Source organism: Streptomyces sp. SM11, assembly GCF_002910905.1.
GTDB lineage: Bacteria > Actinomycetota > Actinomycetes > Streptomycetales > Streptomycetaceae > Streptomyces.
The window spans coordinates 1-54,854 of sequence record NZ_NEUE01000073.1; the positions used below are offsets into that span (position 1 = coordinate 1).

Here is a 54,854-nt window from a genome sequence, read left to right on the forward strand (position 1 = left end):
GAAGTTCTTCAGGAGCGCGTCGAGACCGCCGTCGAAGCCCTGCCCGACGGCGGCGAAGCGCCAGACGTCCTTCAGGTAGAAGTCGCCGAGCATCACCGCGCGCTCGGTGGTGAACTCCGACCCGGTGAAGGCGTACCTCACCACTTCCTCACCGCCCGCGACGATCCGGATGTACCCCGGACCGATCTGGGACATCTGCCCGGAACCGTCGAGCGTCGCGGTGAAGGAGAGCTTCTGGATGGCTGCCGGAATGCGGTCGAGCGTGACGCGGAAGGACTCGGTGTCACCGGACTGCGCACCGAGGAGCTGGATGGACTCCTCGGGCGATTTCGGCTGGTTGAAGAAGATGAAGTACCGGTCGTCGGAGAGCTGCTCGTTGGCATCGAGGCCGAAGCAGCTGATGTCGAAAGTCAGCCCCGGGGCTGCGATCTGCACGCCTACGTACAGATCTGTCCCTGGCGTGAGATCACTGATCTTGGCCTTGTGGCCGCGTTGGAATTCCCTGGCCATGCGTAACGACCGTCCCCCATCCCGAAGGTAAATGCGTCGCGTCAGGCTAACCGCAAACAAGGACATCGGACCAAGCCGGTACACACCCGGTACAGAATCGGCGAACGTGACCGGCCCCGGTCACTCCTCGCGGGCGGCGGGCAGGTGGGGCAGCTGATCGGCCGCCACCACACCCTCCAGATACCCGCGGGCGCGCTCGGTGCGCGGGTACGCCTCCAGCAGCCGCCAGAACCCCGGACCGTGTCCGGGAACGAGCAGATGCGCCAGCTCGTGGAGGAGTACGTAGTCGACGACGTACTCCGGCATGCCCTGGAGCCGGTGCGAGAGCCTGATGCTGCCCTCGGCCGGGGTGCACGAGCCCCAGCGGGTGTTCTGGTTGGTCACCCAGCGCACCGAGACAGGCCGGGCGCGGCCGTCGAAATACTGGGCGGACAGCCGCACGGCTCGCTCCGCGAGCTCGGTGTCGCCCAGGACCCGCTTGCTCTCCTGGGCCGCGAGCTTGTCCAGCATCACGCCCACCCAGCGCCGCTCCTCCGCCTCCGACATCCGGGCGGGGATGAGCACGATCGTGCGGCCGCCCTCCCGGTACGCGGAGACTGTTCTCCTGCGCCGGGTGCTCCTGCGGACCTCGACCGCGCTCGTCGCCGAAGCGCGGGGCGGATGGGCTGCCGCGCTGCGCTGATGGCTTCCGGCGCTGCGCGCGGGGGTCTCCCCGGCGAAGCCGGACGACGGGTCGGCGGGCACGCCACGACGTTACCCGCTGCCCATGGGGGAAGTCCCGCCCCGCGAACGGTTCCGCGGCGGTCCACTCCGCAGCTTGCACCATTTGAACGATTAAGGGCTTGAACGACTAGCACCCCGCGCCTGTGGACAACTCCGCTCACGGTTCGACGCGGCCCCGCATTCTGGCGGAGGTCCTGCGGAAAAGGCTCCGCGGATCACCTGGTCCGCGAGCGCACCCGTGCCCGCGACACCACTCGGGGGGAGAGGTCATGTATCCGATGCTGAAGCCCGCACTGCGTCGCGCCTGGCGCGGACGGAACACCGTGCAATTCGGTGTGACACCCGCACATGCCGTGACGCTCGGACCGGTGGACATCGCCACAGGGAGCTTTCTGGAACTGCTCGACGGCACACGTGGCCTGCCGCTCCTGCACGAGGAGGCACGCGCGTTGGACCTGCCGGAACGTCATGTGAACCTCCTGTTGGGACGGTTGGCGGAGGCAGGACTCCTGGACGACCCGAGGTCGGCCGGCCCGGGAGCGGATGCCCTGCGCAGGCGCGTCGAAGTGATGGACCGCCAACGTCCCGATGTGGCCTCGCTGTCGGTCGTCCGCCCCGACCCGGGCGGCAGCCTGCGCCAAATGGCGGCCCGGCGGGCGATGCGGGTCCAGGTGCGGGGAGCGGGCCGGGTCGGAGCGTCCATCGCCTCGGTGCTGTCCGGTGCGGGGGTGGGGCAGGTGGAAGTGCTCGACGGGGGCCGGGCCGAGCCCTGGGACGTGGCGCCCGGGGGCCTCCCGCCGGCGTCCGTGGGGGAACGGCGCGACGTGGCGGCCCGCCAGCTCGTCCGCCGGTCAGCACCGGGGCCCGCTCCCAGGCGAACGGGGGCGGACGGGGCAGGAGCGGGCCGCACGGGGACGAACGGAACGGGGCCGGAGCGTCCGGGAGGGGGCCCGGCAACCGCCGGAGCCAGGGCGGGGGCCGACCTGGCGGGGAGCGCCGGACAGCCCGGTCTGTCCCTGGTCGTCGTCGCTCCCCGGGACGGTCTCGCGGTGTACGCACCCGTCGTGGACACGGCCGGCCCCTGGATCGCTTCGGGCACTCCTCATCTCTACGCGGGGGTGATCGAGGCCACGGGATTGGTCGGCCCTCTTGTCCTGCCCGGGGGCACCGGCTGCGCCGGCTGCCTGGAACTGCACCGTGCGGACCGGGATCCGCAGTGGCCCCGGATGCTGGCGCAGTGGCGTTCCGGGCGACGGGAAGCGGCGCCCGCCTGCGATCTGGCGCTCGCGACGGCGGTCGCCGGTCTCGCCGCGGCACACGCCCTCGCGTTTCTGGACGGGGACCTCCCGGCGAGTACCGGAACTCGCTGGGAGGCCGCCCTACCGCTGTTGGACTGGCGTTCCGAGCCGATCGGCCCACACCCGGAATGTTCCTGCGGGACGGCCGGAGGTGCCGGGAGGGAACGGGCCTCCGGTGGTGTTCCGGCACAGGACACAATGGCGGGGTGACCGCCGTCGCCGGGGTGACACCGGAGACCCGAGCGGCACGGCAGTCTGGGAACTGGAGGGGCACATGTCTGATCTTCCCCGGAAGGCGGTTACGCGTACGGCCAAGCTGGCCGCGCTTCCGCTCGGCTTCGCCGGCCGTGCCACCTGGGGGCTGGGCAAGCGGATCGGCGGAAAGTCGGCCGAGCTGGTCGCCCGTGAGGTGCAGCAGCGCACGGCGGACCAGCTGTTCAAGACCCTGGGCGAGCTGAAGGGCGGGGCCATGAAGCTGGGCCAGGCCCTCTCCGTCTTCGAGTCGGCTCTGCCCGAGGAAGTCGCCGGTCCCTACCGGGCCGCGCTGACCAAGCTTCAGGAGGCCGCGCCGCCGCTGCCCGCGCGCACGGTCCACGAGGTTCTCGCCGAGCGGATCGGGGAGGACTGGCGGGAGCATTTCCTGGAGTTCGAGGACACACCGGCGGCCGCCGCCTCGATCGGGCAGGTGCACCGGGCGGTGTGGCACGACGGCCGCGAGGTCGCCGTGAAGGTGCAGTATCCCGGCGCGGGCGAGGCGTTGCTCTCCGACCTCGCCCAGCTCAGCCGTTTCGCCCGACTGCTCGGCCCGCTGGTCCCGGGGGTGGACGTCAAGCCGCTGATCAAGGAGCTGCGCGACCGGGCGTCGGAGGAGCTGGACTACGAGCTGGAGGCACAGGCGCAGCGGGAGCACGCGGCGGAGTTCACGGACGACCCGGATGTGGTGATCCCTCAGGTGGTGCACCAGTCCGACCAGGTGCTGGTGACCGAGTGGATCGACGGGATCCCGCTGTCCGAGATCATCGCGGAGGGTACGGCGGAACAGCGGGACCGTGCGGGGCAGCTGCTGGCCCGCTTCCTCTTCTCCGGTCCGGCACGCACCGGGCTGCTGCACGCCGACCCGCATCCGGGCAACTTCCGGCTGCTGCCCCCGGCGGCGGACGACGCGGAGCACCCGGAACACGCGGAGGAGGAAGGTGGCCCGGTCGACTCGTGGCGGCTGGGGGTGCTGGACTTCGGCACGGTCGACCGGCTTCCGGGCGGACTGCCGCGGACCATCGGCGATTCCTTGCGGCTGACGCTGGAGGGCGACGCGGCGGGGGTGTACGGGCTGCTGCGGGCAGAGGGCTTCGTGAAGGAGTCGATCGACCTGGATCCGGATGAGGTGCTCGACTACCTGCTCCCGATCATCGAGCCCACACAGGTGGAGGAGTTCACCTTCGGCCGGGGCTGGATCCGTGAACAGGCGGCCCGGATAGCCGATCCGCGCTCCCCCGCCCATCAGCTCGGCAGGCAGCTGAACCTTCCCCCGTCCTACGTCCTGATACACCGGGTGACGCTCAGCACGATCGGGGTGCTGTGCCAGCTCGGCGCGACGGTCCGGCTGCGTGACGAGCTCGAAGCGTGGCTGCCGGGGTTCCTCGCGGAGGACACGGATGCGGAGGCGACGGAGTACGCCGAGAAGGAGAGCGAGCCGGAGCCGGAGGGCGAGACCGTGGAGGCGTAGGCCGGGCCGGGGGCCGGAGGCGGGGTCGGGGGGGGCGGGTGGGCGGTCACCACCAGAGTGAGTCGAGGCGGCTCTCGATCGCGCGGATGTGGAGGCGCGCGCAGCCCTCACAGAAGTGGAGCCGGCGTCCGTCCTCCACGGCGCAGAGCCAGGTCGCAGGGGCCGTGTCGCCTTCGGCGGCGGTGCCGCAGCGGGCGCACACCACGCTTTCCGCAGCGGGTCGTTCGGGGGGATGCGTCTCCTCGTCCACCTCCCGACGATATCCCCGCGAACGGACGGTCGACGGCACAACGCACCGCGGGGCCGCCCGGATACGGACGGCCCCGCGGTGGGGTGATGGCTGCACGGTCAGTGCATGACCGCCATGGCCAGCGCGCGGCGGGCGCGCAGCGAGGCGCGCTCCGCCCGGCGCTGCATCCGGCGGGCGGCGATCAGGCGGACCGACTGGCGGTCCCTCTGGGCCTCCCGCAGGCGGTCGTGCATATGCGCACGAGCCAGGGCTTCTGGGATGAGTTGCATTTCGCGGGTCCTGTTCTGACGCGAGTCGTTCGCGCCGATGATGGTGACGTCGGGGGTGGCGGAGCCGACGGGCTCCTTCGTGGGGGTGATCATTGGTGCCTGATTCCGGGGGTCATGGGTCTGGGGGCGGTCGATCGTTCCGAGGCGCAGTCTGCGTGTGGGGGTGGGGACCCCACAGGTCGCGGTCACGCTGCGACCGGGTTCTTGCGCGGACGGCCACGCGGACGCTTGCGGGCCACGACGACGCCCTGGACGAAGAGCTCGCCGCCCCAGACACCCCACGGCTCGCGGCGGTCCTTCGCCCCGGCGAGGCAGGCCTCGACGAGCGGGCAGGTGCGGCAGAGGGACTTGGCGTACTCCACGTCGGCCGGCGACTCGGCGAAGAAGACCTCCGGGTCGTAGGAGCGGCAGGGGACGGGCACGCCGAGGTTCTCGATGGCGTCGTCGAGCGCGGTGAGCGTGGTGAGCGGGGTCAAGGTGGAGTCCTCCGTGGAGCCGGGCGGCGAGATCGAGTCGGAAAGCGGTACTGACGGGGCGTGCGTTTCGATGTGCACGGTGGGTGGTGTCCTCGTCTGGTCGTGCCGGCCTGTTGGCCGGTTGGCGGCTGCTGGTACCAGGTCCTGCTTGTCCCGAGGCTCCTTCGTTCCGTCTCGTCCGTTCGGACAAAACAAAAGGGCCGCGGATCCCGAGTGGGGTTCCGCGGCCCTGAAGGCGCCGGCCTGATGCTGGATCAGGCTGGATCACTCCAGGGTTCAGGCCCACGGAAGGCCCACATCGTGTGGTGCTGCTGCGTCTGCTTCTTGGCTCCGGCACCGGCTGCCGCAAAGGCATAGGCGTGAGCCTGTGCTGCCTTCGCTACTGCTGCTGCCGGTGCCTCGATCGGTCGCTCATTGCGCTCCCGCATCACGGGGAGGCTCGCCGGGGACAGCGGACGGGCGGCAGAGATGCCGGACAGACCGGTGGCGCGAAGCGAAGCAGCCGAGGAGCGGGTGAGGCCGAGCGAGCAGGCGGAGACGACCGAGAGATCGGTCATTTTCTGGGTTTCGATGATGCTGATCACTTCAATCGCCTCCTCTCGGCGTCTCAGGGGGACCGGCCGGGACCGGTCCTGCGTATTCGGATAAGTACAGCACGGAATCAGGGCTTCAGAGAAGTCGCTGTTCCCGTGGTTAAGAACCTATGGTGACGACTGGGGCGGGCGCAAACTATTTTCTGGACGAGTTTTTCTCAGGTCTCGTCGATGCTCTCCTCGGGCTCGCCATCAACCGCTTCACCTGCGCAGATGGCCAGAACGTCGGTGCCGAAGCGGCTCAGCTTCCGGTTGCCGACGCCGGCGATGACGACCAGCTCGCCCTCGGTGGACGGCACGGCCTCGGCGATCGCCATGAGGGTCTTCTCGGTGAACACGCAGAAGTCCGGCTGCCCCAGCAGGGCCGCCTGCCCGGCCCGCCAGTCGAGCAGCCGCCCGTACAGCCCCTCGTCCATGTCCGAGGGGCACTCCTCGCAGCGCATCAGTTTCATCTCGCCCGCGTCGGTGAGCGTCCGTCCGCAGACCCGGCAGCGCACCGGGCTCCTGGGTTTGCGCTCGACGGCCGGGGTCCGCTCGACGGCGGCCCGGCCGGTGCCCCGGTCGATTCCTCCGCCGCCGCCGGCCCCGCTCCGTGCGCCCGAGGCCGTCGAGCCCGGCCGGAGCCCGTTCAGGAAGCGGGTCGGCCGCCGGCTCGCCCGGCCGCCCGGTGACCGGGACAGCGCCCAGGAGAGCGAGAGGTGGACGCGGGCGCGGGTGATCCCGACGTACATCAGGCGCCGCTCCTCCTCGACCTGCTCGTCGGTCTTGGCGTAGGCGATCGGCATCATGCCCTCGGTCAGGCCGGCCAGGAACACGGCGTCCCACTCCAGGCCCTTCGCCGAGTGCAGCGAGGCCAGGGTCACCCCCTGGACCGTCGGGGCGTGCTGGGCGGCCGCCCGCTCGTCCAGCTCACGGACCAGGTCGGTCAGGGTCGCCCCGGGTTTCGCCGTCTCGAAGTCCTCCGCCAGGCGCACCAGCGCGGCCAGCGACTCCCAGCGGTCGCGCACGGCCCCCGATCCGGCGGGCGGACGGCTGGTCCAGCCCTTGGTGGAGAGCACCGCCCGCACCTGGGACGGCAGCCCCTCCGCCTCGTCGAGCAGGGAGTCGTTGCGCCCGGCGCGGGCCGCGCCGCGCAGGGCGGTGCCCGCCTCGCGGACCTCGGCCCGCTCGAAGAACCGCTCGGCACCGCGCAGCTGGTAGGGCACCCCGGCGTCCGCGAGTGCCTGCTCATAGACCTCGGACTGGGAGTTGACGCGGTAGAGCACGGCGATCTCGCCGGCCGGCACGCCCGCGGCGATGAGGTCGCGGATGCGCCGGGCGGTGCCCTCGGCCTCGGTGGGCTCGTCGGGATACTCCGTGTAGACGGGCTCGGGGCCCTTGTCGCGCTGGGAGACCAGCTCCAGCCGGTGGTCGGCCGCCTTGCCGTGGGCCTGGCTCAACAGGCCGTTGGCGAGGTGCACGACCTGGGGCGTCGAGCGGTAGTCCCGCACCAGCTTGACCACGGTCGCCCCGGGGTGGCGGGTGCGGAAGTTCAGCAGGTGGTCGGGGGTGGCCCCGGTGAACGAGTAGATCGTCTGGCTGGCGTCGCCGACGACGCAGAGATCGTCCCGGTCACCGACCCAGAGGTCGAGCAGCCGCTGCTGGAGCGGGCTCACGTCCTGGTACTCGTCGACGACGAAGTGCTGGTACTGGCCGCGCACGTGCTCGGCGATGTCGCCACGGTCCTGGAGGATGCCGACGGTGAGCAGCAGCACGTCCTCGAAGTCGATCACCGAGCGTTCACGCTTGAGCTGCTCGTACATCGAGTAGATCTGGGAGAGGACCGCCGGATCGCGGGGGGCGTCCCGCCGGGTCTTGGCGACCGCCGCCGGGTAGTCGGCGGGGACGGTCTGGGTGACCTTGGCCCACTCGATCTCGCTGGTGACGTCGCGCAGCTCGTTGCGGTCGAGCCGGAGCTGGCAGCGGGCGGCGGCCTCGGCGACCAGCTGGACCTTCCGCTCCAGCAGCCGGGGCAGCTCGCCACCGACTGCTTTCGGCCAGAAGTACTGGAGCTGTCGGAGGGCGGCGGAGTGGAAGGTCCGCGCCTGGACGCCGGTCGCGCCGAGCTGCCTGAGACGGCCGCGCATCTCTCCGGCGGCCCGGTTGGTGAAGGTGACGGCGAGCACGGTGGCCGGCTGGAGGATGCCCGCGCGCACCCCGTACGCGATGCGGTGGGTGATCGCACGGGTCTTGCCCGTACCGGCTCCGGCCAGCACGCACACCGGTCCGTGCAGGGCGAGAGCCACCTCGCGCTGCTCGGGGTCGAGCCCGTCGAGCACGGCGTCCGGGGTCTCGGGAACCTGTGGGAAGAGGGTGGAGTGCGTTGCTGCTGTCACCCCGCCATGCTGCCAGGTCCCAGGGGGCGGATGCGGCGGTTGTCCACAGGGGTGAGCTATTCGTCGTACCGGAACGTGGCGGTGCGGGGCCCGTCCCGGGGGGTGTGGTGTGGGAATGGCGGCGGCGTCCCGTACGTTCCTTAACCGTGCGGGACGGGTGCGGACAGCGGCCGGACCGCAAGTGACGCTGCCGGCCGCGCAGCGGTACGGACGAGACGAAGGAGCGCCAGCGACATGGCGGGCACTGTGACGATGTACAGCACCACCTGGTGCGGCTACTGCCGTCGGCTGAAGAGCCAGATGGACCGCGAGGGCATCGCGTACAACGAGGTCAACATCGAGCACGACCCGGAGTCGGCCGCGTTCGTCGAGAAGGCGAATGGCGGAAACCAGACGGTCCCGACGCTGCTGATCGTGGCCCCCTCGGGCACCGAGTCGGTCATGACGAACCCGTCGCTCGCCCAGGTGAAGCAGGCGCTCGCCGCCTGATCCGGCTGCTGGAACGACCGCCCGTCGCGGACACGGGAATGCCCCCGGCATCGCCGGGGGCATTCCCGTGTCCGGAGGTGGTGCTCAGCCGGTCCGCTTCGCGCCGCCGGGCCTCGGGAGCGGCTTGCCGTACCAGAGCTCGATCAGCCGGGCCGCGATCGAGATGCCGAACGGGGGCATGACCTCGCCGGACTCGAAGGCGGCGGTGAGGTCCTCGCGGGAGAACCAGCGGGCCTCCTCGATCTCCTCGCCGTCGACGGTGACGTCGAAGGAAGTCGCCCGCGCCATGAAGCCGAGCATGAGGCTGGAGGGGAACGGCCACGGCTGGCTGGCGATGTACTCGACCTCTCCGACGGTGATGCCGGCCTCCTCGTACACCTCGCGCGCCACGGACTGCTCGATCGACTCCCCCGGCTCGACGAACCCGGCGAGCGTGGAGAAGCGGCCCTCCGGCCAGTGCACCTGGCGGCCCAGCAGGGCCCGGTCCTGGTCGTCGGTGACCAGCATGATGACCGCCGGATCGGTGCGCGGGTAGTGCTCGGCCCCGCAGGCCTGGCAGCGGCGGATGTGACCGGCCGCCGCGATGACGGTGCGCTCGCCGCAGCGGGAGCAGAAGCGGTGCAGGCGCTGCCAGTTCTCCAGGGCGACGGCGTGCACCATCAGGCCCGCGTCGCGGGGGCCGAGGAGCAGACCTGCTTCGCGGAGTCCGGCGGGCCGGGCCGACTGGTCCATGCGGCCGGGCAGCGTGTCCTTCTGGAGCGCGAAGTAGCTGACACCGTCCTCGTCGGTGCCGAGGAAGTACCGGTGGGTCTCGGTGACCGGGGCCTCGAAGGCCTGGGTCATGACGATCCCGGTGCCCCCGTCGGGGGTGTCGTCGATCAGCACCTGCCCGCCGGATACGACGAAGACGCGGGTCGTCGGGTGGCTCCACGCCACGGCCAGCCACGCCTCGTCGAGGCGGTGGTGTGCCGCGCGGTCGATGCCGCTCGGCGCGGTGAGGCCGATCGGGCGGTCTGCGGTGGCGTTGTCGAAGGTGCTCACAGGTGCTTCCTACTCCCCCTGGGTGGATCGGGTGTGCACAGGTACGTGGAGGTGTGCAGAGGATTCAGCGGAGTTCCGGGTATTCAGCTCAGTGCCGTGGCCAGTTCGCCCCACAGGTGGGCGGTCGTCTCCACGCCCTTGAGGAGGAGGTCCAGTTCGACCTTCTCGTCGGGGGCGTGCCAGCCGTCGGAGGGTACGGAGATGCCGAGGAAGAGGACGGGGGCACCGAGTACGTCCCTGAGGTCGGCGGCGGGGCCCGAGCCTCCTTCGCGGGTGAAGAGGATCTTCTTCCCGAAGGCCCGGCCCATCGCACGGGCCACGGCCCGCAGGGCGGGGTGGTCCAGCGGGGTCAGGCAGGGGCGGGTGGCGGGCTGGAAGGCGATCCGGTGGCGGACGCCCGCCGGGACACGGGCCTCGGCCCAGGCGCGGACCGCCCGCTGTACGTGTTCGGGGTCCTGGCCGTCGACCAGCCGGAAGCTGATCTTCACCAGGGCGGAGGAGGGGATGATCGTCTTGCTGCCGGCGCCCTGGTAGCCGCCGCCGATGCCGTTGACCTCGGCGGTGGGGCGGGCCCAGACGCGCTCCAGCGTGGAGTACCCGGACTCGCCGGACGCGGCCCCGGACTTCGCGGTGCGCAGCCAGGTGGCCTCGTCGAAGGGCAGCTCGGCGAAGAGCGCCCGCTCGGTGTCGGTGAGGTCGGTGACCCCGTCGTAGAAGCCGGGGACCGCGACCCTGCCGTCCTCGTCGTGGAGGGCGGCGACCAGGCGGGAGATCTCGGTGGCGGGGTTGGGGACGGCTCCGCCGAACGATCCGGAGTGGATGTCCTGGGCGGGTCCCGACAGCTCGATCTCGCACTCCGCGAGGCCGCGCATGCCGGTGCAGACGGTCGGGGTGTCCTCGTCCCACATGCCGGTGTCGGAGACGATCACCGCGTCGGCGGCGAGCCGGTCCGCCCGCTGCTCGGCCAGGGCGCGGAAGTTCGGCGAGCCGGACTCCTCCTCGCCCTCGATCAGCAGCTTGAGGTTCACGGCCGGGGTGGTGCGGCCGGTCGCGGCGAGGTGGGCGCGGACCCCGAGGGTGTGGAAGAACACCTGGCCCTTGTCGTCGGCGGCGCCGCGTCCGTACATCCGGCCGTCCCGGATCACCGGCTCGAACGGGTCGGTCGCCCAGCCGTCCTCGCGGGCGGCGGGCTGCACGTCGTGGTGGCCGTAGACCAGGACCGTCGGGGCGTCCGGGTCCTCGCTGGGCCACTCGGCGAAGACCGCCGGGGCACCGGGGGTCTCCCAGATCTCGGCGACCGGGAAGCCGGTCTCCCTGAGCTTCGCGCTCAGCCAATCGGCGCTGCGCCGTACGTCCCCGTCGTGCTGCGGCTGCGCGGATACGGACGGGATGCGCAGCCACTCCGCGAGGTCGTCGAGGAAGGCTGCGCGGTGCTGTTCGGTGTACGTACGGACGGCGCTGTCCGGGGTCTCGCTCATGTTCTTGAGCCTATCCGCCCTCGGGGGCGGGCTCGTCCAGCAGGATCCGCTCCAGTTCTGCCCGGCCGGGCAGCCCCCGTGGATGGACGGTCTCCCCGCTGCGTACGTAGAGGAAGGTGGCGGTGACGGCGTCGAGCGGCAGGTCGTGCAGCTCGGCCCAGGCCAGCCGGTAGACGGCGAGCTGGAGCGGGTCGGCGGTGCGGTGGCGGCTGGTCTTCCAGTCGACGATCTCGTAGGTGTCATCCGTGCGGTAGACGGCGTCGATACGCCCCCGGATCACCCGGCCCGCGAGGGTGATCTGGAAGGGGGTCTCCACCCGGTACGGCGTGCGCCGGGCGTACGCCGTGCGCTCGAACGCCTCCTTGAGCTCGGCGAGGTCCCGCTCGTCGGCGATCTCCACCTCGCTCTCGTCGCCCCCGGGCAGTTCGTCGGGACCGAGCATGGGCAGCGGAAGTTCCTCGTACCGCGACTCCACCCAGGCGTGGAACCGGGTGCCACGGCGGGCGGCGGGCCCCGGCGGGCGGGGCATGGGCCGGGCCAGCTCCCGGGCGAAGGCGTCGGGGTCCTCGGCCAGCCGCAGCAGCTGGGTGGCGGAGAGCGACGCGGGCACGAGGACCTCGCGCACGGTGGCGCGGGCGCGGCGCAGCTCCCCGGCCAGGGAGTCCAGGTCACGGTCCCAGGAGGCGAGGGTGCGGGCCTCCTCGGGGGTGAGCCGCTCCGCCGGGTCCTCCTGCGGGTGACGTGCGGCCGGGATGTGCGGGGGCGGGTGCGGTGCCGCGTCCGGTGCGCCCGGGGGACGCTCGGTGGGCAGCTCGTCCCACTCCCAGTCCTCGTCGATCGGTGCTTCGCCGATCGGTACGTCATCGGGCTCGGGGTCGTACGCCGGTGTCTCGTTCCCGTGCGGAAGCTCACCGGTGTGGGCCATGCGCTCCAGGTGGGCCAGGACCGTGTCCCGGGCTGCGCGGCGGCGGGCGAGGGCGTCGGCGTCGAGCGGGAGCGGCCAGGCCAGGTCGGTGCCGGGCGCCGCGAGGGCCGGGTTCTCCTCGTCCTCTGCGGGCTCGTCCGCCCAGGCCTCGATCTCGCCGTGGCCCGCGGCGCAGTGCTCGTACAGCGCGTCGAGGAAGGCGGACGGGCCGCGCGTCCTCTTCTGGGACGGGCCCCACCAGTGGCCGGAGCCGAGGAGCAGGGAGCGGGGGCGGGTGAAGGTGACATAGCCGAGGCGCAGTTCCTCCGTGTGCTGGTGCTCCTTCATCTCCTCCTTGAACGCCTTCAGCCCCTTGGCATCGAAGCTTTCGACGGCCGGGAGCGTCGCCGCGTCGCCGCGCAGGGCGTGCGGGAGCACCTTGGCCTGGGCGGTCCACGCCTCCCGGGACTGGCCGCTGGGGAACTGGCCGGTGACCAGTCCGGGCACGGCGACGACGTCCCACTCCAGGCCCTTGGACTTGTGGGCGGTGAGGACCTTCACGGTGTTCTCACCGCCGGGCAGCGCGTTGTCGAGGCCCTTCTCGTACTGCGCGGCGGTGCGCAGGAAGCCGAGGAAGGCGAGCAGCGACGCCTCACCGTCGAGGGAGGCGAAACGGGCCGCGGTGTCGAGGAAGTTGGCGAGGGTCTCGCGGCGGCGGGCGGCCAGTGCCTGCGGCGATGCCGACAGCTCGACCTCAAGGCCGGTGGTGGCCAGGACCCGGTGCAGGACGTCCATCAGGGGGTCCGCGAGCGAGCGGCGCAGGTCGCGCAGCTCCCGGGCGAGGCGCGCGAAGCGGACGCGGGCCTCGGCGGAGAACGGCAGCCCGTCGTCGGCCGCGTCCCCCGCGACCAGGAAGGTGTCCAGCGCGTCCGCGAGCGATATCACCTCGGCCGGGTCCGTGCCCTCGACCGCCTCCGCGAGCCGCTGGTCCGCTTCGGCGTCGTCGGTGTGGCCGGCCCGGTGTACGAGGAGACGGGCGCGGCGGCCCAGCAGCGCCAGGTCACGGGGGCCGATGCGCCAGCGCGGTCCGGTGAGGAGGCGGACCAGGGAGGCATTGGCCCCCGGGTCCTGGAGAACCTCGCAGACGGCGACCAGGTCGGCCACCTCGGGCAGGTGCAGCAGTCCGGCGAGGCCGACGACCTCGACCGGGATGTCCCGGGCTACCAGCGCCGCCTGGATCTGGGGGAAGTCCCCGGCGGTGCGGCACAGGACGGCGATCTCGCCGGGCGGAGTGCCGGTGCGCACGAGGTGGGCGAGGGTGTCGGCGAGCCAGTCGATCTCCTCGCTGTGCGTGTTCAGCAGGGCGCAGCGGACGGTGCCGTCCCGCTCGGCGCCCGGGGCGGGGCGCAGCGCCTCGACGCCCTCGTGCATCGCGCGCAGCGGTTCGGCGAGGCCGTTGGCGAGCTGGAGGAGGCGGCCGCCGCTGCGGCGGTTCTCGCTGAGGCTGTAGCGGGTGGCAGGGGTGCCGTCGGCGTGCGGGAAGTGCTCGGGGAAGTCGTCGAGGTTGGCGACGGACGCGCCGCGCCAGCCGTAGATCGCCTGGCAGGGGTCGCCCACGGCAGTCACCGCGTGGCCGGTGGGTGCGGCCGTCCCCGCTTCCGTACCGCTGCCGAACAGCGCGGAGAGCAGCAGTCTCTGGGCGACCGAGGTGTCCTGGTACTCGTCGAGGAGCACGACCCGGAACTCGTCGCGCAGGATCTCCCCCACCTCCGGCCGGGTCAGCGCCAGCTCGGCGGAGAGGGCGATCTGGTCGCCGAAGTCCAGCAGGTCCCGGCTCCGCTTGGCGGCCCGGTAGCGCTCGGTGAGGCCGAGGAGCGAGCGGCGGGCCTCGGCGGTCTCGGGGATCCTGCGCAGGTCGGCGTTGCTGAGCCTTGCGTTCTCCAGGGCGTGCAGCAGTTCGGTGTCGTACGTGTCCAGCGCGCCGGGGCGTACGAGGTGTTCGGACAGCTCCCCGTCGAGCGCCAGGAGATCGCTGACCAGGGTGGGGAAGGACCGGGTGAGCGCCGGGTACGGGCCCGGGGCCTCGCGCAGCACCTTGGCCGCGAGCTGGTAGCGGGTGGCGTCGGCGAGGAGGCGGGTGGTCGGCTCCAGGCCGATGCGCAGGCCGTGCTCGGTGAGGAGGCGGCCGGCGAAGGCGTGGTAGGTGGAGATGGTGGGTTCGCCCGGGGGGTTGTCCGGGTCGATGACGTCGGGGTCGGTGACCCCGGCCGCGATCAGCGCCTTGCGGACGCGCTCGGCCAGCTCGCCCGCCGCCTTGTTGGTGAAGGTGAGGCCGAGGACCTGCTCGGGCGCGACCTGTCCGGTGCCCACCAGCCAGACCACGCGGGCGGCCATCACCGTGGTCTTGCCCGACCCGGCTCCGGCCACGATCACCTGCGGGACGGGCGGCGCGGTGATGCAGGCCGTCTGCTCCGGGGTGAACGGGATCCCGAGGAGCTCCTTGAGCTGCTCGGGATCGGTGATGCGTGAGGACACCCGGTCAACGGTAACCGGGCCCACCGACAGCCCACGCCGATGCCCACGAAAGGCCCTGCTCCACCACCTGGCGCTACTCCACCACCTGGCGCCCCTCCGGCTGCGCGCTGCACGCGGCACGGAAGGTGCAGTGGGCGCAGTGGGTTCCGGTGGTGGGCGTGAAGCGTTCGTCCAGGACCTTTCCGGCGGCGGTGGCGAGCAGGTCGGAGACCCACTCCCCCGCCAGTGGCTCCTGGGCCTGGACCTTGGGGAAGGCGTCGCCGCCCTCCTTCTTGGGGGCGGGCTGACGGAGCTGGACCAGTTCGGCGCCGCCGGGTTCGGGCCGCCGGCCGTCGAAGAGGTCGTCGACCGCGCCCTCGCGGACGGCGAGCTGGTAGACCGCGAGCTGGGGGTGGGCGGCGACCTCGTCCTTGGTGGGCGCGCCCTTGCCGGTCTTGAAGTCGACGACGTAGGCCCGGCCATCGGCGTCCTGTTCGACCCGGTCCATGGAGCCCCGGATGCGGACGGCGTACTCCCCCGCCTCCAGCGTCACGTCGAAGTCGTGCTCGCTCGCGGTGTGCTCCCGGCCGCCCCGGTCCAGGACGTGCCAGTGCAGGAAGCGTTCCAGGGCGGCGCGGGCGTGGTCCTTCTCCTGTTCGGACTTCCAGGGGGCGTCGAAGGCGAGGCCGTTCCAGACGGAGTCCAGGCGCTCCATGAGGACGTCGAGATCGGCGGGCGTACGGCTGGAGGCGACCTCGTCGGCGAGCACGTGGACGACGTTGCCGAACCCCTGGGCGGCGGTGGCCGGGGCGTCGGCCTTCACTTCGCGGCCCAGGAACCACTGGAGGGCGCAGGTGTTGGCGAGCTGGTCCAGCGCGCTGCCGGAGAGGGTGACGGGCTGGTCGCGGTCGCGCAGTGGGACGGCGGAGCGGGTCGGCTCCTCCAGGCCCCACCAGCGGTACGGGTGGGCCGCGGGCACCAGTGGCTGCCCCTCGTCGTCGGTGAGCGCGGCGAGCCGGGCGAGGCGGTGGGCGGCGGCCTCCCGCAGGACGTCGGAGACGGCCGGGTCGACCGTGGTGGCGCGCAGCTCGGCGACGAGCGCGGCGACGGCGAGAGGGCGGCGCGGGCGGCCGGTGACATCGCGGGGTTCGACGCCCAGCTCGGTCAGGAAGCGGGAGGGCTGGTCGCCGTCGTCGGCGGGGGCCTTCACGGCGGTGACGATCAGGCGCTCGCGGGCGCGGGTGGCCGCGACGTAGAACAGCCGGCGCTCCTCGGCGAGGAGCGCCCCGGGCGTGAGGGGTTCGGCGAGCCCGTCGCGGCCGATCCGGTCCGCCTCCAGGAGGGAGCCCCGGCGGCGCAGGTCGGGAAAGAGACCCTCCTGGGCCCCGGCGACGACGACGAGCCGCCACTCCAGGCCCTTGGAGCGGTGAGCGGTCATCAGGCGTACGGCGTCGGGGCGGGCGGTCCGCCGGGAGAGGGTGTCGGCGGCGATGTCCTGGGCGTCGACCTCTTCGAGGAAGTTGAGGGCACCGCGCCCGCCGGTGCGCTCCTCGGCGCGGGCGGCCGTGTCGAACAGGGCGCACACCGCGTCGAGATCACGGTCGGCGTTGCGCCCGCCCGCCCCGCCGCGCAGCGCGGCCCGCTCCAGGCGGCCGGGCCAGGGGGTGCCGTTCCACAGGGTCCACAGGGCCTCCTCGGCGGTGCCGCCGCCTTCGAGGAGCTCGCGGGCCTTGCGCAGGAGCGCGCCGAGGCGCTGCGCTCCGTGGGCGTACGCCGGGTCGTGCGTGACGAGCCGCTCGGGCTCGGCCAGGGCGCGGGCCAGCAGTGCGTCGGAGGGTGCGGGGACCCGGATCCCGGCGGCGCGTTCCTCGTCGCGCAGGGCCCGGCCGAGTCGGCGCAGGTCGGCGGCGTCCATGGAGCCGAGCGGGGAGGTGAGGAGGGTGAGGGCGGTCTCGGTGTCGAGCCAGGAGGGGGGCGTGCCCTGCTCCTGGTCCGGAGAGGTGCCGTCATCCGCCGGGGCCGGAGAGGTGCCGTCGCCCGCCGGGCCCGAAGAGATGCCGCCGCCCGCCGGGCCCCCTTGGTCCGTCTCGTCGGCCCGCGCGGTGTGCAGCGCTGCCGCGGCCACCGTCCGCAGCGCCGTCAGCAGCGGGGCGACGGCCGGTTCGTGGCGCAGCGGCAGATCGTCGCCGTCGACCTCCAGGGGTACGCCGGCGGAAGTGAGCGCGCGGCGGACGGCGGGCAGCGAGCGGCCTCCGGCCCGTACCAGCACGGCCATCTCCTGCCACGGCACCCCGTCCTCCAGGTGGGCGCGGCGCAGCAGGTCCGCGATGTTCTCCAGCTCCGATGACGCGGTCGGGTAGGTGTACGTCTCGACGCGGCCGCCGTCCCGCACGGCGTGCAGCTCGCGGTGGGCGCGGACCGTGTCGCCGGGCAGCCGGGTCAGCGGCATCCGGCGGGTGAGCAGCCGGGTCGCGGCCAGCAGTCCGGCCCCGGAGCGGCGGGAGGTGGTGAGCACGCCCACGGGCGCGGGGCCCCCGTCCGCCCGGCGGAAGGTGTCCGGGAAGTCGAGGATGCCGTTCACGTCGGCGCCCCGGAACGTGTAGATCGACTGATCGGGGTCGCCGAAGGCGATCAGCGTCCGCCCGGTCCCCGCGTCCGCCCCGTGCTCCCGGGTGTGCTCCGGCGCGCGCCCGCGGTTGCCCGCCAGCGCGTGCAGCAGGCGCACCTGGGCGGGGTCGGTGTCCTGGTACTCATCGACGTACACCGCGTCGTAATTCCCCGCGAGCCGCTCCGCGACCTCGGGGCGCTCGGCGAGCAGAACCGCTCGGTGCACCAGCTCCGCGTAGTCCAGGACGCCCTGGGCGTCGAGGATGTCGAGGTACTCGGCGAGGAACTGGGCCGCCGCGCTCCAGTCCGGGCGGCCGGTGCGGCGGGCGAAGGCGGCCAGTGCGTCCGGGCCGAGACCGAGCTCGCGGCTGCGGGCCAGCACCGCGCGCACCTCGTCGGCGAAGCCGCGCGTGGTCAGGCAGGACCGCAGCTCGTCCGGCCAGCGGACGTGGGCCAGGCCCTCCTTCTCCAGGTCGAGCTGGCCCGCGAGCAGTTCGCGGACGGTGACGTCCTGCTCGGGCCCGGACAGCAGGCGCAGCGGATCGGCGAACAGGTCGGCGTCCTGGTGGGCCCGGACCAGGGCGTAGCAGTACGAGTGGAACGTGGTCGCCTGCGGGCCCCGGGCCGCCCCGAGGCGGTCTGCCATCCGGTCCCGCAGCTCGACGGCGGCCTTGCGGCTGAAGGTGAGGACGAGGATGCGGGCCGGGTCGGCGCCCCGGTTCACCCGCGCGGCGACGGATTCGACGAGGGTGGTGGTCTTGCCGGTGCCGGGCCCGGCGAGGACCAGCAGCGGGCCGCCGGGGTGGTCAACCACCGCGCGCTGGCCTGCGTCCAGGAGAGGAGGATCCACCGAACCCGGCGGAGTGCGCACCAGACGGTACGCACCCGTGGTCCGCGGCCGTGACTCACGGTGCGGACTGTGCCGGGTGGAGGAGGAACTCACGTGGATCGCCGGTCCTGGTGGATGTGCGTGGGTGTACTGGTGATGAGGAACAGGGTCGGTGCGACAGCGGAAGAGGAAGGGGGCGGAGCGTGCCGCGCGATGACGACGCTACGCCAGCGACGGCGCGGGAGGCGGCGACTGCGCTGCGTCCCTCGTCACGTGCGCTGCCGCGTCGGGCCGCCGCTGCCGGAGGCCGGTGGCGGAAGCTGTCAGGTGTGAGTTTCCTCGCCCGGGCGGTCCGGACCGCCCGGAACGACCCGACCGCCTGGACCGCCTTGGCCGCCCGGATCACCGCTTCCGTCCCAGCGGGCGCGCCGCATGTCGATCCGCGGGATGTGCCCCTCCACCCGGCGCGACGTCTCGCGCAGCGGGGTGCCCTCGGCGCGGTAGTGGTCCAGCGCCCGCAGCTCGTGGGCGGGGAGCAGCGTCCCGTCGGCGCGGACCACGCGCCACCACGGCACGGCCGATCCGTACAGTGCCATGACCCGGCCGACCTGGCGGGGTCCTCCATCGCCCAGCCACTCCGCGATGTCGCCGTACGTCATCACCCGGCCGGGCGGGATCAGATCGGCCACGTCGAGAACACGCTCCGCGTAGTCCGGCAGTTCGGCGCCGGCCGGGGCGGTGCCGGAGCCGCCCCCGTCCGTCTGGTCCTGGCTCATCCGCCCCATCCTGCCGTACGCCACCGACAGCCCGGCAGAAGCGGTGACCGTCCGGACACACAGCGTGCACGCAGGTGCAAAGGAGCGTATGTTGCGCTTCCCGCGCCCGTGCAACGCACCCTGATGCCCTCCTCCGTCTGCGGGCCGTGCCACCATCATGCGGGCGGTGACCGGTGATACCAGAACACGAAGACGAACCAGAGGCGACGAAGGAGCAGGGCGTGCAGCCACCGAGGGCGGCGGACGCCTCCGATGCCGGGGAGCGCCCGCAGGGCGGTCCCGAGACCTCGGGAGCACCCCGCGCCTCCTCGGGTGCACCCCGCGCCGACGGTCCCACGGCGTCCACCACCGGGCATCTGGCCGGTTCGACCCTGGCCTCCGCCGACGCCGCTCCGAGCGACCGCGTCTCCGGGGACGAGCCGCTGCTCCCCGCCCGGGTGCACCGCCCCTCCGACCTGATGCGGCTGCTCATCGGGGTGCTCGCGATCGCGGTCCTGCTCTCAGTCGCCGCGTTCGCCCACGGCACCACCACCGGTCTTGAGGACGACATCTCCAAGGGCACCGAGCAGGCGCCCGATCTGCTGATCAAGATCGCCGGTCTGGTGTCCAGCATCGCCGTGCTGCTGGTGCCGGTCGCCTTCGCCATCGAACGCCTCATCAAACGCGACGGGCTGCGCATCGCGGACGGTGTGCTCGCCGCCGTGCTCGCCCACGGGGTGACGCTCGCCACCGACCTCTGGGTGTCGCGGACCGCTCCCGGCACCATCCAGGACGCGCTGACCCAGCCGCAGACGGCCGGCGGGCTGACCGACCCGGTGCACGGCTATCTCGCACCGGTCATCGCGTACATGACGGCGGTCGGGATGGCGCGGCGGCCGCGCTGGCGTGTGGTCCTGTGGGTGGTGCTGCTGCTCGACGCGTTCGCGATGCTCGTCGGCGGGTACACCACCCCGTTCTCGATCATCCTCACCGTGCTGATCGGCTGGACGGTGGCGTACGGGACGCTGTACGCGGTCGGCTCGCCGAACGTCCGCCCCACCGGCCAGCACCTGATGGCGGGTCTGCGGCACGTGGGCTTCCGCCCGGTCGCGGCGATGCGCGCCGAGGACTTCCCGGACAACGCCGACCACAACGACCGGGGGCGGCGCTATCTGGTCACCCTGGAGGACGGGCCACCGCTCGACGTCACCGTCGTCGACCGGGAGCAGCAGGCCCAGGGGTTCTTCTACCGGGCCTGGCGGCGGCTCACCCTGCGCGGGATCACCCAGCGACGCTCCATCCAGTCGTTGCGCCAGGCGCTGGAGCAGGAGGCGCTGCTCGCGTACGCGGCCATCGCCGCCGGGGCGAACGCGCCCAAGCTGATCGCCACCTCGGAGCTGGGTCCCGACGCGGTGATGCTCGTCTACGAGCACATCGGTGGCCGGTCGCTGGACTCGATGGAGGACGAGGAGATCACCGACGACCTGGTGCGCAGCGCCTGGCAGCAGGTGAAGGCGCTCCAGTCGCGGCGGATCGCGCACCGCAGGCTCACCGGTGACGCCCTTCTGGTGGATCGTTCCGGCAGGGCGTTCGTGACGGATCTGCGCGGCGGGGAGATCGCCGCCGGTGATCTGGTGCTGCGGATGGACGTGGCCCAGTTGCTGACCACGCTGGGGCTGCGGGTGGGGGCCGAGCGGTCGGTCGCCGGGGCGCTGGCCGTGCTCGGCCCGGACGTGGTGGCGGACTGTCTGCCGCTGCTCCAGCCGATCGCACTGAGCCGCTCCACCCGGGCGACGCTGCGCCGGATCGCCCGTGAGCGTTCGCAGCGCGAGCGGGAGGCGGTCGTGGAGGCCTCGCAGGCGGCCAAGCAGGCGAAGGCCGGCCTCACGGCGGACCCCGCGACGGGCGGGAAGGCCGACCCCAAGGCGGAGCGCAAGTCGCTGCGCACCGAGAAGCAGGCCGAGAAGCGCGCCATCGACGATGCGCTGGAGGAGGCCCGCGAGGAGGATCTGCTCGCCCAGATCCGCCGTCAGGTGCTGCTGATCCGCCCGCAGGCCCCGGTCGAACCGGTCCGTCTGGAGCGCATCAAGCCGCGCACCCTGTTCAGCTTCATCGCCGGGGCCATCGCCGCGTACTTCCTGATCTCCCAGGTCACCCAGGCCAACTTCGGGACGGTCGCGGAGCAGGCGGAGTGGGGCTGGGTGGCGGCGGCCCTCGGCTTCTCGGCGCTGAGCTACGTGGCGGCGGCCATGAGCCTACTGGGCTTCGTGCCGGAGCGGGTGCCGTTCCTGAAGACCGTGCAGGCTCAGGTGGCCGGCTCGTTCGTGAAGATCGTCGCGCCGGCCGCCATCGGGGGCGTGGCCCTGAACACCCGCTTCCTCCAGCGCGCCGGGGTGCGCCCCGGACTCGCGGTGGCGAGCGTCGGCGCCTCCCAGCTCTTCGGGCTCGGCGCCCACATCCTGCTGCTGGCACTGTTCGGCTATCTCACCGGTACGGAGAAGACCCCGGACTCGCTGACCCCGTCCCGGACGGTGATCGCGGGTCTACTCACGGTCGCGGTGCTGGTGCTGGTGGTGACGGCGATCCCGTTCCTGCGGAAGTTCGTGGTGACGCGGGTGCGCTCGCTGTTCGCGGGGGTCGTGCCGCGCATGCTGGACGTGGTCCAGCGGCCGCAGAAGCTGCTCACCGGCATCGGCGGCATGCTGCTCCTGACCGGCCTGTTCGTGCTCTGCCTGGACGCCTCGATCCGGGCGTTCAGCGGCCCGGGCGTCCCCCAGCTGAGCTACGCGAGCATCGCGGTGGTCTTCCTCGCCGGGAACGCGATCGGCTCGGCGGCCCCGACTCCGGGCGGGATGGGCGCGGTCGAGGGCGCGCTGACGCTGGGCCTGATCGCGGTCGGCCTGCCGCCGGAGGTCGCGGCGCCTGCGGTACTGCTGTACCGCGTGATGACGCTGTGGCTGCCGGTGCTGCCGGGGTGGCTCGCCTTCAACCAGCTGACCCGCAAGGGCGAGCTGTGATCCGAGCGTGCGCCCGGCGGCGGTAGCGGCCGCCGCCACCCGCATGGACCGCGCCCGGCCGCGCTCCCCGGCGCCCCGCCGCACGATGGGGTCATGAGGACTTCCCCCGCCCTGCGTGCCGCCGCCCTCGCCGCCACCGCCACCGTGCTGCTGCCGCTGACCGCCTGTTCGGACGACGGCGACGGGGACGGGTCCTCCACACCCACCGGGGCCTCGACCGCCTCGCCGACCTCCACCGCCGACGACCTGGCGTCGCAGCAGCTCGCATGGTCCCCGTGTCCGCCCCCGAACACGGCCCAGGGCGGCGGCGAGTCACCGTCGCCGCTGCCCGGCGGTGTGGTGTGGGAGTGCTCCTTCATGGACGTACCGCTCGACTACGCGGAGCCGGACGGCCGCACGATCGAGCTGGCGCTGGTGCGGGCGAAGGCCAGGGAGCAGAAGCGGCGGATCGGCTCGCTGGTGTTCAACTTCGGCGGGCCCGGCGCTTCCGGGGTCGCGACGCTGCCCGCGTTCGGCACCGAGTACGACACCCTCCGCACCCGGTACGACCTGGTGAGCTTCGACCCACGCGGGGTCGGCCGCAGCGAGGGCGTCCAGTGCGCGGACGACGCCGAGCTCGATGCCTTCTACCAGGAGGACTCCACCCCGGACGACGCGGCCGAGGAGAAGGAGTTCGTCCAGGGGCAGCAGGACTTCATCGCGGACTGCGAGGAGAACTCCGGCCCCGAACTCCCCTTCGTGGGCACGACGAACGCCGCCCGCGACATGGACCTGATGCGCACGGTGCTGGGCGACGACAAGCTGCACTACTTCGGCATCTCGTACGGCACCGAGCTGGGCGGGGTGTACGCCCACCTCTTCCCGGACAAGGTCGGGCGGGCCGTCTTCGACGCGGTGGTCGACCCCACGAAGGACGCCGAGCAGTCCTCCATCGGCCAGGCCGAGGGGTTTCAGCTCGCCCTGGACAACTTCACGAAGGACTGCGCCGAGCGCGACGACTGCGCGCTGCCCGGGACCACCCGGCAGGAGGTCGAGCAGTTCATCGCCGATCTGCTGGCCGAGCTGGAGGAAGAGCCCGTCGACGGGCTCGGTGACCGGCCGCTGACGCAGACGCTGGCCACCACCGGTATCGCGTCCGCGCTCTACTCCCAGGAGACCTGGCCGCTGCTGGAGCAGGGCCTGGACGAGGCGGGCGGCGGGAACGGCGGGCTGCTGCTCGCGCTGGCCGACTCGCTCAACGGCCGCTCGGAGGACGGGCAGTACGACAACTCCAACGCCGCCAACATCGCCATCAACTGCGCCGACAGCAAGCAGCGATTCTCCCTGGAGCAGACGAAGGCGGCGCTGCCCGCGTTCCGCGAGGCGTCCCCGCTGTTCGGGGACTATCTGGGCTGGGGACTGATGGGCTGTACCGGCTGGCCGGTCGCGGGCGCCTGGCAGACCCCGGACGTCAGCGCCCCGGGCGCCGCCCCGATCCTGGTCATCGGCAACACCGGTGACCCGGCGACCCCGTACGCGGGCGCGAAGGCGATGGTGGAGGAGCTGGGCAGGGGCGTCGGCGTCGAGCTCACCTACAAGGGCGAGGGGCACGGGGCGTACAACAGCAAGGACGCGTGTGTGCAACGAGCGGTCGACGGATATCTGTTGAACGGTACGGTGCCGAAGTCCGGCACCGTCTGCGGGTGACCCGGCACCGGCTCCCCTGCTGCGCAGGGCGGTTAACATGGCCGCACACCACAGCCGCCCGACGCGCCGCCACCGGCTTCGGGCCCAAGGGGGTGTCTGGTCGATCGGGGTCGGACAGGCCGCGGCGTCCGGTGCGGTGCATCGCAAGGCGCCGGAATGTCCTCGTCGCGGAGCGATTCGGGTGTTTCGGCGACTCCGCGAGGAATGGGGCCTCCCCTGTTCGAGCGGAGCCGAGACCTTGGGAAAGTGCCAGGCGCCGCGGACCCGGCCATGATCGACGAGACACCCCCGCAGGGGAGGGAAGCCGGATCATGCGTGCGCACCGTCGTGCCCATCGGGCCGCCGTAAGGACGGGAGCGGCCCTGCTCGCGGCGGGACTGCTCGCCGGCTGCGGCCTGTTGAGGTCGGAGCCGGAGGCGGACGGGCCGGCCGACGGCCGCCCCGGCGACGCCTCCCCCGCGCCGACCGGCCTGAAGGACTCCCCCAGGACGCCGGAACTGCTCTCCGCCCTCACCTCCCAGCGCCCCGACTGGAAGCGCTGCACGGCCCCGCGCGGCGGCGACGCCCCCGGTTCCGCCTGGCGTTGCGCGAGCGTGGACGTACCGCTGGACTACGCGGAGCCGTCCGGCGAGACGCTCTCCATCGCGCTGGTCCGCAAGGAGGCCCACGACAAGGGGCGGCGGCTCGGCTCGCTGCTGTTCAACTTCGGCGGGCCCGGCGGATCCGGCGTCGGGATACTGCCGCGCTCGGCCGACTCGTACGCGAAGCTCAATACCCGCTACGACCTGGTGAGTTTCGATCCGCGCGGGGTCGCGGCCAGCTCCGGGGTGCGCTGCCGCACCGACAAGCAGCAGGAGCAGGCCCACCGGAGCGTCGACCTGACTCCGGACACGGCGGCGGAGGAGGCCGCGTTCATCGAGGACGCCGCGGACTTCGGCGCCGGCTGCGAACGCCGCTCGGGCACGGTCCTGCCGCACGTCGGCACGGTGAACGCCGCCCGCGACCTGGACCTGATCCGCCAGGTCCTGGGGGACGAGAAGCTGTCCTACTTCGGCTTCTCCTACGGCACGGAGCTGGGCGGGACGTACGCGCATCTCTTCCCGCACAAGGTGGGGCGCATCGTGCTGGACGCGGTCGTCGACCCGACGGCCGACGGCATCGGGCACGCACGCAACCAGACCACGGGCTTCCAGCGCGCCCTGGAGAACTACCTCAAGGACCGCGGCCAGGACCCGAAGGCGGGCTCCGAGCGCATCGCCCGGCTGCTGGCCCGCATGGACCGGAGCCCACTGCCGACCGACTCGGGGCGTGAGCTGAGCGAGTCGCTCGCCATCACCGGCATCGTCACCCCGCTGTACTCCGAGTCGGGCTGGCCCACCCTGACGGCCGCGCTCGACGAGGCGGAGAACAACGGCACGGGCAATGGTCTGCTCCGGCTCGCCGACGCGTACAACGGACGTGACGAGCAGGGGCGGTACGACACCCAGAACCACTCCCAGCGGGCGATCTCGTGCGCCGACTCGACGTCACGTCCCACCGTGGACGAGGCCCGTGCGCTGCTGCCGGAGTTCCGGAAACTGTCGCCGGTCTTCGGCCCGTTCCTGGCCTGGGACACGGCCGGCTGGTGCGCCCGGTGGCCGGTCGAGGGGGAGCACGAGACGCCGGAGACCAGCGCGCCGGGCGCGGGGCCGATCCTGGTCGTCGGGACGACCGGCGACCCCGCGACCCCGTACGAGGGGGCGCGGCGGATGGCGGACGAGCTGGGCAAGGGCGTCGGCATCATGCTGACCAACAAGGGCGAGGGGCACGGGGCCTACGGCGGCAACGACTGTGTGACCTCGACGATCGACGACTACTTCCTGGACGGAAAGGTCCCGGCGGACGGCACGACCTGCGGTTAGCGGCTCTTCCCGGGCCCGGGCATACGGAAGGGGCCCGGTCCGCGCGCGCTGCGGACCGGGCCCCTTTCCCGTACAGAAGTACCGAGCCGTGCGGGGTGCTTCTAGTACACCGGCTTCTCGGGCTCGATCTGGTGGACCCAGCCGATCACGCCGCCGCCCACGTGCACGGCGTCGGCGAAGCCCGCCGACTTGAGGACCGCGAGGACCTCGGCGCTGCGGACTCCCGTCTTGCAGTGCAGGACGATGCGCTTGTCCTGCGGGAGGTCCTGGAGGGCGGTGCCCATGAGGAACTCGTTCTTCGGGATCAGCTTCGCGCCGGGGATCGAGACGATCTCGTACTCGTTCGGCTCGCGGACGTCGATGATCTCGATCTTCTCGTCGCCGTCGATCCACTCCTTGAGCTGCTTGGGAGTGATCGTCGCGCCGAGCGCCGCCTCCTGCGCCTCCTCGGACACGACGCCGCAGAAGGCCTCGTAGTCGATGAGCTCGGTGACGGTGGGGTTCTCGCCGCAGACCGCGCAGTCGGGGTCCTTGCGGACCTTCACCTGGCGGTACTGCATCTCCAGGGCGTCGTAGATCATCAGCCGGCCGACCAGCGGGTCGCCGACACCGGCGAGCAGCTTGATGGCCTCGGTGACCTGGATGGAGCCCACGGACGCGCAGAGCACGCCCAGCACGCCGCCCTCGGCGCAGGAGGGGACCATGCCCGGCGGCGGGGGCTCCGGGTAGAGGCAGCGGTAGCAGGGCCCGTGCTCGGACCAGAACACGGAGGCCTGGCCGTCGAAGCGGTAGATCGAGCCCCAGACGTACGGCTTGTTCAGCAGCACCGCGGCGTCGTTGACGAGATAGCGGGTGGCGAAGTTGTCCGTGCCGTCCACGATCAGGTCGTACTGCGCGAAGATCTCCATCACGTTCTCGGCTTCGAGCCGCTCTTCGTGAAGGACCACGTTGACGTACGGGTTGATCCCCAGCACCGAGTCCTTGGCGGACTCGGCCTTGGAGCGGCCGATGTCGGCCTGACTGTGGATGATCTGGCGCTGCAGGTTCGACTCGTCGACCTCGTCGAACTCCACGATGCCGAGCGTGCCGACACCGGCCGCGGCCAGGTACATCAGGGCCGGCGAGCCGAGGCCGCCGGCGCCGACACACAGCACCTTGGCGTTCTTCAGGCGCTTCTGTCCGTCCATCCCGACATCCGGGATGATCAGGTGGCGGGAGTACCTGCGGACCTCGTCGACGGTGAGCTCAGCAGCTGGCTCGACCAGGGGTGGCAGCGACACAGGAACCTCAACAATGCAGGTGGTCGGATTCTACGTAGACCGGCTTCTTACGGTCGACTACGTACGGTTGTTCTCCCCGTAACACTGCCACGCCCCTCCTCATTCCGAGATACCGGGTCCGATCCGCGAGACGATTTCGTCCCAGTACCTGGGCAGCGCCGCGAATGGATCGGTTTGTCCGCTTCGGTCGTCCCGGTCCGTGAAGAAGATCGTCCCCGCTCCCTGCCAGCGGGCGACGCGCATGGCCTCCTCCAGGTGGGTGCGCGGTACCCCGTGGACGAAGTGGGCGAACCGGCCCGGTGGATAGTCGGCCGTCCATTGGGCCACCTGGGACCAGCGGTAGTCGGTCCAGGGGCCCTGGAAGGTGACCAGCTGGTCGGCCACCTCCGCATAGCCGGGATACGGGTGGGTGCCGTGGCCCAGCACCAGGCGGCCCCCGCCGTCCTCGCTGTCGCTCTCCGCCAGCAGGGCGTGGAGCGTGCCGGTGAGACGGCGGACGGCGGGCAGTCCGGCCCGCTCGGCGGGACAGCGGGCGAGGTAGAAGCCGCCGACGCGGTACCAGTCGATGAAGGACCGGGCGTCCGCGATCAGCTCGTCGAACGGCCGCTCGCCGTGGGCCAGGTCGAGGTGGCCGAGCAGCCTGCCACCGGAGGCCCGGACGGTGTCGTCCGGGGCCTGACCGTGCAGGGCGCGCTCGCGGGCGTTGCGCAGCCGGCCCGCCGCCTCCAGGCAGTGCGGGTCGGGCCGGGAGCCGGGGCCCTCGGCGATGTTGAGCACGGCCCAGTGCAGCGGGGTACCGGGGCGGGCCAGCTCGGCCCATTCGGCGGGGGCCAGCAGCGGGTGGGCGTAGCCCGGGACGCCGAACCCGAGCTGTTCGCCGCCCGCGGTCCGGCGGGCGTCGGCCGGTGCGGTCAGATACGGCACGCCGCCTCCATCCAGATGTCCGCGAGGGACTCCTCCAGATTGATCCTCGGCCGCCAGCCCAGCCGGTCCCGCGCGGTGCGGACGTCGGCCTGCTGCCAGGCCCCGCAGCCGTCCGGATAGGGGGACGGGGTGGCGGAGAGGTGTTCCATGACGGACTCGGCGGAGGTGCGCGGGGCGCCGATGGGCAGTCGCGCGGGGGGCGTGTCCAGCTCGTGGAGTGCGCCCACGTACCCGGCGACCCTCGCCAGGACGGCGGCGGCGTCACGGAGGCGGACGGCCCGCCCGGTGCCGATGTTGACGACGCCCTGGGCGGCGGAGAGCGAGGCGGCGTGGACGGCCCGCGCCACATCCCGTACGTCGACGAAGTCCCGCTGCACGCCGAGACCGCTGAGCTTCAGCTCGCCGTCGCCGGACTGCATGGCCCGGCGCATCGCCTCGGCCAGCCGGCCGAGCGGCGAACCGGCGGGGGTGCCGGGGCCGACGGGCGAGAAGACCCGCAGGACGACGGCATCGAGGCCGGAGCCGAGGACCAGTTCGGTGGCGGCGAGCTTGCTGACGCCGTACGGGCCGCCGGGGCGCGGGACCGCGTCCTCCGCGGTGGAGGACCCGGGCTGCGAGGGCCCGTACTCCGATGCGCAGCCGACCTGGACGAGCCGGGCCCCGCAGCCGCTGCGGCGCAGCGCCTCGCAGACGGTGGCGACGGCGACGGTGTTGTGGCGGGTGAGGTCCCGGGCGCCGCCGCGCGTGGCGCCCGCGCAGTTGACGACGACGCCGGGGTGGACGGCGTCCAGGAAGCGGGTGAGCGCCCCGGGGCTGCCGCCCGCGAGGTCGAACCGGACGTCGGCGTCGTCGCCGCGCCCGAGGGCCGTGAGGTGGACGGCGGGGTCGGCCAGCAGACGGTCGGCGACGAAGCGGCCGAGGAATCCGTTGGCTCCGAGCAGCAGCACCCTCATCGCGCACCGCCTCGGTGCCGACGGCGGGCTGCCGGTGCGGGGGATTGGGGGGTCATGGCGGGTTTCTCCTCGGTCGGTTCGTGCGGTGCCGGACAGCCCGCGGCGTCGGCTCCGCGGGAGTGGGTCGGTGGTGCGGTGATGCGCTTTCAGAGGTGAGGCGGTGGGTCGGTGGAGCGCTTTCAGGGGTGGTACGTCGGCGGGTCGTGCGGTGGTACGTCGGTGGGACCGGCTCAGGTCCGGGTGTGGGCGGAGGCCCGGGAGAGCGCCAGGGCCGCGTGCGACAGCAGCCCGAGTACGGCCCCGCCGCAGGCGAGGGCGGACACGGCTCCCGTCCCGCCTGCCGAGACAAGGGCGTCCACCGGTCGGGCGAGGGGTTCCAGTCCGGGGAGCCGGGCGGCGAGGACGAGGGCCGGGGCCCCGGCCTCTACAGCGCAGGCGGCGGCCAGCGCCACGGTGCCCGGCTCGGGCAGCCCGTGGGCGGCGAGCAGCCGGGCCACGAAGAACAGAACCCCGAGGGCTACCACCGCGACGGACATGCCGCCCCCACCCAGGCCGAGGTCGGCCAGGTACAGCAGGGGCAGGAGCGCGCCGAGGAAAAGAGTGACGGCCGCCAGCAGCAGGGGGCGCACGCCCGCGCCGAACTCCTCCAGGACGTGGCTGCCGGACAGTTTGCGGTGGGCCTGGACGGTGAAGAGGTGAGCGCACCAGGCGGCCGGGGCGATGGCGGCGGCGAGGCCGAGCAGCGGGGCGGGGGTGCCGCCCCACGGACCGTCCGGGCCGCCGGTCATGACCTGGGCGAGCAGCTCCTCGCCGTACACCGCGTAACTCAGCAGCCAGCAGCCGTACATCCCGGCGCGACCCGCTCCTTCGGGGGCGCGCAGGGGCCCGCGGCCCAGGCACGCCCGGAGCGCCAGGCAGGCCAGGACCGCGCCGACGACGGTGACCAGGGCCCGTGCCCCGTCGCCGAGCACGCCTTCGGTGACCCGGAGCACCCCGGCGGTCGCCAGGCAGGCGGCCCCGGGGAGCAGGGCGAGAAGCGTCCAGGCCGCGCGCGCCTCGGTGTCGGGACCTGGGCCGGGCGGGCCGCCGGCGGGCTCTCGCGTACGGGGCGGCATGCGGGCGTACAGCTCCTCGGCGAGGGCGAAGACGTCCCGGTGGCGGTAGCGGGCGGCGGTGCGGTCGGTAAGGCCGTGCGCCTCCAGACCGGCGGCGATCTCCAAGGGATCCACGGCTCGTTCACACAGGTCGCGGTGGTGGTGCATGAGGGATCTCACCGGGTCGGCCGGGCCCCGCCGGGCGGTGCCGGCCGGGGCCCGGCGCGCCGTGGTGCGGGGCGGGATCTCCGCAGGGCGTCCCGAGGCGAGTGCGGGGCGTTCCGGGGCGGCAGCGTGGGTCGCCGGGTCGTCCGGACGGGTCATCGGGTGGTCTCCGTGGTCGTGGAGGATCGGGGTCGGGTGGTCATGCACCGCCGCGCCCCGCCGGTCGGAGGTCGATCGGTTACGCATCGCCGTCCCCCGCCGGTCCTGCCACGGCCGCGCAGACGCCCTCGGGCTCGGGCTCCCGCGTGTGCTGTGGCTCGGGTTCGCCAGGTCGGTCCTGCAGCCGGGTCCCGGGCGCGGCGGCCCGGCCCGGCACGGCGGCGGGTGACTCCGGGTCCGGCGGTGGGCGAAGGTGGGCCCCGGGCTGGGTCCAGTGGCCGAGGAGGCGGGCTTCCGGCGGGGTGGCGAACGGCAGGGGGTCGCCGTGGGCGTCCACCGTGTCGGCCTCCCGGCGTACCGGGGTGTGCGAGATCAGCTCCAGGTAAATGCCGCGAAATGCCGCGAGGTTCTGTTCGACGGTGAAGAGTTCGAGCGCGCGGGCCCGCGCGGCAGCTCCCAGGCGCGCCCGGCGCTCGGGGTCGCGCAGCAGCGCGACGCAGGCGTCGGCGAGCGCCTTGGGGTTGCGCGGGGGCACCACCAGGCCGGTGCCGCCGATGACTTCGACGACCGCGCCCACGTCGGTGGAGACGGTGGCCCGGCCGCAGAACATGGCTTCGACAAGGCTGACCGGGAAGCCCTCGACGACGCTGGACAGCACGATCACGCCGCCCGCGCCGTAGGCCTCGGCGAGGTCGGGGACCTCGGGGCCGCCGATCTCCTCGAAGGTGACCGGGCTGACGCCCTCGGCGTGGGCGCCGGGGGCCTCGTCCGGGAAGAGCTGGGCGGCCAGGGCCCGGCAGTGGGCGAGATGGGCGGCTCCCTCCTCGCCCGGGGCCGGGGCGCCGAAGATGCGCAGCCGGGCGTCGGGCTCCGCGCGGCGGATCTCGGCGAAGGCGTGGAGGAGGGCGATCAGATCCTTGGCGGGCTCGATCCGGCCGACCCAGACCAGCGTGTCGGGGCCGCCGGCGTCGCCGTCCTCGCCGACCGGGCCGAACCGCTCGGCGGCCATGCCCGGGTAGACCGTGCGCTGCTTGGCTGGGTCGGCTCCGCACCGCTGCTGCCAGCGGCGCACGTGCGTGTTGCCGGGGGTGACGAGCGCGGCCTGCCGGTAGACCTCGGTGGCGAGGCGGCCGTGGAATCCGGCGAGGAGGGCGCGCACGGGGGCCCCGTACGGGGTGGGGGTGTCGGAGGCGGCCAGGAAGTGCGCGCGCAGCGGGACGCCGTGCTCGGTGACGAGCAGCGGCACCCCGAAGAAGCGTTTGGCCAGGAGTCCCGGGAGGGCGGCCGCCCCGCCGGAGGCCGCGTGGCAGAGGTCGACCGCGCCGAGGCTCTCCTGGTCGTACCAGTCCAGCGAGAGCGGGCGCAGCGCGCGTTCCAGCTCGGCGGCGAAGGCGAGGTGGTCGGGGACGGTGGCGCTCCGCACGGTGCGGCCGGTGCCGCGGGCGCGGGAGGCGGCTTCCAGGATCCGTACGGTGGTCTCGGAACGCAGGGCGAGGTGGAGTCCGCCGCGTTCGCGGGCGAGCTCGGCGAGGCCGTAGAGCCCTTCGGCGAAGAGCTCGGTGCCGGGGCCCGCGCCCGCCACCGTTCCGGCCTCGTCGGGGGTGCAGACCGCGGTGGCGAGGGCGGCGAGGCGGTCGGTGAAGCGCCGGCGGTCGCGCCGCCCGTAGGACTGTTCGCCGCCGGTCACCAGCCGGGCCAGCAGGCCGCGTTCACCGCTGCCGCGCAGGGTGCCGTCCTCGGGGGTCCACAGCGGCGCGGTGCGCACCCGGCTGACCTGGTGCGGCAGCCGTACCCAGCCCTGGTCCTCCTGGTGGGCGGAGCGGCTCAGGGCGAACAGGTCGAACTCGTGCTGCGGCAGCCCGCGCACCAGCCGGTCACACCAGAGTCTGGACTCACCGGTCGCATACGGATAGCCACCGTCGGTGAGCAGTCCGATCCGCACGAGCACACCCCCGATCTCCCTTGTGGGCGGCCGCCGTTGAAACGGCGACTCACAGCGGGACGACCGTAAGCGGATACGCCGGTGGTGCGACGGACGGTTGTCCGTCGCACCACCGAAAGGGGTGAACCGTCGTAACTTTCCCGCCCCGGTCGCGTTCCGTCGCGATACAGCGGTCGGCCGTTACGGAGAGTCAGGCCCGGGCCAGCCCCTCGCGGGCCGGGGCGTGCCGGGGATCAACCGGCGGGATGCACCCAGGGGTTGGGCTTGCACTTGATGCCGTCGATCTCAAGGGTCTTGGTCTGCTGCTGCATGACCGGAGCCAGGGCGCCGGGGGTGCGGCAGTTCACATGGTTGTAGCGCAGCCGGTGGCCGACCTCGTGATTGATCAGCATCTGACGGTAGGCCAGCAGTTTCTCCGGGCCGAAGGTGGCGGCGCCCTGCGCCCAGCGATACGCGTTGATCATGATGCGGTCCGTCGCTGCGGAATCGCAGGAGACATTGTCGATCGTGGTGTCCAGACCGGATTTGGCACACCAGTCGCCGGTGGTCCCGGGGCTGGCGAGGGTGATCACGAAGTCAGGGGTCCCCGACGAGATGCGCTCGAAGGTCATCGCGCCGTTGTGCGCCCAGCTCCGGTCGTCGTTGAGGGTCTTCTGCACGGCCTCGGCGAAAAGGCCGGCGTCGAGGCCGAGGCCCTTCTCGACATCGACCCGGTAGCGGTGCTTCTGCCCCTTTCCGGGGGCCTTCGCCAGACCGGGCACCGCCTCGAACGATCCGCTCGCCCTCAGATCCGCGGCGAGCGGATACGGCTGCGCCATCCTGTCCGCGTACGAGAGGGGCTTGACCTCGGGCTCGGCCGAGGGCTGCTTCGGGGTCGGGCGGGCATCGGACCGGGAGGCGTCCTCGCCCGGGCCCTGCCGCTCCACATCGGCGGCGCGCGCGGCGGCCGCACGGTCACCGGAGTCCTCGGCCACCTGTCCGGCCACCACGACCGCGAGCACGGTGGTCACCGCGGCGGCGGCGATACCGGTGAACGTCCGCCCCTTGGACGCCCGGGTCCCGGGGCGTTCGTCCGGGTCACCGGCCTCGGTCTCGTCCGCGCCGTCCGGGGTCCCGGCCGCCGGCGACGTGGCAGGCGCGTGCAGTGGGGCCTCGCCGTCGAAGGCGTCCACGAACTCCCGGCGCGGGCCCGGCACCGGAGGGCCGTCGAGCGTCGGCCGCTGGGCCGCCCGGCCGTCCGCGGCGCGCTGGGCCGCACGCTGGGCGGACACCTGACGGGCCACGGCCTGCTGCCGGGCGGCGGAGTCCTGGGGCCCGGCAGGGCCGTCGGGATACGGCCGGGCGCCGGCGGGGCGGTCGCCCGGACCGGGGTACTGGTGGGGCGGGAGCGGATGGGGGGCGCCGTGAGGTGCGGGGGCGTCGTGTCCCTGGTCGTGGCGGGGCACCGGTCCGGCCCCCCAGCCGCCGCCCTGCTCACGCTGTTCGGGGTGGCCGCCGCGCGCCTGCGGGGCGTCGGGGGAGAACGGTCCCCGCCCTTCACCGGTCGGCGGGGGCGCGGTCCGCCTGCGTCGGCCGCCGCCGGACGCCGGCCTCGCCGCGGCGCGCTCGCCGCCCGGTTCCGCCGCCGCGTCCGGGCGGATCGCCCCGGGGCTCTTTCGACTGTGTCGTCCCACGCCCCGGATCAGCTCCCGCCGCTATCGTCCAGCAGTTCCCGGAACGCCTGGGCGACCGCCTCCGGGTACTCCATCATCGCCACGTGCCCCGCGTCGGGCAGGGTCAGCAGCCGGGCGCCGCGGAAGGCCGCGGACGCCTTGCGCGCCATCCGGTACGAGACGAGCTGGTCCCGTCCGCCGTACACGAGCTGGGTCGGTGCGAGCACCCGCTCGGCCTGACGCCACAGTCCGTGCTGGCCGCCCAGGGTGTACGCATCGACGATGCCCCGGGCCGAACGCGTCATCGCGTCCCAGAAGTACGGCAGCTCCAGCCGTCGCTCCATCTCGGCCACCGCGTGACGGAAGGCTTCGTCGGAGATCCGCGCCGGATCGCCGTAACAGAGTGCCATGACTCCACGCGTCCGGCGCTCCGCCGTCCAGTCCTTCGTGAGCCGGGCGAACAGGGAAGCGACTCCCGGCACCGCCAGGAGACCGGTCGGGACGGCGGGTCGCTGCACCCGCCACTCCGGCAGGGCGGGCGAGATCAGGGTGAGGGTGCGCACCAGGTCGGGGCGGACGGCGGCGACCCGGGTGGCGACCGCGCCGCCCAGGGAATTGCCGAACAGGTGAACGGGCCCCCGCTCCTCCGCGTCCAGCAGCCGGATCACCGCACGGGCGTGGCCGGTCACCGAGTAATTGCCGTCGTCCGGCGGCGGCGAATCTCCGAATCCGGGCAGGTCGACGGCCTCGCCGTCGACCAGGTCGGACAGCAGCGGCATCAGCGCGGACCAGTTCTGCGACGATCCGCCGAGCCCGTGCACGTACAGCGCGGAGGGCAGCCCGGTCCGGTCGCCCGGCCGGCAGCGGACGTTCAGGCCGATCCCCGGCAACGACACGGAGCGCAGCCGTTCGCCGTCGGCGACCCGGACGGCACTGACCGTGGAGGCCACCGCGGCAGCGGCGGCCCGGACACCCGGCAGCTCGGTCGAAGACATGCGGCAATGTTACGAGACGATCACGCGCTCATTCATGTGTTCGCCATCACAGGCCGCATCGCGGGGTGGACGGGTAGCTCCTACGCTTCAGGGGAAGGAAGGGAGCTGCACATGACGGTCGACCCGAGCGACCCGGACACCTTCGAGGACGCCGAACCGGAGGAGACGGGGCCCGAAGCATCCGAGGCGGATGTCGCCGAGCAGCGGGCGGACGTCCGGCCCGAGCACGACGAACGGGCGGAGAACGTCGACCCGGCCACCGCCAATGAGGCCGATGTGGCGGAACAGCGCAGGATGATTCCCTTGGACGAGGACGATTACCGGTAATACGCCCCGGTTTGCTCGCGACCAGGAAGAACTGTGGCTTCCACAGCCGTCCGGTCCGTGAAATTCTGCGTCCGCGCCGCGCACACCAGGGTTACCCAAAAGTACGATGGCGGTACGGCGCAGCGTGCACGGATCGGCTGTGCTGGAACACATATTTGGGAGGCGGCGTGACAGCCATCGAGCAGACAGAGGCGGCGCGCCCGCGGGGCACACGGCTGCCCCGCCGCGCCCGACGCAATCAGCTGCTGGGCGCCGCACAGGAGGTCTTCGTCGCACAGGGCTACCACTCCGCCGCGATGGACGACATCGCCGAGCGGGCCGGAGTCAGCAAGCCGGTGCTCTACCAGCACTTCCCCGGAAAGCTGGAGCTCTACCTGGCCCTTCTCGACCAGCACTGCGAGTCGCTGCTCCAGGCCGTACGCACGGCGCTGGCCTCGACGACGGACAACAAGCTGCGCGTCGAGGCGACCATGGACGCCTACTTCGCGTACGTGGAGGACGAGGGCGGCGCCTTCCGGCTGGTCTTCGAATCCGACCTGACCAACGAGCCCGCCGTACGCGAGCGGGTCGACCGGGTGTCCCTCCAGTGCGCCGAGGCCATCTCCGACGTGATCGCCGGGGACACGGGCCTGTCCAAGGACGAGTCCATGCTGCTGGCGGTGGGGCTGGGCGGCGTCTCCCAGGTGGTGGCGCGCTACTGGCTCTCCAGCCGGTCCGCCATCCCCCGCGACACCGCTGTGTCGCTCCTCACCTCGCTGGCCTGGCGGGGCATCGCGGGCTTCCCGCTGCACGGCGTCGAGCAGCACTGAGCCCTCCGTGACGGGACGTATGACGCCGTGTTCGCTGCGGGCGTTGCCGGTCGGGCCTGACCGCCGCTCCCGCCGGGCTAATGTGGCTGCGTACGGCGCGGTTCGCCGCGCAAGGACTGACCGTCGGAGGGACATAGCCGTGGAGGTCAAGATCGGGGTGCAGCACACGCCCCGCGAGATCGTTCTGGAGAGCGGGCTTTCCGCCGAGGACGTCGAGAGCGCGGTCGCCGCGGCACTGGGCGGCAAGGCGGAGCTGCTCAGCCTCACGGACGAGAAGGGCCGCAAGGTCCTGGTACCGGCCGACCGGATCGCGTATGTGGAGATCGGTGAGCCGACCACCCGGCGGGTGGGGTTCGGGACGCTGTAGTCCACCGGACGCGTTGATCACAGGAGCGGCTCGGCGGGGTTTTCCCCGCGGGGCCGCTCCTGCGTCGTGCGCGGGGCGGGGCCCCTCGCGGGTGCGCCGCCGGGTCGGCCCGTACGAGGTCGGCGCCGGGTAAGCCCCGTACGAGGTCGCCGCCGGGTCCCGAACGGGTCGGAACGGGCCGCTGGAGGGTTGCTCTCCACAGGCGAGGGGTAGTACCGCCTACGACCGATTTGCCCGCCCCGCACACTCCCGCGAGGTGATCCTCTGTGATCTGGGAATCCTTCGGCGCCGCCGTGCTCGGACTCGCCCTGTCCTGGGCGGCGGTCTGGTCCCTGGCCGACCGCCTGCCGTCCGGCCGTGCGGTTTATCTCACCGGTGCGCCGGCCACCCTGTTCGGCGCGTATCTGACGCATGCCGCGCTGGGCCCCGGCCATGTCCTGGCGACGCTGATCGGAGCCGTGTCCGTCGGGGCGGTGACGCTGTCGCTCCTGATCCGCCCACGCGGCCGCCGTCTCGCCCGGTCGGCGGCCGCCCAGTAGCGCGGCGGCACGCGGCGGCGAGGTGTTACGCGGCCAGCCCCAGGGCGGCCATCCGCTTGGTGTGGGCCTCGGTGATCCGGGAGAACATCCGGCCCACCTCGGCCAGGTCGAAGCCGTCCGCGACGCCGCCCACCAGCATCGTCGAGAGGGCGTCGCGGTCGGCGACCACCCGCTGGGCCTGCGACAGCGCCTCGCCCATCAGCCGGCGCGCCCACAGCGCGAGCCGCCCGCCGAGCCGCGGGTCGGCCTCGATCGCGGCGCGCACCTTTCCCACGGCGAAGTTCCCGTGGCCCGTGTCGTCGAGCACGGACAGGACCAGGGACCGGGTGTCGGTGTCCAGCCGGGCCGCGACCTCGCGGTAGAAGTCGCTCGCGATCGAGTCGCCGACGTACGCCTTGACCAGGCCCTCCAGCCAGTCGGACGGCGCCGTCTGGCGGTGGAAGTCGTCGAGCGCCTTGGCGAACGGCTCCATCGCGGCGGTCGGGTCCTCGTCCACGGCGGTGAGCCGCCGGTTCAGCTGCTCGAAGTGGTGGAACTCGGCGGCGGCCATCTTCGCCAGCTCCGCCTTGTCCCCGAGTGTCGGCGCGAGCTTCGCGTCCTCGGCCAGCCGCTCGAAGGCCGCCAGCTCTCCGTAGGCGAGGGCGCCGAGCAGGTCCACGACCGCGGCGCGGTACTGCGGGTCGGCGGCCGCGGTGGCCCAGTCCTGGGCGGCGATCCCAGTGGCTCCGGAAGCTTCGGCGGGGGTCTCAGTGGCGTGGTCAGGCGTCTCCATGAACGGAACGATAGCCCGCTCCGCACAGGGCGGAAGGGCCTGGTCAGCCCGGGGCCTCATACCGTTCCGACGAATTCGTCCAACACACATGCGCGAATCCGGGGTACAGTGGTAATGCGTCTACTGAGCACTGTGCTGTGCCAAAGGCGCGACTTTGAATGAGGATGCCCGGTCGGTGGCCCGATCGGCTCCGACCCGACAGCCCTCCACGCGGTGCGTGCGACACGTACGACCGCCGCTGAGGGGCCCCCTCAGCGGCACGAGCGCTCGAGCGACGGCAGTGGTCCCGCGCCACCCGGCCCATCCACGGCCGGATGACCAACCCCGGCACGGTACGACCCCCAGCGTTCGCCTCGGACCGCGTCTCACAGAAGAGGCAGCACCCTGACTACGTTCCGCGACCTCGGCATTCTTTCCGAGACGGCCGAAGCCCTTGAGGCAGTCGGCATCATGTCCCCCTTCCCCATCCAGGAGCTGACGCTCCCCGTAGCCCTCTCCGGCTCCGACGTCATCGGCCAGGCCAAGACCGGCACCGGCAAGACGCTCGGCTTCGGTCTTCCGCTCCTGGAGCGCGTGACCGTCCCCGCCGACGTCGAGGCGGGCCGCGCCACGCCCGAGCAGCTGACCGACGCGCCGCAGGCGCTCGTCGTCGTCCCCACCCGCGAGCTGTGCCAGCAGGTCACCAACGACCTGCTCACGGCCGGCAAGGTCCGTAACGTCCGCGTTCTCGCGATCTACGGCGGCCGGGCGTACGAGCCCCAGGTCGAGGCACTCAAGAAGGGCGTCGACGTGATCGTCGGCACCCCGGGCCGTCTCCTGGACCTGGCGGGCCAGCGCAAGCTCGACCTCTCCCACATCCGCGGACTCGTCCTCGACGAGGCCGACGAGATGCTGGACCTGGGCTTCCTGCCCGACGTCGAGCGCATCATCACGATGCTGCCGCCCAAGCGTCAGACGATGCTGTTCTCGGCCACCATGCCCGGTGCCGTCATCAGCCTCGCGCGCCGCTACATGTCGCAGCCGACGCACATCAACGCCACGTCGCCCGACGACGAGGGCACGACCGTCAAGAACACGGTCCAGCACGTCTACCGCGCGCACAACATGGACAAGCCGGAGATGCTCTCCCGCATCCTCCAGGCCGACGGCCGCGGGCTCGCCATGATCTTCTGCCGGACCAAGCGCACGGCCGCCGACATCGCCGAGCAGCTGGAGAAGCGCGGCTTCGCCTCCGGCGCCGTCCACGGCGACCTCGGCCAGGGCGCCCGCGAGCAGGCGCTGCGCGCCTTCCGCAACGGCAAGGTCGACGTCCTGGTCTGCACCGACGTCGCCGCGCGCGGTATCGATGTCGAGGGTGTGACCCACGTCGTCAACTACCAGTCGCCGGAGGACGAGAAGACCTACCTCCACCGCATCGGCCGCACCGGCCGCGCGGGCGCCAAGGGCATCGCGATCACGCTGGTCGACTGGGACGACATCCCGCGCTGGCAGCTGATCAACAAGGCCCTGGACCTGAAGTTCCCGGACCCGCCGGAGACGTACTCCACCTCGCCGCACCTCTACGAGGAGCTCGGCATCCCGGCGGGCACCAAGGGTGTGCTGCCGCGCGCCGAGCGGACCCGTGCCGGTCTGCGCGCGGAGGAGGTCGAGGACCTCGGCGAGACCGGGGGCCGCGGCCGCAAGGCCGCCGCCCCGGCCCCGGCCCGTGAGGAGCGCGAGCCGCGCACCCGTACGCCGCGTCAGCGCCGCCGCACCCGTGGCGGGTCCGTCGCGGAGGAGGGCGCCGCGACGGTGCCCGCACCCGCCGCGGAGACCGCCCCGGTCACACCGGTCACTCCGGCAGGTGACGAGGCGTCCGACGTGCCGCGTACGCCGCGCCGTCGCCGCCGTACCCGGGTCAGCGCCCCCGAGGCCGTCACCGAGGCGGCCGTGGCGGTCGCCGAGGCCCCGGTGGTTCCCGCCCCGGTGGCCGAGGCCGCACCCGTGGCCGAGCCGGTCGCGGAGGCCGTGGCGGAGACCAAACCGCGCCGTCGTCGCAGCCGTGCCGCGGTGAAGCCGACGACCGAGGAGACGGCTTCACCCGTCGCCGCGGCTCCGGCCGAGTTCCAGACCGTGGCCGTCGCCGCGGGCGTCGCGGAGCCGGCCGCCGAGCCGAAGGCCGTCAAGCCGCGCCGCCGCACCCGGATCGTGAAGCCGGCCGACGAGGTCGACTTCCAGATCGCCCCGGCCGCCGAGCCGGAGCCCGAGACGAAGACGCGCCGACGTCCGGCCCGCGCCACGACGAAGGCGAAGGCCGAGCCGAAGGCCGCGTCCACGTCGGCCGAGCCGAAGGCCCGGGCGACCAGGACGACGAAGTCCCGGGCGAAGACGGAGACCGCGGAGAAGGCCGCTTCGAAGGCTGCCGCGACCGAGCAGCCCGTCGTCGAGGCCCCGGCCGCCGAGGCGGAGGCCAAGCCGCGCCGCCGCCGCGCCACCCGCAGCGTCACCTCGACCGCGGGCCAGGAGGCCGCCGTGGTCTCCGAGGCCGAGACCGTGGTGAGTGAGGCCGCCGCCGAGACGAAGCCGCGCCGCCGCCGCGCCACCCGCCCGGCGGGCAAGGCGTCGGCGACCGAGAGCTGACGCTCCCGGCGACACCGCAGCACCGACGGCCCCGGCCCCCGCACTCGCGGGGGCCGGGGCCGCTTCGCTGCCCGGTGGCGTCGGGAGCCGCCCGGTGCCGCCGGCGCCGCCCGGTGACGTCACGACAGCGGCCGTGGGGTTAGCCTCGCCGTATGAGCCGCCCGCCCACCTTCACCCCGCCGCCCTGTGCCCGCGCCCGTGTCCTTGGCACCGAGCGCGGCGACTTCGCCGTCCTGGACGCCGTACCGCGTACCCCGGCACGGGCCACCGCCCTGCTGCTGCCCGGATACACCGGCAGCAAGGAGGACTTCATCGCCCTGCTGGAACCGCTGTGCGAAGCGGGCTACCGGGCGGTCGCCGTGGACGGCCGCGGACAGTACGAATCCAACGGAACGGACCGTCAGGAAAGTTACATCCAGGGCGAGTTGGCCCGTGACGTACTGGCCCAGGCGGCGGTTCTGGGGGGCTGCGACGGAGAGCTGCACCTGCTCGGGCACTCGCTCGGCGGCCAGATCGCCCGTGCCGCCGTCCTGCTGGACGCCACCCCGTTCCGCTCGCTGACGCTGATGTCCTCGGGCCCCGCCGAGGTCGTCGCGGCCCAGCGGGACAAGGTGAAGATGCTGAGCGACGCGCTGGCCGTGCTGTCCATGGACGAGGTGTGGCAGGCGATGCGGGCACTGGACCCCCCGCAGGACGCGGACACCGGCGACGGTGCGGACCTGCGCCGCCGCTGGCTCGCCCACCACCCGGCCCAGCTGATCGCCACCGGGGCTCAGCTGGCCGCCGAACCGGACCGGGTGGACGAGCTGGCCGCCACCGGGCTGCCCGTCCACGTCCTGTCCGGGGAGCGCGACGACGTCTGGCCGGTGGAGCTGTTCGACTCCATGGCGCGGCGTCTCGGTGCCCGCCGCACCACGATCGCCGGCGCCGAACACTCCCCCAACACCGCCCGCCCGCAGGAGACCGCGAGGGCGGTGGCCGCGTTCTGGGACGGCCTGCGGGCCGCCTGACGCACCCCCGGCGGCCCGCCGGCTCCGCCTCCCCTCAGTACTGCGACTGCAGGTGCTGCCAGAAGCCGTCGCGGAGCGCCCGCCGCAGATGCGCGTGACCGCGCAGCGAGTGCTGGAGCAGCCGTTCCGCCTCCACCAGCAGGTCCTGGTCGACGGAGCCCGGCAGGTAGGGGTGTCCTGGCAGCAGGTCGGCGAGGGAATCCCGGCCCCGGGCGGCGAGCCAGGCGGCCGCGATCTGTGCACCGACGAAGCGGACGTCCTCCCGGGAGGGGGCCGGGGTGTCGTCCTCGTACGTGGTGACGGGCCGCCGGGTGACGTAGGGGGAGCAGAAGTCGAGCTCGAAGGTGCGCTGGCTGTCGACCTCCCACAGCAGCGGTTCGGCCTGGTTGCGCCCTTCGGCGGCCTCGATGCCCCAGAGGTGCACGCGCGCCCCGTAGCCCTGGGCCGCCTCGACCGCCGAGACCAGGTCCTCGTCGCCGCCGACGAGCGCCGCGTCGCTGATGGCGCGGTGCCGGGCGAGGGATTCGAGGTCGGTGCGGATGAGCGAGTCGACCCCCTTCTGCTGGTTGTTGGCGTTGAGGTTGCCGAGCCGTACCTTGACGTCGGGGAGTTCGGCGATGGCCTGCTGCTCGGTGGTGTGGATGCGGCGCCGGGCCCCGTCGTACCAGTAGACGCGCAGCAGCCTGCTGTCCGCGAAGATCGTGCGGGCCTTGTCGATGAAGGCCTCGATCAGCCCTTCGGCGTCGAGGTCGAAGGAGCGCCGGTCCTCGGTGCCGGTGACGAGCAGTCCGGCCGCGGCGTACACATAGCCGGCGTCGACGAAGATGGCGTGCGTCGACGGGGTCTTGGAGACCTCGATGAGCATGCGCTGGAGCAGCTCGTTGGTGCGGTCCAGGCGGGCGGCGAGGCCGGCTCCGCCGATGGTCCGTGAGTCCGCCTCGCTCATGCGGACCTCATGGTCTGTGGTGGTGTGGCTACCGACGGATACTTAGACATCCAAAAAATTTCCTTAGCGTAGGGAATGTTTGTAGGGGGCAAGCCGTTGTCACCCATGTGGAACGCGAGGGAAGCCTCGCGTTCCCAGTCTTGCCGGTGGGAGGCCCCACCGGCGCCAGTAGTTCTCCAGCAGGAGGATCAGACGAAGGGAAGCCCTGTGCGCTTCGAGATCATGCGACTCGACGATGTCGACGGTACCGCCGTGGACAGCACCGTCGTGGACGCCGCCTCCGTCAACCGGATCGTGCGGCAGGCCGCAGCCGTGGGCCAGCGCATCTACATCCGGCCGGCCGACAGCTCGGCTTCGTAACGCTCATGGGTTCATGACGCCTGACGAGGCCCCGCGCCTCATCGCATTGCGCCGCTAAAGACGAAGCGCCCCCGCACGGAACGTCCGTGCGGGGGCGCTGTGGTGCGTGGGGGAGGTTCAGGAGTTCTGGATGACCTGGGTGACGCCGTTGATGATCTGCTGGACGGCGATGGCGGAGAGCATCATGCCGGCGAGCCGGGTCACCAGCACCACGCCGCCGTCCTTGATCACACGGATGATGACCAGCGAGTAGCGCATGGCCAGCCAGAGCACCACGTGCATGGCGACGATCGCGGACCACACCGAGAGCTGGCCGCCGAGACCGTCGGCGTGCTGGACCGCGAGGATGACCGAGACGATCGCGCCGGGCCCGGCCAGCAGCGGCATGCCCAGCGGTACGAGCGCCACGTTGACGTCCTTGGTCTGCGTCGGCTCGTCCGTCTTGCCGGTCAGCAGGTCGAGCGCGATGAGCAGCAGCAGGAGCCCGCCCGCGATCATCAGCGCGGGCACGGAGACATGCAGATAGTCGAGGATCTGCTGACCGAGCAGACCGAAGACGGCGATCACGCCGAACGCGACCGTGACCGCCTGGAGCGCCATCTTGCGCTGCACCTTGGCGGGGCGGCCCGCGGTGAGGGCGAGGAAGATCGGCGTGATCCCGGGCGGGTCCATGATCACAAATAGGGTGAGAAAAAGGGATCCGAAGACAGCGACGTCGAACACAGTGAGCCTTGCGAGAGAAGAGCGGGCGGTACGGAGGGTGCGCGGGGCCCGGACAGCGGCCGTCGGGGTGCTGGGCACACGGCGGTACGCACAGGGGCGCGCGGGGAGTGAGAACGTGGTGCGGCGAAGAAGTGAGGCGCTGGGGGGGCCTGACACTTCCGCGTGGATCAGCGGGCGTCGCCCGCCCGCGTGGAAGTGTCGGACACCCCCTAGCGGCGGCCGGCTCCGCCGGCGCCCGGCACCGGGAAGGCTCCCGTGGCGCGCCGGGTGATCTCACCGTAGATCTCGGGGTCGGTGGTGCACGCGCCGAGCTCGACGGACTTCCGGCTGCCGTGGTAGTCGCTGGAGCCGGTCATGAGCAGCCCCAGTTCGCGGGCGAGGCCTCGCAGCCGGGCCCGGGCGGGCTCGTCGTGGTCCATGTGGTCGACCTCGACGCCGTCGAGCCCGGCGGCGGCGAGCGCGGCGAGCGTGGACTCGGGGACCACCGCGCCGCGTTTCACGGCGGCCGGGTGGGCGAAGACGGTGACCCCGCCCGCGGCCTTCACCAGGCGGACGGCTTCAAAGGGGTCGAACTCGTGCTTCTCGGCGTACGCCCGGCCGCCGGTGCCCAGCCAGTCGGGCGTGAAGGCGTCGGAGACGGTAGGCACGACGCCGAGTTCGACCAGGGCGGCGGCGACGTGCGGACGGCCGACCGAGCCGTCCCCGGCGATGCGGGCGACCTGCTCCCAGGTGATGGGGACATCGAGGGCGCGCAGCTTGCGGACCATCTCCTGGGCGCGCGGCACCCTGTCGTCGCGCACGAGTTCGCGCGCGCGCTCCAGCTCGGCGTCGGCGGGGTCGAAGAGGTACGCCAGCAGGTGCATGCCCACGCCGTCGACGCGGCAGGAGAGTTCGGCGCCGGTGACGAGGGTGAGCCCCTCGGGCAGCGCGTCGATGGCCTGCTTGTGGCCGCCCACGGTGTCGTGGTCGGTGAGCGCGACGACGTCCAGGCCTGCGGCGGCGGCGTTCGCGACCAGCTCGGCAGGGGTGTCCGTGCCGTCCGACGCGGTGGAGTGGGTGTGCAGATCGATGCGCACGACGCTTGGCTCCGGGGCTCGCGGGCGGACGGGGGACCGCTCCAGGATAACCGCCGCGCGCCGGGCGTCCGGCCGCGCTCCGGAGGGCGGGAGCGGGGCCCGCGGAACGCGCCGGCGCCTCCCCGCGATCCCTACCGCTCGCCCGTCGCCTGCCGGGGCGGCGCCTCGGGGGCGGTGAGCAGGCGGGGGGTGAGCGCGCCGCAGGGGACGAGGTCCACCTCTCCCCCGGCGTCCCGCAGGTCGGTCAGTACCAGCTCGTCGTACATCAGGAGCCCCGACTGCTCGGGCCACAGGATCGCCCAGAGCCACAGCCCCCGCGCCTCGCCCGCGAAGACGGCGCGGTCCCCCGGGGCGTTCCTGACGTGCCAGAGCGGGGTGGGGCGGCCGGCGGCGTGGACCTTGGCGTCGGGGGCGGAGTCGACGTTCAGCTGGAGGCCGGGGTCCGGGCCCTCGATTCCGGCGTACCGGGCGCCGAGTCCGACGCCGAGCTCCTCGGCGACGAGCAGCAGCTCACCCAGCCCGCCCAGCGGACCGGGCCCGGAGCAGGCCACGGCGCTCGCACGTCCGCCGCTGCGGTCGTCGCCCACGCTGGCGACACCGGTGAACAGCCAGCCCACGGGAAGCGGCCAGGGCATCCAAACGGGGACCTGCGCGCGGTGCACCACGACGCCGAGCCCTTCGACGCTCGGCGGGATGACCGGCTGCATCGGATGGACCTGGCCGTGCACGGAACACTGCCAGGCGTCGGAGAAGAGACCGGGCGCCCTGACCCGGCCACCGCACTTCGGGCAACTGGGTTCGCCCCTCATAAGGACCAACCGTCCTCCCCGCCGGTCCTCGCGTCAAGGACGATCACCCGTCCGGAGCCTTCCGGGTGGATGCCCGCCGCTGTCCTGCGGGCGGCCGTCGCTCCGGCCTCAGTCCAGGGTGACGGACGTGCGCAGCGGGTCGCGCAGGTCCGTACCGTGCGTCAGCCACCGCTCCTGGAGCTCCTGCGCCCCGCGCACCCGCTTCCAGGCGGCCTCGTTGCGGGTCATCGGCAGCAGCGGCAGAAAGCGCACCGGGTCCATCGGCTCGTCCAGTTTCAGGTCCTCCACGAGACCGCCGGACTCCGCGACCAGCACCGAGGTGAACGGCGCGCCGGTCCACAGCGGCTCGCCCAGGTCCAGCGAGGCTCCGGCGGCCACGATCAACCCCTCGACCTGTGGGGACGCGGCCAGCACGGCGAGCGGGCGCAACACCTGGTCGGTGTCGGCGAGTCCGCCCCGTACGGAGAGGATCAGTTCGGCGCGGGGGCCCTTCACCGGGTCGGCGAGCGGGGAGGTGGGGTCGGCCATCGGCTGCCCGGACATGCCGAGCGTCGCGTAGCGCACCACGTCGCCGTCGAGGAAGCGGAGCACCTCGATGCGATCCGTGCCGAGGAACGTGACATCGGCGCGGGCGTCCGGTTCCCCAAGGGCTGAGATGAGCCGGGCCTCGACCAGAGCGAGAATTTCTGCCATCCCGCGAGCATAGATCGCGTAGGGAACGGGCAAAGTACGGGATTGGGCCTTGAGCGGCTGATAGCCTGGCCGCCGGTCGGGACAGCACGCAGAAGCGTCGCTCTTCTTCGTCCCGACGACACGTCGTCCCCCACGGGGGACCGGCCGGAGGAGGTGGGGACTGCCATGGATCCAAGTCGACCGTGCAGTACCAACCGCTCTTCCGCGCCTCGCATTTCCCGTTGATCCGACGCCTCGTCGGTCGCCCGGTGCCGACATCGCCGTCGTATCCGGATGACTCCCCGACAGCAGTTCGCGCGACGGAAGAGCCCTTCGTTTTTGCCTGTCTGTAGCGAACGCCGTCATCGCGCCCGCGCGGTGCCGCCCGCTTTGCGGACGTGAGCGCACGTCCCCATTCCGGGCTGTTCCACGCCCTCGCCGACGGCCCTCCGTGAAGGAGCCAGCCATGTCGATGATCCGTGACCTGCGCGCTGCCGTGCGCCCGTCCCTGCGCCCGTCCCTCCGTAAGAACAGCGCCCCGTACAGCGCGTACGACACCACCCGCGACCCGTCCGCCTCCAGCGCCGTCGTCGACTGCGCCGTCTACCGTGACGGCCGCCGGCTGGTGACGCCCGCACCCCCGACGCCGCACGAGGCGATGCTCCAGGTGCGGGAGGAGGGCGGCTTCGCGTGGATCGGCCTGCACGAGCCGACCGAGGCCGAGTTCGCCGGTATCGCCCGGGAGTTCGGGCTGCACCCACTGGCCGTCGAGGACGCCGTCCACGCCCACCAGCGGCCCAAGCTGGAGCGGTACGACGACACGCTGTTCACCGTCTTCAAGACGATCCACTACGTGGAGCACGCCGAACTGACCGCGACCAGCGAGGTGGTGGAGACCGGCGAGGTGATGTGCTTCACCGGCCGGGACTTCGTCATCACCGTCCGGCACGGCGGCCAGGGCTCCCTGCGCGCCCTGCGTCACCGCCTCCAGGACGACCCGGAGCTGCTCGCCAAGGGCCCCTCCGCCGTGCTGCACGCCATCGCCGACCATGTGGTGGACGGGTACATCGCGGTGGCCGAGGCAGTGCAGGACGACATCGACGAGGTGGAGATCGATGTCTTCTCCACTCCGGCCAAGGGCAGCCCGCGCGGTTCGGACGCCGGCCGGATCTACCAGCTCAAGCGTGAGGTGCTGGAGTTCAAGCGGGCCGTCTCGCCGCTGCTGCGGCCCATGCAGCTGTTGAGCGAGCGCCCGATGCGGCTGATCGACCCCGACATCCAGAAGTACTTCCGCGACGTCGCCGACCACCTCGCCCGGGTCCAGGAGGAGGTCCTCGGCTTCGACGAACTGCTGAACTCGATCCTCCAGGCGAACCTGGCGCAGGCGACCGTCACGCAGAACGAGGACATGCGCAAGATCACCTCCTGGGCGGCGATCATCGCCGTGCCGACGATGATCTGCGGTGTCTACGGCATGAACTTCGACCACATGCCCGAGCTGGAGTGGAAGTACGGCTACCCGATCGTGCTGGGCGTCATCGGGGTGGTCTGTTTCACCATCCACCGCATCCTCAAGCGCAACGGCTGGCTCTGAGCACCACCGGTCCGTCCAGGACCCACCGGCGCCGGGGGGTCTAAGCTCGCGCCCATGACTGATGCCGCCGCGCCCGACGCCGCCGCCGACCTGCTGGAGAGGGCCCTGGTCGAGGAGGCCACGAAGAAGTCCGGGCTGGTCTGGGTGCGGGGCACCGGGCCGGCCCGTGCCGTGTGGCACATCTGGCACGAGGGCGCGGTGCACCTGGTCGGCGGCGGCCCCGGCGAGCAGCCGCTGCCCGAGGGCCTGACCGACGGCGGCCGCACCGAGGTGACCGTACGGAGCAAGGACAAGGGTGGCCGGATCGTCGCCTGGACCGCGGCGTCACGCTTCCTGTCCCCGCACTCCGAGGAGTGGGAGGCGGCGGTCGCCGAGCTGAAGGGCAAGCGGCTGAACGCGCCGGACGCCGCGTCGATTACGGAGCGCTGGGCGAGGGAATGCACGGTGGTGCGGCTGACGCCCGACACCGTGAGCACCGCACTGCCGGACACCTCGCTGGCGGCCGTCCCGCTGCCGACCGGTGCCACGACCCGGCAGCCGGCCCCGGCGGCGCTCCCCCGGCTGCTGCTGAAGCGGCGCGGGAAGCGCTGAGCCGCCCGGGGAACGGGCCTGGGGCGGCTCAGCCGGAGGACGACTTGGGGAGCTGGCCGCCGTAGTCGACGGTGTCGTCCTCCTGCGGGGCCTCCAGAGGGAACGCCTTCCCCCAGTCGGCCAGCGTGACCGTGCCCCCGCCGCCGCCCCGGGCCACCCGTACCGGATACGGCCGGCCCTCCAGGGAGACGTCGAACGCCCCGCCCTCGCCCTTGCCACCGAGGATCTGGATGGTGCGCTGCCCCGCGACCGTGTCACGGCCGCCCTTGTTGATCTTTCCGTGCAGCGCGAGCACCCCGTCGAGCAGGACCTCCTTGTCGGTGAAGCCACGCAGCTGGCGGTAGCTGGGGTCGTCCTCGGGGACCTTCACGTACTTGCCGCCCAGCTTGTCCGCGGCCGCCGCGTCGGCGGACTCGCCCTCGCCGCCGCCGCTCCCCTCATGGGTCCAGAACTCGGCGGGCGCCTTGAGGAAGAGTTCGTCCTCGACCCGCAGCAGCGCGAAGCTCTGCTTCTTCGAGGTGACCGAGCCCATGCCGCCCTTCGCGTTGAGCTTCATGTCCAGCCGGTAGGTGCCGCCCTTGCTGACGAGCGTGCCCGACAGCCGTACCGCGGTCGCGGCGGCGGCCGCCGCTCTGGCCCTGGTGTCGATCTCGGCGGCGGAGAGTTCGGCGACGCCGTTGGTCCCCTTGTCCGGGTCCTCCTCCGAGCCGCAGGCGGCCAGGGCCACGGTGAGCCCTCCGCACAGCACGAGAGCGAGGGCGGTCCGGCGATGGTTCCGCACGGCCGGGGCGAAAGAGGTCACGGGCGCACTGCCTCTCAACTGCGATCGGGGGTGGCAGACGGCAGCGTACCCGGGAGCCGGGAGCCGTCCGGCAGCCAGCCGTACGGGCGGGTCCGCCGGGGCGCGGTACGGCGGTACGGGCTAGCCTGATCCCGCGTACCACTGTCCCCGTACGGTGAAACGCGCTGGTCACGGAGAAGGAGGCGGAGCATGGCGGCAGGAGCCCCCAGGGTCTTCGTCTCGCACCTCTCCGGGGTTCCCGTGTTCGATCCGAACGGGGACCAGGTCGGCCGGGTCCGCGACCTGGTGGCGATGTTGCGGGTCGGCGGACGACCGCCGCGCATTCTGGGGCTGGTCGTCGAGGTGGTCAGCCGGCGGCGGATCTTCCTGCCGATGACCCGGGTGACGGGCGTCGAGTCCGGCCAGGTCATCACCACGGGTGTGGTCAACATGCGCCGTTTCGAGCAGCGGCCCACCGAACGGCTCGTCCTCGGCGAGTTCCTCGACCGCCGCGTCACGCTGGTGGAGACCGACGAGGAGGTCACCGTCCTGGACGTGGCGATCCAGCAGCTGCCCGCCCGCCGGGACTGGGAGATCGACAAGTACTTCGTCCGCAAGGGGCGCGGCGGGGCGCTGCGCCGCAAGGGCGAGACGCTGACGGTGGAGTGGTCGGCGGTCAGCGGCTTCTCGCTGGACGAGCACGGGCAGGGCGCCGAGAGCCTGGTCGCCACGTTCGAACGGCTGCGGCCCGCCGATGTGGCCAACGCCCTGCACCACCTCTCCCCCAAGCGGCGGGTCGAGGTGGCCGCCGCACTGGACGACGACCGGCTCGCCGACGTCCTGGAGGAGCTGCCCGAGGACGACCAGGTGGAGATCCTCGGCAAGCTCAAGGAGGAGCGGGCCGCCGACGTCCTGGAGGCGATGGACCCGGACGACGCGGCCGACCTGCTCTCGGAGCTGCCCGAGGAGGACAAGGAGCGGCTGCTGACCCTGATGCGTCCGGACGACGCCGCCGATGTGCGCCGCCTGATGGCGTACGAGGAGCGCACGGCGGGCGGTCTGATGACGACCGAGCCGATCGTGCTGCGCCCGGACGCCACGGTGGCCGACGCGCTGGCCCGGGTCCGGCAGGCGGACCTGTCGCCGGCCCTCGCCGCACAGGTGTACGTCTGCCGCTCCCCCGACGAGACGCCGACCGGCAAGTACCTGGGCACCGTGCACTTCCAGCGGTTGCTGCGCGACCCGCCGTTCACCCTGGTCAGCTCGATCGTCGACAGCGACCTGGTGCCGCTGCCCCCGGACACCCCGCTGCCGACGGTTACCAGCTATCTGGCCGCGTACAACCTGGTCTCGGCGCCCGTCGTGGACGAGAGCGGTTCGCTGCTGGGGGCGGTGACCGTGGACGACGTCCTGGACCACCTGCTGCCCGCGGACTGGCGCGAGACCGACTTCCATGGCGAGGAGGGGATCCGTCATGGCCGGTGAGGAGCGGACGAAGGCCGCGTCGACGGGCGCCTCCGGCCTGATGCGCCCGCCGCGGGCCCGGCTCGACCAGCCGAAGTCGCCGCGGCGCAGGCTGCTGCCGGAGTACGACCCGGAGGCCTTCGGCCGGCTCTCCGAGCGGATCGCGCGCTTTCTGGGGACCGGGCGGTTCATCGTCTGGATGACGCTGATCATCATCGTCTGGTTGGCGTGGAACATCCTCGCGCCCAAGGACCTGCGGTGGGACGAGTACCCGTTCATCTTCCTGACCCTGATGCTCTCGCTCCAGGCCTCGTACGCGGCCCCGCTGATCCTGCTCGCCCAGAACCGGCAGGACGACCGGGACCGGGTCACCCACGAGCAGGACCGCAAGCAGAACGAGCGTTCCATCGCCGACACCGAGTACCTCAGCCGGGAGATCGCGGCGCTGCGGATGGGCCTCGGCGAGGTGGCCACGCGCGACTGGATCCGCTCGGAACTCCAGGACGTGGTGAGGGACATGGAGGACCGGCGGATCCTCCTCACATCCGAGAGTGACGAAGGCGACCGCTGACGGGCTACCCGCTCGTAGGCCCCAGCGCCGTAACATCGTCCGTATGGCTACGGAAGACGCGGTGCTTGAGGCACTGTCGACAGTGAACGACCCGGAGATCCACCGCCCGATCACCGAGCTGGGCATGGTGAAATCGGTCGAGATCGATCCTGACGGTGTAGTCGCTGTCACGGTGTATCTCACGGTCTCCGGCTGTCCGATGCGCGAGACGATCACCCGGAACGTGACCGAGGCGGTCGCCGGGGTCGAGGGCGTCTCGCGGGTCGAGGTGACCCTCGACGTCATGAGCGACGAACAGCGCAAGGACCTGGCGAACTCGCTGCGCGGCGGCACCGCCGAGCGGGAGGTGCCCTTCGCCCAGCCCGGCTCGCTGACCCGGGTGTACGCGGTCGCCTCCGGCAAGGGCGGCGTCGGCAAGTCCTCGGTGACGGTGAACCTCGCCGCGGCGATGGCGGCCGACGGGCTGAAGGTCGGTGTCGTGGACGCGGACATCTACGGGCACAGCGTGCCGCGGATGCTCGGCGCGGACGGCAAGCCCACCCAGGTCGAGAACATGATCATGCCGCCGTCCGCACACGGCGTGAAGGTCATCTCCATCGGCATGTTCACCCCGGGCAACGCGCCCGTGGTCTGGCGCGGTCCGATGCTGCACCGGGCGCTCCAGCAGTTCCTCGCCGATGTGTACTGGGGCGATCTGGACGTCCTGCTGCTCGACCTGCCGCCGGGCACCGGCGACATCGCGATCTCGGTGGCGCAGCTCGTGCCGAACGCGGAGATCCTGGTCGTCACGACCCCGCAGCAGGCGGCGGCCGAGGTGGCCGAGCGGGCCGGCTCGATCGCCATGCAGACCCACCAGAAGATCGTCGGCGTGGTCGAGAACATGTCGGGCATGCCGTGCCCGCACTGCGACGAGATGGTCGACGTGTTCGGCTCGGGTGGCGGCGCGCGGGTCGCCGAGGGGCTGACGCGCACGGTCGGCGCCGAGGTGCCGGTGCTCGGCTCGATCCCGATCGACCTGCGGCTGCGCGAGGGCGGCGACGAGGGGAAGCCGGTCGTCCTGTCCGACCCCGACTCCCCGGCCGGCAGCGCGCTGCGCTCGATCGCGGAGAAGCTGGGCGGCCGTCAACGCGGCCTGTCGGGCATGTCGCTGGGGATCACCCCGCGCAACAAGTTCTGACGCCGGTCACGGCGGACAGGGCGGGCCGGTGGTCATCCGGCCCGCCCTGTCGACGTCGCCGCGCGTGCGCGACCTTGCTACGCGTAAGTGACGTTGCCATGCGTACGTGACGTCGCTACGCGTACGTCTCGATGTCCTCGATGGCCGCGAAGCCGAGACCGTACGCGCTCATCCCTCGCCCGTACGCCCCGATGTGCACGCCCTCGTGGGCGGATCCGGCGAGCACCCAGCCGAACTCGGACTCGCGGTAGTGGAACTCCACCGGCACCCCGTCCACCGGTAGGGAGAGCGTCGACCAGGGTGCGCTGCCGAGGTCGTCGGCGAGGGCGAACGCCGTCTCGGTCTGCTGGTCCAGCCAGTCGTCGCGCAGGGAGTGGTCCATCTGCGGCGGCCAGGTGTACGCCAGCAGTCCGGAGCCCGCGAGCCAGGCCGCCGAGGACACCGTGGTGGCGTCCAGCACGCCCGTACCGTCACCGCTGCGTCTCACCGGGCTCGCGGCCACGGTGATCACCGCAGCGAACCGCTCCTTGTCGGCGGAGCCGTCCGTCTTCACGGAGGGCTCGTCACCGTGCCCGACCGCCCCGTGCTGCACCGTGCCGTCCGCGGCGGTGCCGACCTGCATCAGCCAGCGCGGGCCGGTGAAGGCCTCGTCCAGCCCGTACCAGGGGAAGGTCGCTGCCAGGTAGCCGTCGACGGTACGCCGGGCCGCCGGCACCTCCTCCGCCGTGGCCGTGCCCGGTACACCGTCCGTATCAATCCGACTCGTCGTCTCCATCTGCGCGGCCGCCTCCTCGATCAGTCATGATCCGGAGCGGCCCGCCCCCCGCGGGCGTGGGCGTCCTCGCAACCGGACAGATGGAGAATAGCCATACCGTCCGGACGAGTCGGGATTGACCGGGGTCAGGTGGCGTCCGCGTCGAACGGGGGGCGCTCGGGCTGCTTCTGCGGCGGAGTCTTCTTCAGCAGGTCAGGAACGGTGTCGCCGGTCTTGGTGAGGCTGGTGGTGGAACCGTCCGCCGAAGCGCCCGCCGAGCCGTTCGCCGCGCTGTTGGCGGTATCGGACGCGGCCGGGGTACGCCCGTTGACCACGTCGGTGACGTCGGCCATCTCCTTGCGCAGGTCGAAGCTCTCGCGGATCTCCTTCAGCCCCAGGTCGTCGTTGCCGTCCATGAGCTGCTTGCGGACGAACGTCTTGGGGTTGAGGTCCTCGAACTCGAAGTCCTTGAACTGCGGGCCCAGCTCGGAGCGGATGTCTTCCTTGGCGCTGTCCGAGAACTCGCGGATCTTACGGACGGTCCGCGTGACGTCCTGGATCAGCTTGGGCAGCTTGTCGGGGCCGAAGACCAGCACGGCCAGCACTCCGAGCGTCAACAGCTCCAGTGCGCCTATGTCATTGAACACCTTGCTGCTCCTCGTGTTCTCCGCGTGTTCTCCGTGCGATCGCGGCCCGGGGATCCCCGCTGCCCGGACCGCTCAAAGGTACCTGTCGAAGGTGTCCGGGCGGTACCTCGCGGTGGCCGCCGGGCGGACGGTCATGGTGACCAGGCCCTGGGGGACACCCCCTAGCCGCCGCTCGCCGAGCCGAGCGTCAGGGTCACGGTCTGTTCCTTGCCGCCGCGGGTCAGCTTGAGGTCGAGGTCGTCGCCGGGCCGGTGGGCCCGGATCTTCACGATCAGCTCCTCGCCGCTGTGCACGCGCTGGCCCTCGACCTGGGTGATGACGTCGCCGGACCTGATGCCCGCCTTGGCCGCGGGCCCGTCCTTCGCGACGGCGGGAGTGCCGTCGGCGCCCTTCGTGCCGACCTTGGCCCCGTCGCCGGTGTACTTCATGTCCAGCGTCACGCCGATGACCGGGTGGGTGGCCTTGCCGGTGCTGATCAGCTCCTCGGCGACGCGCTTGCCCTGGTTGATCGGTATCGCGAAACCGAGGCCGATGGAGCCGGACTGGCCGCCCGCCTCGGGGCCCCGGGCGCTGTCTGCCGCACGGATGGCGCTGTTGATGCCGATGACGTGGGCCTGGGCGTCGACCAGTGGTCCGCCGGAGTTGCCCGGGTTGATCGGGGCGTCGGTCTGGAGGGCGTCGACGTAGCTGATGTCGCTGCCGTCGCCCTTCTCGCCGCCGGCGGTGATCGGCCGCTGCTTGGCGCTGATGATGCCCGAGGTCACCGTGTTGGACAGGTCGAAGGGGGCGCCGATGGCCACTACCGGGTCGCCGACCTGGACGTTGTCGGAGTTGCCCAGGGGCAGGGGCTTGAGTCCGGAGACGCCGCGGACCCGGACGACCGCCAGGTCGTAGCCGCTGTCCTTGCCGACGAGCTCCGCGGACGCCGTCTCGCCGCTGCTGAACGTCACGGTGATGTCGCCGCTGGACCCGGCCGGGGCGACGACGTGGTTGTTGGTGAGGATGTGGCCCTGGCCGTCGAGGACGAAGCCGGTGCCCGTGCCGGACTCGGCCGTGCCGCTGACGTGCAGGGTGACCACGCTGGGCAGGGCGCTGGCGGCGATGCCCGCGATGCTCTCGGGGGCCCGGCCGCCGTTGTCGCGGCCCGCCTGCGGCAGCTCGACCGTGGTCAGCCCGCCGTTGCGCTCGATGTACGCGCCGACTCCGCCTCCGATGCCGCCGGCGACCAGGGTCAGCAGGAGCACCCCCATGAACGCCCCGCCCCGGCGCTTCTTCCTGCGGCCGGACTCGACGCCCTCGGGGGGTCCGGGCCGGGTCAGCGGCTGCCCCGGAGCACCCCACGGGTCGTACTGGAGCCACTGCGAGTGCTGCTGGGGTGCCGGTGCCGGGTGCGGCCCCTGATGCTCGGAGGGCCCCTGCGGCTGCGGTGCGTGGGGCGTGTGGGCGGCCGGCGCCGGGGGCTGGGCGGATGCCTGGGGCTGTGGGGGCGAGAGCGGGAATCCGTCGGCGGGCCGGGCGTGCGGGGGCGTCGAGCCGTCGGCAGGTGCCGGCGTGGGGGCCGGGACTCCGGCGCCGTTCGTCGCGGCGTACTGCGGGGGCGGTCCTCCGGCCCCCGGCGGTACGACGGTGCCGTGGGCCGGGGTC

At 72.5% G+C, this 54,854-nt stretch carries 47 protein-coding genes; 18 read left to right on the forward strand and 29 right to left on the reverse strand.

The genetic code is table 11. The features are described from left to right. A partial coding sequence (locus tag B9S58_RS04375) for a TerD family protein (protein WP_146063459.1) occupies window positions 1-510 on the reverse strand: 510 nt, incomplete at its 3' end. Between the two features lie 120 nt (window positions 511-630). After that, window positions 631-1,254, reverse strand: a complete 624-nt coding sequence (locus tag B9S58_RS04380) for a M48 family metallopeptidase (protein WP_103530811.1) — start codon at window positions 1,252-1,254, stop codon at window positions 631-633. A gap of 248 nt (window positions 1,255-1,502) precedes the next feature. Between B9S58_RS04380 and B9S58_RS04385 the strand changes: the two genes are divergently transcribed. Next, complete coding sequence (locus tag B9S58_RS04385; RefSeq protein WP_103530812.1) at window positions 1,503-2,741, forward strand: ThiF family adenylyltransferase; 1,239 nt, start codon at window positions 1,503-1,505, stop codon at window positions 2,739-2,741. A 64-nt stretch (window positions 2,742-2,805) separates the two neighbouring features. After that, window positions 2,806-4,254: an AarF/ABC1/UbiB kinase family protein gene (locus B9S58_RS04390; protein ID WP_103530813.1), complete on the forward strand. Its 1,449-nt coding sequence runs from the start codon at window positions 2,806-2,808 to the stop codon at window positions 4,252-4,254. Between the two features lie 46 nt (window positions 4,255-4,300). Here the strand turns inward: B9S58_RS04390 and B9S58_RS04395 are convergent, their stop codons facing one another. From B9S58_RS04395 to B9S58_RS04415, 5 genes are all read right to left on the reverse strand, one after another. After that, complete coding sequence (locus tag B9S58_RS04395; RefSeq protein ID WP_103530814.1) at window positions 4,301-4,504, reverse strand: hypothetical protein; 204 nt, start codon at window positions 4,502-4,504, stop codon at window positions 4,301-4,303. A gap of 98 nt (window positions 4,505-4,602) precedes the next feature. Then, window positions 4,603-4,962, reverse strand: coding sequence for a hypothetical protein (locus tag B9S58_RS04400; RefSeq protein WP_103530815.1), 360 nt, complete (start codon window positions 4,960-4,962; stop codon window positions 4,603-4,605). Continuing rightward, on the reverse strand, window positions 4,959-5,327 hold the full coding sequence (locus B9S58_RS04405; protein ID WP_103530816.1) for a WhiB family transcriptional regulator: 369 nt from the start codon (window positions 5,325-5,327) through the stop codon (window positions 4,959-4,961). Before B9S58_RS04405 ends, B9S58_RS04400 begins: the two co-directional genes overlap by 4 nt. A 176-nt stretch (window positions 5,328-5,503) precedes the next feature. Further along, window positions 5,504-5,833 carry a hypothetical protein gene (locus B9S58_RS04410; protein ID WP_103530817.1) on the reverse strand — a complete coding sequence of 110 codons (330 nt, stop codon included), beginning with the start codon at window positions 5,831-5,833 and terminating at the stop codon, window positions 5,504-5,506. A gap of 167 nt (window positions 5,834-6,000) precedes the next feature. After that, the gene (locus B9S58_RS04415) at window positions 6,001-8,217 is read right to left on the reverse strand and encodes an ATP-dependent DNA helicase UvrD2 (protein ID WP_103530818.1); all 2,217 of its coding nucleotides are present in this window, start codon (window positions 8,215-8,217) and stop codon (window positions 6,001-6,003) included. Between the two features lie 234 nt (window positions 8,218-8,451). Between B9S58_RS04415 and B9S58_RS04420 the strand changes: the two genes are divergently transcribed. After that, window positions 8,452-8,706, forward strand: a complete 255-nt coding sequence (locus tag B9S58_RS04420) for a glutaredoxin domain-containing protein (RefSeq protein WP_006127421.1) — start codon at window positions 8,452-8,454, stop codon at window positions 8,704-8,706. A gap of 84 nt (window positions 8,707-8,790) precedes the next feature. Here B9S58_RS04420 and nudC read toward each other — a convergent pair whose 3' ends face one another. The 5 genes from nudC to B9S58_RS04445 form a co-directional block, all read right to left on the reverse strand. Further along, window positions 8,791-9,747, reverse strand: coding sequence for an NAD(+) diphosphatase (nudC, locus tag B9S58_RS04425; protein ID WP_103530819.1), 957 nt, complete (start codon window positions 9,745-9,747; stop codon window positions 8,791-8,793). An 83-nt stretch (window positions 9,748-9,830) separates the two neighbouring features. After that, window positions 9,831-11,225 (reverse strand): dipeptidase, encoded by a 1,395-nt coding sequence (locus B9S58_RS04430; RefSeq protein ID WP_103530820.1) that lies wholly within the window; start codon window positions 11,223-11,225, stop codon window positions 9,831-9,833. 10 nt (window positions 11,226-11,235) lie between these two features. Beyond that, complete coding sequence (locus B9S58_RS04435) at window positions 11,236-14,664, reverse strand: ATP-dependent DNA helicase (protein WP_103530821.1); 3,429 nt, start codon at window positions 14,662-14,664, stop codon at window positions 11,236-11,238. Between the two features lie 73 nt (window positions 14,665-14,737). Next, complete coding sequence (locus tag B9S58_RS04440) at window positions 14,738-18,193, reverse strand: ATP-dependent DNA helicase (protein ID WP_103530822.1); 3,456 nt, start codon at window positions 18,191-18,193, stop codon at window positions 14,738-14,740. A 209-nt stretch (window positions 18,194-18,402) separates the two neighbouring features. Beyond that, window positions 18,403-18,855 (reverse strand): MGMT family protein, encoded by a 453-nt coding sequence (locus B9S58_RS04445; RefSeq protein WP_103530823.1) that lies wholly within the window; start codon window positions 18,853-18,855, stop codon window positions 18,403-18,405. Window positions 18,856-19,076: 221 nt separating this feature from the next. Between B9S58_RS04445 and B9S58_RS04450 the strand changes: the two genes are divergently transcribed. The 3 genes from B9S58_RS04450 (at window position 19,077) to B9S58_RS04465 (ending at window position 25,438) form a co-directional block, all read left to right on the forward strand. After that, window positions 19,077-21,851 (forward strand): lysylphosphatidylglycerol synthase transmembrane domain-containing protein, encoded by a 2,775-nt coding sequence (locus B9S58_RS04450; protein WP_103530824.1) that lies wholly within the window; start codon window positions 19,077-19,079, stop codon window positions 21,849-21,851. Between the two features lie 93 nt (window positions 21,852-21,944). Next, window positions 21,945-23,537, forward strand: a complete 1,593-nt coding sequence (locus B9S58_RS04455; RefSeq protein WP_103530825.1) for an alpha/beta hydrolase — start codon at window positions 21,945-21,947, stop codon at window positions 23,535-23,537. A gap of 311 nt (window positions 23,538-23,848) precedes the next feature. Then, window positions 23,849-25,438, forward strand: coding sequence for an alpha/beta hydrolase (locus tag B9S58_RS04465; RefSeq protein ID WP_103530826.1), 1,590 nt, complete (start codon window positions 23,849-23,851; stop codon window positions 25,436-25,438). A gap of 101 nt (window positions 25,439-25,539) precedes the next feature. On the opposite strand, the gene moeZ is transcribed toward B9S58_RS04465, so the two are convergent. The 7 genes from moeZ to B9S58_RS04500 all read right to left on the reverse strand — a co-directional run bounded on the left by moeZ (window position 25,540) and on the right by B9S58_RS04500 (window position 34,602). Further along, complete coding sequence (moeZ, locus tag B9S58_RS04470; protein ID WP_103530827.1) at window positions 25,540-26,718, reverse strand: adenylyltransferase/sulfurtransferase MoeZ; 1,179 nt, start codon at window positions 26,716-26,718, stop codon at window positions 25,540-25,542. 99 nt (window positions 26,719-26,817) lie between these two features. Further along, a complete protein-coding gene (locus tag B9S58_RS04475; protein ID WP_103530828.1) occupies window positions 26,818-27,642 on the reverse strand; it encodes a spherulation-specific family 4 protein in 825 nt (274 codons plus the stop codon). After that, entirely contained in the window at window positions 27,630-28,595 is a 966-nt protein-coding gene (locus tag B9S58_RS04480; protein WP_103530829.1) for an NAD(P)-dependent oxidoreductase, read from the reverse strand. The genes B9S58_RS04475 and B9S58_RS04480 overlap by 13 nt, the downstream gene beginning before the upstream one ends. A gap of 230 nt (window positions 28,596-28,825) precedes the next feature. Continuing rightward, complete coding sequence (locus B9S58_RS04485) at window positions 28,826-30,013, reverse strand: hypothetical protein (RefSeq protein ID WP_258044184.1); 1,188 nt, start codon at window positions 30,011-30,013, stop codon at window positions 28,826-28,828. A 79-nt stretch (window positions 30,014-30,092) separates the two neighbouring features. After that, window positions 30,093-31,955: a DUF3492 domain-containing protein gene (locus B9S58_RS04490; RefSeq protein WP_103530852.1), complete on the reverse strand. Its 1,863-nt coding sequence runs from the start codon at window positions 31,953-31,955 to the stop codon at window positions 30,093-30,095. Between the two features lie 233 nt (window positions 31,956-32,188). After that, a complete protein-coding gene (locus B9S58_RS04495; RefSeq protein ID WP_103530830.1) occupies window positions 32,189-33,628 on the reverse strand; it encodes a DUF3152 domain-containing protein in 1,440 nt (479 codons plus the stop codon). A gap of 8 nt (window positions 33,629-33,636) precedes the next feature. Then, window positions 33,637-34,602, reverse strand: a complete 966-nt coding sequence (locus B9S58_RS04500) for an alpha/beta fold hydrolase (protein WP_103530831.1) — start codon at window positions 34,600-34,602, stop codon at window positions 33,637-33,639. Window positions 34,603-34,713: 111 nt separating this feature from the next. On the opposite strand from B9S58_RS04500, the gene B9S58_RS04505 reads away from it, so the two are divergent. The 4 genes from B9S58_RS04505 (at window position 34,714) to B9S58_RS04520 (ending at window position 36,644) form a co-directional block, all read left to right on the forward strand. Next, a complete protein-coding gene (locus B9S58_RS04505; RefSeq protein ID WP_103530832.1) occupies window positions 34,714-34,929 on the forward strand; it encodes a hypothetical protein in 216 nt (71 codons plus the stop codon). 167 nt (window positions 34,930-35,096) lie between these two features. Next, the gene (locus tag B9S58_RS04510; protein WP_103530833.1) at window positions 35,097-35,738 is read left to right on the forward strand and encodes a TetR/AcrR family transcriptional regulator; all 642 of its coding nucleotides are present in this window, start codon (window positions 35,097-35,099) and stop codon (window positions 35,736-35,738) included. Between the two features lie 139 nt (window positions 35,739-35,877). Then, the gene (locus tag B9S58_RS04515; protein WP_030580428.1) at window positions 35,878-36,105 is read left to right on the forward strand and encodes a DUF3107 domain-containing protein; all 228 of its coding nucleotides are present in this window, start codon (window positions 35,878-35,880) and stop codon (window positions 36,103-36,105) included. 266 nt (window positions 36,106-36,371) lie between these two features. Then, window positions 36,372-36,644, forward strand: a complete 273-nt coding sequence (locus B9S58_RS04520) for a hypothetical protein (protein WP_103530834.1) — start codon at window positions 36,372-36,374, stop codon at window positions 36,642-36,644. 25 nt (window positions 36,645-36,669) lie between these two features. Here B9S58_RS04520 and B9S58_RS04525 read toward each other — a convergent pair whose 3' ends face one another. Continuing rightward, window positions 36,670-37,416 carry a ferritin-like fold-containing protein gene (locus B9S58_RS04525; RefSeq protein ID WP_103530835.1) on the reverse strand — a complete coding sequence of 249 codons (747 nt, stop codon included), beginning with the start codon at window positions 37,414-37,416 and terminating at the stop codon, window positions 36,670-36,672. Window positions 37,417-37,866: 450 nt separating this feature from the next. Here B9S58_RS04525 and B9S58_RS04530 point away from each other — a divergent pair, with 450 nt between their 5' ends. Beyond that, the gene (locus tag B9S58_RS04530) at window positions 37,867-40,035 is read left to right on the forward strand and encodes a DEAD/DEAH box helicase (RefSeq protein WP_103530836.1); all 2,169 of its coding nucleotides are present in this window, start codon (window positions 37,867-37,869) and stop codon (window positions 40,033-40,035) included. Window positions 40,036-40,187: 152 nt separating this feature from the next. Next, entirely contained in the window at window positions 40,188-41,045 is an 858-nt protein-coding gene (locus B9S58_RS04535; protein ID WP_103530837.1) for an alpha/beta fold hydrolase, read from the forward strand. Between the two features lie 34 nt (window positions 41,046-41,079). Here B9S58_RS04535 and B9S58_RS04540 read toward each other — a convergent pair whose 3' ends face one another. Further along, window positions 41,080-41,991 carry an NYN domain-containing protein gene (locus B9S58_RS04540; RefSeq protein ID WP_103530838.1) on the reverse strand — a complete coding sequence of 304 codons (912 nt, stop codon included), beginning with the start codon at window positions 41,989-41,991 and terminating at the stop codon, window positions 41,080-41,082. 207 nt (window positions 41,992-42,198) lie between these two features. On the opposite strand from B9S58_RS04540, the gene B9S58_RS37790 reads away from it, so the two are divergent. Then, complete coding sequence (locus B9S58_RS37790) at window positions 42,199-42,351, forward strand: hypothetical protein (RefSeq protein WP_181009184.1); 153 nt, start codon at window positions 42,199-42,201, stop codon at window positions 42,349-42,351. A gap of 117 nt (window positions 42,352-42,468) precedes the next feature. Here the strand turns inward: B9S58_RS37790 and B9S58_RS04545 are convergent, their stop codons facing one another. From B9S58_RS04545 to B9S58_RS04560, 4 genes are all read right to left on the reverse strand, one after another. After that, window positions 42,469-43,074, reverse strand: a complete 606-nt coding sequence (locus tag B9S58_RS04545; RefSeq protein WP_103530839.1) for a MarC family protein — start codon at window positions 43,072-43,074, stop codon at window positions 42,469-42,471. A gap of 209 nt (window positions 43,075-43,283) precedes the next feature. Further along, window positions 43,284-44,150, reverse strand: coding sequence for a PHP domain-containing protein (locus tag B9S58_RS04550; protein ID WP_103530840.1), 867 nt, complete (start codon window positions 44,148-44,150; stop codon window positions 43,284-43,286). 131 nt (window positions 44,151-44,281) lie between these two features. Continuing rightward, window positions 44,282-44,959 (reverse strand): DUF6758 family protein, encoded by a 678-nt coding sequence (locus tag B9S58_RS04555; protein ID WP_103530841.1) that lies wholly within the window; start codon window positions 44,957-44,959, stop codon window positions 44,282-44,284. 108 nt (window positions 44,960-45,067) lie between these two features. Then, entirely contained in the window at window positions 45,068-45,652 is a 585-nt protein-coding gene (locus B9S58_RS04560) for a suppressor of fused domain protein (RefSeq protein ID WP_103530842.1), read from the reverse strand. A 445-nt stretch (window positions 45,653-46,097) separates the two neighbouring features. On the opposite strand from B9S58_RS04560, the gene B9S58_RS04570 reads away from it, so the two are divergent. Then, window positions 46,098-47,225, forward strand: coding sequence for a magnesium and cobalt transport protein CorA (locus B9S58_RS04570; protein ID WP_103530843.1), 1,128 nt, complete (start codon window positions 46,098-46,100; stop codon window positions 47,223-47,225). A gap of 54 nt (window positions 47,226-47,279) precedes the next feature. Continuing rightward, window positions 47,280-47,816 (forward strand): hypothetical protein, encoded by a 537-nt coding sequence (locus tag B9S58_RS04575; RefSeq protein ID WP_103530844.1) that lies wholly within the window; start codon window positions 47,280-47,282, stop codon window positions 47,814-47,816. Window positions 47,817-47,844: 28 nt separating this feature from the next. Here the strand turns inward: B9S58_RS04575 and B9S58_RS04580 are convergent, their stop codons facing one another. Next, on the reverse strand, window positions 47,845-48,618 hold the full coding sequence (locus tag B9S58_RS04580; RefSeq protein WP_103530845.1) for a hypothetical protein: 774 nt from the start codon (window positions 48,616-48,618) through the stop codon (window positions 47,845-47,847). A gap of 189 nt (window positions 48,619-48,807) precedes the next feature. Between B9S58_RS04580 and B9S58_RS04585 the strand changes: the two genes are divergently transcribed. The 3 genes from B9S58_RS04585 to B9S58_RS04595 are packed head-to-tail and all read left to right on the forward strand — an operon-like array spanning window position 48,808 to window position 51,809. Beyond that, a complete protein-coding gene (locus B9S58_RS04585; protein WP_103530846.1) occupies window positions 48,808-50,082 on the forward strand; it encodes a magnesium transporter MgtE N-terminal domain-containing protein in 1,275 nt (424 codons plus the stop codon). Continuing rightward, complete coding sequence (locus B9S58_RS04590; RefSeq protein ID WP_103530847.1) at window positions 50,072-50,632, forward strand: DUF1003 domain-containing protein; 561 nt, start codon at window positions 50,072-50,074, stop codon at window positions 50,630-50,632. The genes B9S58_RS04585 and B9S58_RS04590 overlap by 11 nt, the downstream gene beginning before the upstream one ends. A 43-nt stretch (window positions 50,633-50,675) precedes the next feature. After that, on the forward strand, window positions 50,676-51,809 hold the full coding sequence (locus B9S58_RS04595) for an Mrp/NBP35 family ATP-binding protein (protein WP_103530848.1): 1,134 nt from the start codon (window positions 50,676-50,678) through the stop codon (window positions 51,807-51,809). A 115-nt stretch (window positions 51,810-51,924) separates the two neighbouring features. On the opposite strand, the gene B9S58_RS04600 is transcribed toward B9S58_RS04595, so the two are convergent. The 3 genes from B9S58_RS04600 to B9S58_RS04610 all read right to left on the reverse strand — a co-directional run. Further along, window positions 51,925-52,584 (reverse strand): hypothetical protein, encoded by a 660-nt coding sequence (locus B9S58_RS04600; RefSeq protein WP_103530849.1) that lies wholly within the window; start codon window positions 52,582-52,584, stop codon window positions 51,925-51,927. A 125-nt stretch (window positions 52,585-52,709) separates the two neighbouring features. Further along, window positions 52,710-53,210 (reverse strand): sec-independent translocase, encoded by a 501-nt coding sequence (locus B9S58_RS04605; protein WP_103530850.1) that lies wholly within the window; start codon window positions 53,208-53,210, stop codon window positions 52,710-52,712. 161 nt (window positions 53,211-53,371) lie between these two features. Further along, a partial coding sequence (locus B9S58_RS04610) for a S1C family serine protease (RefSeq protein ID WP_103530853.1) occupies window positions 53,372-54,854 on the reverse strand: 1,483 nt, incomplete at its 5' end.

Excerpts from the sequence above, each read along its gene's own strand:
- B9S58_RS04420 (WP_006127421.1), top strand. The coding sequence starts at position 8,452 with ATGGCGGGCACTGTGACGATGTACAGCACCACCTGGTGCGGCTACTGC.
- B9S58_RS04530 (WP_103530836.1), top strand. The coding sequence starts at position 37,867 with ATGTCCCCCTTCCCCATCCAGGAGCTGACGCTCCCCGTAGCCCTCTCC.
- B9S58_RS04570 (WP_103530843.1), top strand. The coding sequence starts at position 46,098 with ATGTCGATGATCCGTGACCTGCGCGCTGCCGTGCGCCCGTCCCTGCGC.
- B9S58_RS04500 (WP_103530831.1), bottom strand. The coding sequence starts at position 34,602 with ATGTCTTCGACCGAGCTGCCGGGTGTCCGGGCCGCCGCTGCCGCGGTG.
- B9S58_RS04485 (WP_258044184.1), bottom strand. The coding sequence starts at position 30,013 with ATGACCCGTCCGGACGACCCGGCGACCCACGCTGCCGCCCCGGAACGC.
- B9S58_RS04595 (WP_103530848.1), top strand. The coding sequence starts at position 50,676 with ATGGCTACGGAAGACGCGGTGCTTGAGGCACTGTCGACAGTGAACGAC.
- B9S58_RS04600 (WP_103530849.1), bottom strand. The coding sequence starts at position 52,584 with ATGGAGACGACGAGTCGGATTGATACGGACGGTGTACCGGGCACGGCC.
- B9S58_RS04560 (WP_103530842.1), bottom strand. The coding sequence starts at position 45,652 with ATGGCAGAAATTCTCGCTCTGGTCGAGGCCCGGCTCATCTCAGCCCTT.
- B9S58_RS04480 (WP_103530829.1), bottom strand. The coding sequence starts at position 28,595 with ATGAGGGTGCTGCTGCTCGGAGCCAACGGATTCCTCGGCCGCTTCGTC.
- B9S58_RS04385 (WP_103530812.1), top strand. The coding sequence starts at position 1,503 with ATGTATCCGATGCTGAAGCCCGCACTGCGTCGCGCCTGGCGCGGACGG.
- B9S58_RS04525 (WP_103530835.1), bottom strand. The coding sequence starts at position 37,416 with ATGGAGACGCCTGACCACGCCACTGAGACCCCCGCCGAAGCTTCCGGA.
- B9S58_RS04590 (WP_103530847.1), top strand. The coding sequence starts at position 50,072 with ATGGCCGGTGAGGAGCGGACGAAGGCCGCGTCGACGGGCGCCTCCGGC.
- B9S58_RS04575 (WP_103530844.1), top strand. The coding sequence starts at position 47,280 with ATGACTGATGCCGCCGCGCCCGACGCCGCCGCCGACCTGCTGGAGAGG.
- B9S58_RS04585 (WP_103530846.1), top strand. The coding sequence starts at position 48,808 with ATGGCGGCAGGAGCCCCCAGGGTCTTCGTCTCGCACCTCTCCGGGGTT.
- B9S58_RS04535 (WP_103530837.1), top strand. The coding sequence starts at position 40,188 with ATGAGCCGCCCGCCCACCTTCACCCCGCCGCCCTGTGCCCGCGCCCGT.
- B9S58_RS04555 (WP_103530841.1), bottom strand. The coding sequence starts at position 44,959 with ATGAGGGGCGAACCCAGTTGCCCGAAGTGCGGTGGCCGGGTCAGGGCG.
- B9S58_RS04505 (WP_103530832.1), top strand. The coding sequence starts at position 34,714 with ATGACGGTCGACCCGAGCGACCCGGACACCTTCGAGGACGCCGAACCG.
- B9S58_RS04430 (WP_103530820.1), bottom strand. The coding sequence starts at position 11,225 with ATGAGCGAGACCCCGGACAGCGCCGTCCGTACGTACACCGAACAGCAC.
- B9S58_RS04540 (WP_103530838.1), bottom strand. The coding sequence starts at position 41,991 with ATGAGCGAGGCGGACTCACGGACCATCGGCGGAGCCGGCCTCGCCGCC.
- B9S58_RS04465 (WP_103530826.1), top strand. The coding sequence starts at position 23,849 with ATGCGTGCGCACCGTCGTGCCCATCGGGCCGCCGTAAGGACGGGAGCG.
- B9S58_RS04390 (WP_103530813.1), top strand. The coding sequence starts at position 2,806 with ATGTCTGATCTTCCCCGGAAGGCGGTTACGCGTACGGCCAAGCTGGCC.
- B9S58_RS04445 (WP_103530823.1), bottom strand. The coding sequence starts at position 18,855 with ATGAGCCAGGACCAGACGGACGGGGGCGGCTCCGGCACCGCCCCGGCC.
- B9S58_RS04455 (WP_103530825.1), top strand. The coding sequence starts at position 21,945 with ATGAGGACTTCCCCCGCCCTGCGTGCCGCCGCCCTCGCCGCCACCGCC.